This is a genomic window from Taibaiella chishuiensis, from assembly GCF_003014535.1.
GTDB classification, from domain to species: domain Bacteria; phylum Bacteroidota; class Bacteroidia; order Chitinophagales; family Chitinophagaceae; genus Taibaiella; species Taibaiella chishuiensis.
The window spans coordinates 288,358-346,028 of record NZ_PYGD01000002.1 but is presented as its reverse complement, the minus strand read 5'-3'; the positions used below and the strand labels follow the sequence as shown (position 1 = coordinate 346,028).

Genomic DNA, 57,671 nt, shown 5'->3' with positions numbered 1-57,671 from the left:
GTATGTACTGGGATGTGGAACCGTTCCTGCCTGCAGAGACCCGCAACCATGTAAAAAAATTCATGGCCTCCTCCTCCGTTACCGATGGCCGCATACCGGAAAGCGGCATGCAGACCGAACTGAAAGCCTACAAGGACACCCTGTCTGAAAAGGGATTGGAGACCGAAGAACTGAATGCCAGCTACCGGATCGATGTGATCGCCGAAAAGACCGGCATACCGGAAAGCCAGATCAGGAGCCTTAACCCCGACTTCGAAACCAGGGTGGCGGAAAACGCCTCGTATATGCTGGTATTGCCCAAAGAAAAAATGCAGGACTTCCGCTACATGAAAAACGATATCCTGAAAGCCTCGATAGAAAAGAATGTAGCGGAACGTATGGAGGCAGGTAATAGCGAAACAGAATAAACGATCGATCATGTATTACAAATTGCCCTTCGACTTCGGCCATATCATGGAAGGCGGCGATGCCCGGCTCAGTCATAATATAGGCGAGAATATAGCCCAGCATATCCAACTGTTGATCACGACCAAATTTGGGGAGAACCGGTTTGACAAGGATTACGGTAACGAGATCTGGGACCTGGAGTTTGAAAATTCGCTGACGGATGCGCAGTGGGAAGAACAGTTCCGGCAATCGGTTAATGTCAGTATCCGCAAATACGAACCCCGGCTCGTCAATGCCGACACCACCATACATGCGCAACTCGTGGAGAAAGTATGGCCCATCAAGGACTATACCGAAGTAAAAAAGAAAGTAACCATTATCGTAAGAGCGACACTGGCCGACTCGGGCGAAAAGTTTTCCTTTAAATCGGAGATCTTTTTAAGCCCCATGTCGATCGACTGATCCGTTTTGAAAGGGATAATAAGCAAGAGGCTTCCAGGGACCATAAAAGTACAACCAGGTCCGGAGGCCTCTTGCCGTTATATCAAAGGGCTCGAAATCTGCGCGCAGCTTATCGTACAACAGTTGCGCCTTAAAAGCGGTTACCCGGTTCTGGATGGTGATATGCGGCCAGAGTATTTTGCGGTCCTGCCGTTTAAGCCAGGGATCCAGCTGTTGTTGTAAACCGGCATGCCAGGCTGCAAGCTCCTCGCTACGTAGCCCGTAAGCCACACCAATGCCCATATAGGCAGGTCCCTCCACCCGAAGCGACATAGGCGGCCTGTGGGCAGCGGCCTCCAGGCATGCCAGCACAGCCGGCTCCGCGGCGGGCAGGTGATAAAACAGCGTAAGATGGGCGTCGAGATAATTGCGGTGGGCCGGGAAATAGGCCTGCCGTTGTATGCTGAAATAGGCCTGGTCGGCTGCTTCCAGTTCCAGGGTTACGATCAGGGGTTGTGTGCGCATAGGATAATTGCTCTGGGTGATGCCCGTTTTTTATACACCGGCGGCTTCCTTGCGTTGCCGGCGGTAGGAGGTCGGGCTCAGGCCATGATGTTTCTTAAAGGTGCGGTTCAGGTGGCTCTCATCGGCAAAACCAAGCTCTTCCGCTATTTCATGTATGCGCATATCGGTATATTGCAACCGGTGCTCCAGCATACGCAGCCGGTAGCTGCCTATGTACTGCTGCAGGCTGGCCCCGGCCTGCTTTTTAAAGTACTCGCCCATATAAGAGGGCGCCAGATGGAAATGAGCGGCCAGCGCAGTGATCTTCAGCTTATCGGGTTCGTAGATGTGTGCATGGATATAATGCAACAGGTTGGCGGTACCCTGGTCGGCATGTCCGCCGGCAAAAGGCAGTTGCAGGGCTATATTCCTGGCCGCAATACTGATCACAGTATGGATAAGCTGTACCATCACCTCTTCCCTATGCGGATGCCCGTTGGCCTGTTCGCGCAGGAGCGCCTCCACCAGCGAGCGTACGAGAGGTTTGTCGGTCGTATTTTTCAGGATACACCCGGGCATATGGTTATAATTCCGGAAAATGAACGTCAGTTTTTCCACCCACTTCCGGTTCTGGGTTTGCAGGAAACTATCGTTGAAACGGATAAAGAAAAACCGGCTGGGCGCTTTGACTTCAAAACCATGACTATCGCTCGGAAAAACCAGGAAGAGCTTATCCGGGCCATAAGGCAGCTGGTGTTCGTTGATCAGCTGCAGCCCCGTACCATCCAGCACAAAGACCATTTCGAAAAAAGTATTTTTATGCCGTTGCGCTTTATAATCGTTTGTTTCCAGCAGGGCCAGCTCGAAGGGCTGGTAAAGGTTCCGGATTTCCATACCTGCAAAAGTACAGATTAATCCACGGATTATACAGGATTTCAACAGGGAGAAACAGGAGTTTTGCAGTAACCTAAAACGCATTATACGTATGAATACGACTGCTTTTCTCCTGCTGCGTCTTGCTGCCGGCCTGAGTATGCTGGGACACGGGCTGGTAAGAATGCCTAAACTCCGGGCTTTCAGCGATTGGATGACGGGACAGTTCGCGGGCTCCCTGTTACCCGCGCCGCTGGTTCGCCCCTTTAGCCTGGTCCTGCCCTTTGCAGAATTGCTGACCGGGCTGCTGCTGGTTGCCGGGCTCTGGACCCGGCCGGCGCTTATCGCCGCGGCCGGTGTTATGCTCCTGCTCATCCTGGGCACCACCCTGGTCGAAAACTGGGAAGCCCTGCCCTCGCAACTGATCCATATTGCCTTCTTTGCCTTATTGCTCCAGTTTATCGACAGCAACAGGTTATCCGCAGACCAGCTTATCCGTTCCACACCATGAGCAGCAGGCGAGACTTTATCCGGCAGGGCAGCCTTATAGGCGCCGCCACTTTATTACAACCCGCGTCGTTGCTGGCTTCAGCCGGCGCTCAAACCCAAACCATGCACACCCCACACTCCAAATGGGCCGATGGCTCAAGACTGATCATTTCGGTATCGATGCAATTTGAAGCAGGCGGCGAACCCGCTAATGCCGAAAGCCCTTTCCCGCATAACATGCAGGCCGGCTATACCGACCTGCCCGCCCAAACCTGGTATGCCTATGGCTATAAAGAAGGCATACCCCGTATGCTCGACCTCTGGGATAAGTTCGGTATAAAAGTCACTTCGCATATGGTAGGATCTGCGGTATTGAAAAACCCGGACCTGGCCCGAGAGATCGTGACGCGCGGACACGAAGCCGCCGCCCATGGCATGAACTGGGCCACGCAATACACCATGCCTTACGAAGAGGAACGCCGGTTTATCAAAGAGGGCGCCGATGCGGTGCACAAGGTGACCGGCGCCACACCTGTAGGTTATAATGCCAACTGGCTGCGCCGGGGCGACAACACCCTGAAGATATTACAGGAACTCGGCTTCCGTTATCATATCGACGATATAAGCCGCGATGAGCCTTATATCCTGCAGGTTAATGAAAAGGACTTTGCCGTAGTACCTTATACCCTGCGCTGTAACGATATCGTGCTGATCGAAGGCCGTCATTTCTCCGCCGGCCAGTTTCTCGAACAACTCAAACTTGAATTCAACCAGCTGTATGAAGAGTCGGCAACGCGCCGCCGGATGATGTCGGTAAGTTTTCACGATCGCATAGGCGGTACGCCACAGGTGGTGCAGGCGGCGAAGGAATTCTTTGCCTTTGCCGCGGCACAGAAAGGCGTGGTGTTCCGCACCAAAAAGGATATTGCAGATATGACGCTGCAGGACAAGACTTCCATACGGGAATAAAGCGACATAAGAGCATCACCGGTAACCCATCTTTAACAGGATGGGTTATTCGTTTTATAAAAAGATTCGATAATTTTGTTCGTTAAACTTACAAGTTTAGAGAACATAAAAACAATGAAAGATAACGCAGCCACAGGTTTACGCGATGCCGTATCGGACCTCCATAAAAGATTGCGCAGAACTTATTCCGCCGAAGGCTTTTCGATCAGCGAGCTGACTACGCTGTCTTTTTTGTACCGGCACCCGTTTCTCTACCCTACCGAACTTGCACAACTGGCTAAGGTAAAAAGCCAGTCGATGTCGGCTATATTGAAAAAGCTGGAAGCTGCCGGGCTTACCCGCCGGCGCGCTAAAGATGCCGATGGCCGGAGAATGGCCATCAGCCTGACGGCGGCAGGAAGGAAAATGGTGGACCGGACCCGTTATGAAAGAGATGAATGGCTATCTGATGCATTATTAAGTTTAAGCACTGCAGAACTTGCCGCCGTAAAAAAAGCGATCCCTTTATTACAAAAAATAGCAGCTATACCCTAAAAATTAAAATAATGATTACAGCGATAGATAAGCAATCCGCCCTCGTATTGATCGACCTGCAACAAGGTATTACCGGTATGCCTACCGCCCACCCGGCCCGGGAGGTAATTGCCCGGGCGGCTGATCTGGCCCGCGCATTCCGCGCAGCGCAGCTACCGGTCGTGCTGGTACATGTAGACCCTTTGGGCGCACCGGCCTCGCTGGTACGGGCTACCGACCAGCGGTTACCCAGGCACCCGGAGCAGATTGAACAGGCAAGACAACAAATGCTGGACAGCGGATTTTTTACCCTGGTCCCGGAGCTGCAACAGGCAACAGGAGATATACTGGTACGGAAAACAACCTGGAATGCATTTTATGCCACCGGCCTGCACGAAACGCTCAGCAGGCATAATGTAACGGGAATCGTACTGGCGGGCATCGCCACCAGTATCGGAGTGGAGAGCACGGCACGGACTGCCAACGAGTATGGCTACAACCTTACTTTCGCCACCGACGCGATGACAGATATGGTTGCCGCGGCACATGAGCATAGCCTGCGGTACATTTTTCCCCGTATCGGCGAGCTGGGCAGTACGCAAGAGATTACTGAAATGTTGCCCTCACGCGGATAGTACCGCGTGACGGTCAATTCAGTTTGCCGGCTTCTTCGATCAGTTTAAAACCAAAACCCCGGATATTAACGATAGAGAGGTTAGTGTCATGCTTGAGATAACGGCGCAACTTGCCGATATACACATCCATAGTACGGGAGTGGAAAAAGCTGTCGTCGCCCCAAAGCTGCATCAGGATCTCTTTCCGCGGCATCAGGGTATTTTTATAACTGATCAGCGCATTCAGCAATTCGGACTCCTTGAACGAAAGTTTGATCGTCTCTTTATCACACTTCAGCACCTGCGATACCGGGCTGAACTGGTAAATGCCGAGTACAAAATTCTCCATGGCTACCACGGCGGGCGTTGCAGAAGGTTGCTGGTTGCGGCGCAGCAGTTCCTGCACCCTTAACTGGAACTCTTCCAGGCTGAAGGGCTTTTTCATATAATCGTTGCCCCCGGCTTCGAAGCCCCGGATTACATCGTCCGTCTCGGAGCGCGCCGTCAGGAAAAGGATCGGCACGTCTTTCGACAGAGCCCTGATATTGGCTGCCACAACGAAGCCGTTGCTCACGGGCATCATAATATCCAACACACAAAGCGCAGGCCGGTGCGCGCAATACAGGTCATAGGCTTCCTGCCCGTTTCTAGCCCATAACACCTCGAACGACTTCCGCTCCAAGGCTTCTTTAATAAGCTTACCTAGTACCAGTTCGTCCTCGGCCAGTAGAATTGTTTGCATATAAACTCTGTTTTTTCGGAATTGTAATTTCAAATTTGGTACCCCGTTTCAGGGTGCTGCTCACCTCGATCTCGCCGTGATGCAGTTTAATGATCTCCCGCACATAACTCAGGCCAAGCCCGTAACCTTTAATATCGTGTTCGTCGCCGGTGGGCACCCTGAAAAACTTGCCGAATACTTTATAGATATACTCGGCGGCTATTCCCTGCCCGTTGTCGGTAATGGTAATAAAGTTATTGCTTTCGTGCTCCCATACATCTACCCATATATTCAGACTGTCCTTCTGCTGGTCGCGGTACTTTACCGCATTGTCCAGCAGGTTCTGGATCACACTGGTCAGCTGTTCCTTGTCGGCGTTGAACTGGAGATCGAAGGGCCAGATATTGATGGTAATATCGGAAGCAATGCCTTCTGTCTGCAATTTTACCGCGCTCACAATCTCTTCCAGCCAGGGCAATACTTCGAACTTCTCCAGGTTCAGATCCACTTCCATCTTTTCAAAAGCCGACATCCGCAACACTTTATCCACCAGCATACCCAGGCGTTTGAGCTCGTTGCCCGCTATCTGGAAATATTCTTTTTTATCCGCTTCCTTCATCACCACCGACTCGTCCTGGAGCAATTCGAGCGCCATAGAGACCGAGCTTATCGGCGTTTTCAACTCATGCGTCATATTGTTCATGAAGTCGTTCTTTACTTCCGCTTCTTTTTTATCCTTAAAGAACAAGGCAATCATATAATAGAAAGAAAAACCACACACGACGATAAAGAACAGGGAAAGAAACAACACAAGCCCCATTTCCCGCAGCAGGTAAAAAGCCACATTCGGAAAAGCCAGCTGCAGGATACCGGATTGCTTCTCGTTAAGCCGGGCTATAATGCGTTGCTCCATACCCGACTTGGTACCCGTACGCAAAAACTTTGCCGTATCTACCGTACTGGCGATAATATGACAATCCGGATCAAGCAGGGCCAGCTCAAACGGCAGGCTTACATGCTTGGATACAAGCGTCTTGTTCAATCTCAGCTTATATTGCTGTATGGTATAGTTCTTAGGCGCCGTGTCCATGCCTATCAGCTGGGCCAGTTCACTTTTCAGTTCCTCGTCGTTGGTGCTGATGTCCCCGGGTTTAATTTTCCGGATGTCCAGCTCACCCTTCAGATCCGGGTTCAGCTTCACTACCGGCCGCTCGCCCTTGGCATATCCTTCCAGCAAACCATTGGTCAGCCCCATGGCTGCCGAGGTAAGTTGCCGGTTAACACCTGTCATCAGCTGTGTTTCCAGCAGCGCTTCGTTAGCCGTTGCCAGTAATCTTTTTCGTTGTTCGCCATAAGCATTATAGAGCCAGAAAATCTGCAAACCAATAACCCCGATAAGTGCACAGCATGTCAACAGCACCAAACGTGTAAGCCTTTGTCTCATGGGATACCTTTTCGTAAATTAACAAAGATATCCAGAAAATAAGATGCCCGCAACGAGCCGTTTCACACTAATTAACGAAACGCACATAATATATTAAAGAACAAACAACTAACATTTATTTAACCAAACCTACTGTAATAATGACAAATCACGTGCCACAAAATACTATCTCTTTTTACATTTTTTTTCAAAAACTGGAAAACAAAGCGCAGTAAGATTTTTTTATGTAGCACAAAAAAGGACGGCCCGTTGTGAGCCGCCCCTATAGTTTATTAATTTATTGATTTAGCGTACTACTCCGTATCGCGGTTAAGCCCCGGCAGCAAACCGGTAATAATGCCAATAAGCGGCAGGTAGGCGCATACTTTAAATACGTACTCGATACTGGTATGGTCGGCAAGATAACCCAGCAAGGCCGAGCCCAGGCCCGCAACCCCAAAGGCAAAACCGAAGAAGAGCCCGGAGATCATACCCACCTTACCCGGCACCAGCTCCTGGGCATAAACCAATATTGCCGAAAAGGCAGAAGCCAGGATAATACCGATGATCACGATCAGTATGCCCAGCCAGAACAGGTTTACATAGGGTAACAGCATCGTAAACGGCGCCACACCCAGTATAGAGATCCAGATCACGTACTTGCGGCCGAAGCGGTCGCCGATAGGACCGCCGATAACCGTACCTGCAGCAATAGAGGCCAGGAAAACAAACAGGTACATCTGCGATTGCTGCGGGCTCAGCTGGAACTTATCGATCAGGTAAAAGGTTAGGTAGCTGGTAATACTGGTCATGTAAAAATACTTGCTGAAGATGAGCACCAGCAATACGGTAAGCGCCAGGGTGATCTTTGCGGGCGAAAGCCGGACCACGGGCGTCTCTTTAGGCGCCCCGGATGCAGCACGCAGGTTAAGATGCCCGCGGTACCAGGCCGCAATCCGGGTAAGCACCAGTATTGCCAATAAGGCCGCCAGCACAAACCAGACAATATTGTACTGCCCGTAAGGCATTACCACGATGGCAATCAGCAGGGGACCGGTGGCGCTACCCGCATTACCGCCCAACTGGAAGATAGACTGTGCAAAACCACGTCGCCCGCCGGAGGCCAGGTAAGCCACACGCGAGGCCTCGGGATGAAAGATCGACGACCCGATACCCACCAGGGCAACCGCCATAAGGATAACCGGGAACGATGCGGCATAAGCGAGCAATACCAGGCCGCCCGCCGTAAACAGCATAGCCGCCAATAAAGAATAAGGCCGCGGCCGCCGGTCGGTATAGAAGCCCACAAAGGGCTGCAGGATGGAGGCCGTAAGCTGGAACGTAAAGGTGATCATCCCGATCTCGGCAAAAGAAAGCCGGTATTTATCCTTCAGCATCGGGTATATGGCAGGGATCGTGGACTGCAGCAGATCGTTGAGTAAATGAGAAAAACTGACAGCAAAAAGAATGGCGTAAACGGTTTTTCCTGCAATGCTGGCCGAAGAGGTCGAAGTTCCGGTAGAGATGGGTTTCATGTTATGGTTTCAGAAAAATTGGAGATTGAGCTTGCAAATTTGTCGTTTAATATCGGTTTTTCCATAACGGCAGCTACGCTGTTTATTTACAGCAGTTTACACCTGAAATAACAGACCGGCAGGCCCGGCCTGCACCTGATTTTAACACAACTTCAACGTGACTATTTTGTCTTATCCTGGCAAATGGATCACTTTTTGCAAGTATTGCCTGCAAGCAGCCAGTCTGCCCTTACAGCGTTAACTAAATCACGAAAAATATGAAAAAAACATTCCTGGTTACATCTATGGCCTCCCTGCTCGCTTTGGGCGCCAACGCACAGCAGGTTACCTTCGCTCCTGAAATAGGACTGAACATCTTTAACCAAACCCGTAAAGCGGGCAACCTGGAATTAAACTCCGACTCGAAAATCGGATTTAAAGCCGGTGGTGTCGTTAATATTCCCGTGGTAGCCGGCTTTTATATCCAGCCGGGTATCTTCTACTCCACCAAGGGATTTAAATCGACCACCGACGCCGGCATTCTCAAAACAGAAACTACGGTCAATATCGGTTATGTCGAAATCCCGGTAAACGCCCTGTACCGTTTCGACCTGGGTAATGCAGGCGGCCTGTTCGTCTCTGCCGGCCCTTATGCTGCCCTGGCCACTAACGGGAAAGTAAAAAATACGATTACCACCCTCGGTATCGAAACCAAGACCAGCGATAATGTCAAATTCGGCAGTGACGCAGATGAAACCAAACGCTTCGACTACGGTCTGAACGCGGGCCTGGGTTATGAAACACCCTGGGGCGTATACCTGCGTGCACAGTACGGCTTCGGCTTTGCCAACCTGAGCAATAACAACAACGCAACCGTTAAAAACAAAGGCTTCCAGTTGTCCCTGGGTTTTACACTCGATTAAAACTTAGGGCTATACCAACGACAATGCCAGGACCTCCGGGTCCTGGCATTGTCGTTTATTTTATGGTATCGCTCCATACGGAAGCTGCTTATAACCTGTTAATGTGCCAGTACCGCATCGCCTTGAGCAACCGCTACCGGCTGCACGATATTACGTTTACCGATGTAAAACACCCCCAGCGCCAACAGGCCCGCTATAGCCATACCCGCAGCAACCGGTGTGGCCGAAGGCTTTTCGAACATACTGATCAGCACCGAGATCAGCGCACCGAAACCCATTTGCAGGGCGCCCATCAAGGCCGAAGCGCTTCCTGCATTCTTTGAAAAAGGCGCCAGCGACAAAGAAGAAGCATTGGGATTGGTAATGCCCACACAAGCCAGCAACAGGAAGAAAAACACGATGGCCGTCGGCAGGTTGAGCCAACCCAGCAAGGCCGTGGCCGCAAACATAATACCCAGTACCGCGTAACAAAGCAGCGCCACCCGGATAATCTGCGTACCGTTAAACCATTTCAGCAATACGGTATTCAACTGGCTGGCGCCGATAAAACCTACCGACAAACCGGCAAAGATCCAGCCATATACTTTTTCACTTACACCAAATACGGTCATAAACACCAGGGGCGAACCCGATACATAGGCAAACAAACCCGCGAATGCGATAGCGCCGGTAAAAGCATAGGTATAAAACTGGGGCTCGCGCACTACGGCAAGAAAGTTGGCGATAATCGGCGCGGGCTTAAGCGATATACCCGGATCGGGCTGGTAGCTGTCGGGTAACCAAAGCGCCGAAGCGGCCAGCACCACCAAACCCAGCAGGGCCAGGATCAGGAATACATAACTCCAGCCAAAAGCAGCGGTAACATAACCGCCCACCGTAGGCGCGATCATGGGCGAGGCGCCCAATACAAGGATCAACAGGGAAAATACCCTGGCACTGTCTTTTACGGGGAACAGGTCGCGTACCATGGCTACCGAGGCTACGGTAGCTGCACAACTGCCGATCGCCTGTATAAAACGCAAGGCAATAAGACTTTCGATCGAATGGGCCATGGAACAACCGACCGAAGCCAGGATGTATACCGTAAGCCCGATGTACAACGGTTTTTTACGGCCAAAACGGTCGAGCAGCGGACCGTAGAGCAGCTGGCCCGCCGAAATACCGATAAAGAACCCGGTAAGCGAAAGCGAGACCCGGGATGCGCTCGTATGCAGATCGTCGGCAATGGCCTTGAACCCGGGCAGGTACATATCGATCGAAAAAGGGGCCAATGCGGTTAGGGTACCAAGAATAAGAATCAGTGCGAAGTATTGTTTGCGGCTCATTATAGTTCAGAAAAAGAGTGCAAAGATCAACCGCAGCATGTTAACCCAACATCATTTTTAACTATAGCGGCATGCCGGCATTTTCGATCCCGGAGCATGCCTGCCTGATCAAAAGTTAACCCACCGCTAACCGCCTTACAATCCCTTTAACGTTTAGTCACATTCCCTGTCACCCGCAGCAAAAGCAGCTGCAGATGAGGCAAAAAACGAACAATAGCACATTTTTAAAAATGCATTATATATACAAATTGTTAAAACAAAAACATATAACAAAATAAATAACAAAGGTATAATTGTCCGGTTTTTGTCCCGCTCATTTGTCTTTTCATTTGTCTGTATCCCTTATGCCCGATCCGCTGCGCAGATCGATACTTTCATGGGAACACGAACCCCGATCAACACAATAAAAAATTTTGCATTTATAAAAACCCGGATCAAATGAAAAGAACCTTTACCCTTGCCCTGTTTTTCCTGTATACCGTCCTGGCCAGCCAGGCCCAAAACACCTGTAACGGCGTATGGGGACAATTGCTGGTCAACCAGACTTTTGGCCAGGGCAATGCTACCGACACCTGGTATGGCCCGCTGACTACTTATGCACCGGGCGCCTCTACTTCCACCATTTTTGTAGGCACCGCCGGTCCTCCCGGAGGCGTGCTGGTCGATAACTATTCGGGCCTGGTAAAGATACCCACGGCCAGCGGGCAGGGCGGCTGGGTAGGCACACCGGATCATACCGGCAATCCCAACGGGCTGATGTTCGTGATCAATGCCCCCTCTACGGCCGCTACCGTATTTTTCGAATATGTGATGGACGACCTCTGTCCCAATACTACCCTGAAGCTATCGGTATGGATCCTGAATACCAATTCCGCATCGCTGACCACTAACCCTACCTACCAGTATCCCAATATGACGCTGAACGCGATCGATGCGGTGACCAATACCGTACTGGGCTCCTCGGCATCGGGCAATGTACCGGCCGACGAAGCCTGGCACCAGTATTCCGTGGTGTTTAACAACGGCGGCAGCACCTCGATCAAATTGCAACTGGTCAATAACTCGGTAGGCTCGGGTTATGGCAACGACCTGGCCATCGACGATATTACGGTACAACCCTGTGTTCCCGAATCGCATATCCAGCCCCGCCTGGATACGACCATATGCCAGAATACCCAGCTGCATTTTAACGCCAACGTGATCAACAGTCCCTATAACCCGGCGGCCTACCAATGGCAATACAGCGCCGATAATGGCGCCACCTGGCTGGACCAGGGACCGGCAACCGGCAGCACGGCCTATACTTTCAATACCGGCAGCCTGTTGCCCGGCACTTACTGGATCCGGTTCAAGACGGGCCCGCAGGGCGTGATCGGCAATTATAACTGCGTGGCCGTAAGCGATACCAGTATCATACAGGTGGCCGAGTTCCCAAGGGATACGCTGAACGTTACCCGCTGCCTCGGCGAAGTCTATAATTTCTACGGGCGCTATATCGGTCTGCCCGGCACTTACGATACACTGGTGCGCGAAAACCCGGGCGACCTCTGCGGCACGCTGGTTACCCTGCACCTCAACATCACACCCTTACCCGGCGTACTGCTGAGCGGTACGGGCAGTATCGATCTCTGTGCCGGCGATACGGCATTGCTCTCGGTAAACAATCCCACCAATGGCGCTACGTACCAATGGTGGCGGGAACGCAGCCCCATAGCAGGCGAAACCGGGCCGCAATACCGGGCGGCATCGGGCGGTCTCTATTCCGTTACGGCCAGTTTGCAAAACTGTGCCGATACCTCGCTGGACCTGCAGGTTACCGAACGCCCCCTGCCCCATGCCGCTATTCTTTACGATGCCGAACTGCGCTGTACCTACGATACCCTGCATTTTGCAGCCGAAAACCCGGAGGACGATGGTTATTACCTGTGGTCGCCCGAAAAAGCCTTTCGTACAATAAGCGGCACGGAAAATGCGACAGCTATGGGTACGTTTAAGCGGCCCGAGCCGGTTTATCTCAGGGTATACAGTGCCTACGGCTGTTATGCTACCGATTCCGTAATGGCGCGGGTGGCGCCCTGTTGCGAGGCGCTTACGCCCACGGCGTTCAGCCCCAACAACGACGGCCTGAACGATTACTTCAACCCTTTGCTTAAACCCGGCCAACAGATCGTAACCCTGCGGGTATTTGACCGCTATGGCACACTGGTATACGACAATGAAGATGTACGGAAAGGATGGAACGGCACTTATAAAAACGGCACACCGGCCAATGCCGGCGTGTATATGTATGCCTGCAAGTATACCTGCGACGATAATAAACTGTATGAAACCAAGGGCGACCTGACCCTGATACGGTAGTTACATCATTCTCCGGAGCATTTCCTCTTCGGTAATACCAAGCTTCTTGTACAAACGGAGCTTGGTTTTTCGTACCGAATCGGGCGAGATACCCAGTGCGCTTGCCTTTTCGTTGGTCGATAACCCGATCTTGGATAAGGCAAGCAGCCTGATCTCTGCATTGGTCAGGTTGGGAAAGTGTTTTTCGAGATGGGAAAAGAACTGGGTATGAATCTGGCTGAACAGGCGTTTGAAGTCTTTCCAGTTTTCTTCGGTCAGTATGGTGGCCTGTTGCAGCTTTTGCAATACCAGTTCATTTTGTTCAGGATTATCGTCGCCGGCAACCAGTGGTATGCTGCGCGTATCCAGCTCCAGGCGGGCTTCTTCGAGCAACCGGCTTTTCTGTTTCAGGCTGGCCGTATAGGTATCGAGCAGCAGGCACGCATTGGCCAGTTCCTTACGGGCATGCCGCCGTTCCTGGCGTATACGCCGTACAATCAGCCAGCAAACCAGCACGATCAGCAGCAGGATCACCACCACGCTTTTGCGCTCTGTCTGGTGCCAGCGTTTTTCGCTTTCCAGCAGTTTGATATTCGACTGGTACTTTTCCGTTTCCAGTTTGCTTTTGATCCGGTCGGCTACCACTACGTCCATTTCGCGGGCAGCCAGGTCCTGGAAGTAATGAAATGAATCGACATAACGGATCGCCAGTTTACCGTCGCGGTCCTTGTAGAGTTTAAACAGGTTCTGGTAATAGTCTGCCAGCACTTTATTTTCGCCGGCCTGGAACACAAGCGGGCGGGCATTTTGCAGGATAACGGCAGCAGAGTCCTGTTGCTCCAGCGCCAGGTATACCCGCACCATGGAAAGACTGGCCTTGGCTGCGCTGGCCGTTTGCTGGGTAGCCATACTGATCTGCACATCCCGCTGCAGGTAAGGCAATGCCTCGCGGTATTGCTTTTGCCGGTACAGCAACTCGCCTATATTGCCACTTACGATACCGATCCAATCGGATACATGCGCAGTATTGGCCAGGTCGAGTGCATGTTTAAAATAATAACCGGCGGTATCATATTTACCCATCTGCCGGTAACAGAGCGCAATGGTATTATACAGATCCACGGCTTCGCGCATCTCTACCGTACTTTGGTAAGGAATAGCTTCTAACAGGTAAGTAAGCGAGTTTTCGTAATCAGAAAAAGAATAGAAGGTGTTGCCCAGTAAGGCATAAAGCTCGAACGTATTGGGAAAGCCTTCGAAGCCTTCCGCCTTCGCTTTTTCCTTGGCCCTGATGATGTACTCGAAGCCCTTCGAATACTCGGCAGTCCGGCTGAGGGCATACCCTTTAAAGAACATGGCTTCGGTATACAACATATCCGAGCAATGCTCCTTGGCCAGCACAGTATCGAAAAAGGGAATACAATCCACGACCTTAAACTTGCGGCCGGCATTGCGGATAAAACAGTATTTACCTTTCAGGAAAACGGCGCACATTTCCAGGGCGCAGGAGTTGCGGTCCCGCGCGATCTCCGCTACGCGGTCGAGTGTGCGGAAGGCTGTTACCGAATCGGTATATTGAATTTCGGTATTGAACACCCGGAACGTATACCCTACCAGGCGATCCTGGTCCATATGCTGCAGCGTATCCGCCGTACCGGCCCGGGCGCCGTTTGCACAGCACAACAGGAACAACAGGGACAGCAAAAATGCAGCGCAAAATTTCATGGTTAACCGGGACAACAGGACTGAAAAACTAAGATAAAAAAAACGCGCCATATCTGCGCATGAAGATCATGCAACGGTACGGGGAATAAGACAGCAGTACGGCCATCGCCGTTGGGCTGCAGCACAAGGGTAACGATACAATAAAGGAAGCCCTTGCGGGCTTCCTTATTATTTTTAATGTACGGGGTACTCAAGCACCTTACATTTCGCAGGCTGTAGGCCAGGAAGGACAAAGGGCGCAGCCGGACAGATGCGATAAGCAGCCGGTGTCCCAGGAGGGTTCGCAATCCCTGCGGGATACCGGGCATATATTAATGCTCAGCGCAGCCCCGCCTTTTACCATATCGGTGCGGGAAAGTTGCGTAATTGTTTTTTTCTTCAGTGTCAGTTTTGAGATTTGGTTTTTCTTTTTCATGTTATTCGATTTTGCATATAAAGATAAGGGATTTGCCCAATCACCAAAATAATTACATACAAAAAACACAACATAACACCAGGTTTAAACCACGGATATTTTATGCTTTCTGCTATTCCGCCTCATATGCCAAACGGCGCTAAGCCGGGCTGCCAGGGCAACCCCGGACCTCCTGTTATCAGTACAACGTACCCCCCGCTATTGAAAAAGCCCTGAAGCGCACAACCCGCCTGTTAAAATAACCGTAAATTTGAGCACACCACAAGACCGGGGGCGGCATGAAAAGCATAACGGGCATCAGGTCCTTATTCCTGCAATATATACTGGGGCTCTGTTTTGCCCTGTTGGTAATCCTTGTCACAGAACTGGCCCTGGCTTTACAGCCTGGCGCAGGTTTCGGCTTCCTGGTGGTTACCTTTCTTAGTACTGCAGCCCTCCAGATCTTATTTTACTGCATTACGGGCACGCTGCCCCCCACCTGGAAAATGGTGAGTTACCTGATTACGCTTACGGCCTGGCTGCTCGAACAGCATTTTATCACCTCCGTATTTTATCAGCAGGTATTCCGTTCCGGATACAGCACTTATACTCTCATGCTCTTAAGCGCCATGCTTTGGGTTACCAATAAGATAGTGGTCGACGCCCTGCTGGCGCTGGTCCGTAAAGTATCCTGAAAGTGCACAACAATTACAAAGCCTGGCGCGTGCTGCGCCAGGCTTTGTATTCCCGTTTTTAGCGGAGTTTATTGTTTACTGATTTTAATCGTCTGTACATTACGCCCGTCGTCGGAACGGAGGAAGTAGTAACCCGGTTGCAGGTTTTTGATATCCATATGGATCATGCCGGCCTGTTGGGTCGTTACGGGATAGCTGCGCACGATCTTTCCATTCAGGTCGATTAAGGATATCAGTGTTTCTTTGGTAGCACCGCTCACGCTTACGGTAAGTTCCGTAGCAGCGGGGTTAGGATAAGCGCTCATGACAAAGCCATTTCCTTTAGCCTCTGCAGTCACTGTTTTGGAATACGTACGGCCGCCATCGTTGTTCATCAGGTACAGGCGATAGTAGTTCGTCCCTTCGTAAGGCTGCTGGTCGGTATAACTGTATTTACCGGCCACACCTTTTGCGTTTACGTGGTATAGCGGCTGGAAGTCGGTTCCGTTATTGCTGCGCTCCAATACAAAGGCATCGCCTTTTTCCTCGGTCAGCGAGTTCCAGCTCACCAGGTTTTCCTTACCCTTATTAGCCGCGGTGATATTGCCCAGTACGATCGCCAGCGGGTTGCCGGTTGCGGTCAGGCTCAGGTTATCGATACGGTTGTTGCCGGAGGTAGAGCTGGCGCCATTCAGGGTATAACGCAGGTAGGCGGTAGCAGCATTGTTCAGACCGGTGATCGTAGGCAGCGATTTTGAAGAGAAGCTGGTCGACCGGGTAGCGGTATTGCCGGATATGGGCGTCCAGGTAGTGCCATTGGTGCTGTATGCCCAGGTTCCGACATCGTAACCGGTCGAGGTGCCGCGGGCAGCGAAGCTTACATTCAGATCAGAATAACCGGTCATGCTGAATTTAATCACCAATGCCTTACCGTTATTATTGGTGCCTACCAGGCTCAGGCTCGCGCCTGCGGGTGGCGTTGGTGAAGGGAAATCGCCGGTATTCTGCGTAGCGCCGGCAAAATTCGCATTACCGCTCCAGGAGTCAGAACCCTGGCTGCCATCCATATAAATGGTACCAGAGCCATAATCGGCCGCAACGGTACTTTCGCTGCCATAAGAGTTGAAATGCCAGCCGGCAACCAGGGAAGCCTGTGCCTGGCTGTTGATAGCGGCGCCGAGCAATAAAGCCGATACGCCGAGCTGCTTTTTGAGCGCGCTTAATGTAAATGCAATCTTCATGAGTTTTATGATTAAAAGATGAAAGGAAATGCCTGTATCTTGCGTACCTGCGCAACTTCCGCTACCCGGTCCTCATTTTTTCATTCGCTCAGCGGATATGTTGCAAAAGTAGCCGACCCGGTGGGGCGCCCCTATACCCCGATCGTTATGTATGGATTCGGGAAGGATATTCCAAACTGAATAACAGTCATTTACATCTAACCATGTCGCTATATGACCCAAACCATAATACACAGTTAATACCGGCATGGTAAACATTGCAGCCCTGGGTACTCATGAATAAAAAATTGCCGTAGTATTGCGGAATCGTTTTACAACAGCGCGTAACCCTGTTTCGGGTACAAACCGGACCAGGGAAGCCGCCCCCAATCCTTATCCAATAGCCCGACCATGCCCGCAAAACCGCTCCTGTTATTGTGCCTTTTTCTTACACAATTTTTGTTCCCTGAAAATGCACCCGCCTGTACCATATTTTTAGCCAACAGCGGCAAAAAGGTATGGATCGGCAATAACGAAGATGAAAGCCCCGGTATGCAGTACCGCATCTGGTACATGCCGCGGGAAAGGCAGGCATCGGGTTATATGCTGTGGTCGGAAAAACATGAGGGATACGACTCCCTGATGTGGCAATACCCGCAGGGCGGCCTTAACGAACACGGCTTGTTCATGGACTATACGGCCATCGACGATATCGCCGTTAAGCCTGATCCGGCTAAAAAAGACCGCGAACAGGAGGTCGTAAACGATATCCTGAAAAGTTGCAGGACTGTAAAACAGGCCTTACAATTCATCAGCGCCTATAACCTGGTAAAGCTATCGGGCGCACAGCTTTTTATCGCAGATGCATCGGGCGATTACGCGACCGTGCATGGCAACTATGTAGTGACTAAAACAACGCAAAATTTTTCCCTTACCAATTACTGCATTGCCGGAGGGCGCCGCGAAGCCTGCTGGCGAAGAGAGACGGCTACGGAACAACTGGATAAACAAAAGGCATTCCGCCAGCAGGATATAACCGGCATCCTGCAGGCAACCGCGCAGCAATGGCCCGGCGATGTGATCACGAATTATTCGATGGCCATCGACCTGAGCCGCCGCGAAATGATCCTTTATTTCAAAGGCGATTTTGGCACACCGGTTACGATCAACCTGGATAAAGCGCTGCAACAGGGCAAACATAACCGGGATATAGCCGATTACTTCCCCGCCAATATAGCCCCGGTACTGAAACAACAGTATGCAACCACGGGTATCGAACCGACCATCGCCCTGTACAACAAGCTGCGGGATACCGCTGCAAAGCGTTACAACTTCGCCAATCACGATGCCCTGTCGTTCGCTGCCACGCTACTCTCCGAAGGCAAAACGGACGACGCGCTTGCGTTTCTCGACAACCTGCACCGGCAGGACAAGGATAATATACTCGTCAACGACTGGCTGGGCATCGCCCATCACTATAAAGGCAATAAAACACAGGCTGCCGCTTGTTTTAAAGCAAGCCTGGCTAAGCAACCCGATGATTATCTCGCAAACCTGTACCAGGAACAGGCTTCGGACAAGGTGGTGTTTAAGTTGCCCGAGTGGACCGGCGCACACCAGGTGCAATTGATCGGCGACTTTACCGGCTGGCTTAAAAAACCGGTAAACATGAAAAAGAAAGATGGCTACTGGTTTGCCGAAGTGGTTATACCCGCCGGGCAGCACCAGTACAAGTTCCTGGTCGATGGCGTGTTTTATCTTGCCGATCCGCACAACCTGCTCTATACCTGGAAAGGCGACAATGTGAATTCGCTGTTGTTGCTGTAACAGGCAGCATATGATCCTGAATGCTGTATCAATAGTACAGCCTTCTCCTTTTGGGTAAATACCTAATTTATTTAGGCAATAAAAAGAGCAGGCTACCGTCAAACCACGACATCGAAAAAGTCTCCCCCCCCCCGGCCTTAATCCAGGCAACTTCAAAAAGCGGATCATACCTCCTGCATGCTGGTTCGGAGCTGTAGCTGATCAGCACCTGGCCCTGATGTAACAAGGCCATAAACGCAAAAGAATTTATTGAAACAACCGGCCCGAAGGGGCGCCTGCGGGAACGACATGTCCTGCGTAAGGAATTCTGTGCGCCATAAAACCTGGTCATGCCGCACGGCCAGTACCCGATCTGCACACTTATGAACCAGCCTGTCACTCCCGTGATTTAACGAAAAAAAGATCGCAGGGAAGCCTTTACTTTCGCTGCATACAATCATCCACAAATCAAAATTCAAACCCGATGAGTAAACATTTCCGAGCGCTGCTGGGCTTCCTTTATATAGCAGCCACATCGCTTCCGACGCCATCTTCGGCACAGATCACTACCATCAACTACCAGGCATGGAGCACTTCACAATGCAATGCATTTGCAAGCCAGCCCAGTATAAACGGCCGTATCCACTTTTCCAATATTGGGCAACCGCGGTATGGCAGTTCCAACGATCCTATTGTCCTGGACTGCAAGTATAATGTAGGCTCTCCGCAGGGAACACAATACGAGATCCAATATAATTTCCAAGCCAACCACCAGTATAACATAACCGTTACTGCGGCGGCAGTAACCAATAGTTATTTCCCTATACTGAAGCTTGAACTGGCCAATACCACACCTACGGCCCCCCTTTGTAGCGGACCAACCTTTATACAACCCGCCCCCGGCGCTAATAGCTGGAGTATCGGCAGCTCCTTCTTTTCGGACGCTCCCTTTAGCTTTAACCTGGGAGCGCAAAGCTTCAGTAAGCTGACTGTTGCTGCGATACCGGATGCTGCAAGTATGCCTACAGGTCCGCTTCAATCCATCATTATCCGGAAGATTGTCATTAACGATGTTACGCCTGCTGCACCACCTTTTACACTGGTGGCGTCCTCCAACGCGAGACTGTGCGGCAACGAGGACCCGGTTACCTTTACTATCCAGAACCCTACCAATGCAGTCGTAAGCTCTTACAAGTTTTACCCGCAAAACGGGGACTGGCTTTATAACGGGGCTTCAGTAAATGTTATCGAAGTTATCCCACCCAATAATACCGTCACGCTAACGCCGAAGTCCTGCTCCGGCAATGCATACATGAGAGCCAAAGCGATATGGCAAAACCGAGACGTGTATGCCAATGATGCGGCGGTATCGGTTACTACACCCGACCTGAAAATTTACGGCCCGGATCAGTTACTGGCTACCGAAGCAGGCAACTACCAGCTTCAGGGTCTACTGTCAACACCGATCAATTACGGTTGGCCCTGCACTTCACATCCTACCTGGTCGGGCAGCCCATCGGCGCTTGCCCATGTCTACAGCATAGGCGGCAATTCTCCCTTTACCACATATTTCTACGCAGACGCAGGCACAGCCGGCACAACCGTCACAATACAAGCAGATGTTATGATGTGCGGTGTCAACAAGCATATTGAAAAAGGCATAAAGATCACTTCTGGCAAAGGCTTTTCGGTTCAGAACGCCAGTGCAGCGTTACAACAGGACAACGACATTATGATAAGCCCCAATCCGTCACGCGGAAAATTCAGGGTATCCCTTAGCGCCTATGCCGGCAATGCGACAGTAACCATTCGCTCGGCCGATGGCAGGATCGTTCATAAACAGGACTTATCAGGCCCGGAGACTTACCTGGATATTTCCACTGCGCCTGCAGGCTTATACTTTGCGGAGATCAACAACGGCCGGCGCATCATCACCGAAAAAATCATTAAAGATTAAAACAACTTATATTTTCAGGGACTGTAACCAGTACGCCTTAACCAAAATAAGTAACATAAAAAGTGATGACCATCCCTGCAGGGATGGTCATCACTTTTTATGAGGGCATACAGCAATCTACATAAGACGCAGGACAAAGACAGCGCTGCCCGGGTCCGGTACCTTAAGGTCGGCGTATATATTTATCTGCCGGACAGCGCCCCGTTACGCCGGTACCCTTAAAGCCTTTTGCAATCCGCTATGCATGCTGGTTAGCATTAAAGAACATACAATTTCTTTGCATCTCAGCCCAGCCAGGTTTGCAACGCAGTATTTAACTGGTCAGCATCCAAAGCGTCCGCTGCAGGCTGTACCCAGGCCACTATCCCATCAGGACGAACAAATGCATACGCCAGGGCGGGTACCTGTCCCACTACCGGCAGCTTCCATACCGGCTCCCCCCGGTCGGCAAGCGGCGCTACCTCGACGCTGTCGACACGTGTTGTGTAAGGCTCGGGTAAAATAAGACGGTTCTTTGCATCGAAATGCAACAATACGGGGCGCCCGTTTTGTAACTGTTCAAACAAAGTGCGGGCGCCTTTGCCTGTCCTTATCTGAAAATCCGGTACGCGTTGCCCTACAAGCGGGTGCTGGTCTGCCGCCCAGGAGTAACGTGCCCCCAGGCCACTGAACAACTTGGATAAGTGAAGTATCACATCAGGCATAGTAAGCAGGTCCGCGATAAGACCGCGCAGGGCTTCGATCTGTGTGCCGGGTTTGATCAATGCCGTCTGAGCCCTGGCAATCTTTAATACGGCGGCGCCCACCTCCTTACGTTCTTCGTTAAAGGTATCCAGCAAGGAACCGGGCGCTTGTCCCTGTACAACGAGGGCCAGCTTCCAGCCCAGGTTAAAGGCATCCTGGATACCGAGGTTCAGGCCCTGGCCTCCTATGGGGGAATGCGTATGCGCAGCATCACCCAACAGGAATACCCGTTGATGCCGGTATTGTTGTACCTGCCGGAAACCATCGCCGAAACGGGACAGCCAGCGTGCGGAGCGCAACCCGAAATCCGTGCCGATACCTTCGATCATCGCTTGCCGGAGTTCTTCCAGGGTGACCGGTGCATAACGGTCCTGTGGCGGTACAAGGGTCAGTAAACTTACCCGGAACCAGTCGTCTTCGATATCTGTAACCTGGTAAGTACCGATACGCAGGTTCCTGCCGAAGGCAGCGCCGTCAGCTGGCGGCCGATCCAGTTGCACATCGGCCACCAGCCAATGCGACACCGCGTCTTCACCGCTGAAGGGTTCGCCGCATAATTTGCGTATCACACTGCTGCCCCCGTCACAGCCGGCGAGGTATTGCGCGCGAAATGTTTTGACGGCGCCTTGTTCCTTCACCCATAGCGTAACCTGGCTTTCCTCCTGCTGGAAATACAACAATTCCGTTGACCAATGAATGACCACGCCCAATGCCAGGGCACGCTCAAGCAGGAAAGCCTCGGTTTGATGTTGGGGTAAAATAAGGCCATCCGGCCAGTCGGGGTCCATGGATTTAGGATGCATAGGCATACCGGAAAACAAGACGAAAGGCAGGGAAGTGCCTGCTTGTCTGAAACGGTCTGCAAGGCCCCGCATCGCCAGGATCTCCATCGTCCTGGAATGAATACCCGGCGCACGCGAAGCCCCGGTGGTTCCCTGCTCGCGGCGCTCGAAGACGGCGACATCCACGCCCATAAGGTTTAATTCACAGGCCAGCATCAAACCTGTAGGACCGGCTCCTGCAATAATTACGGCATACTCATTTTTATTATTCACGTCATTTTCCTTTTGTTCCGCACAAAATTGAAATATTGCATAGGATTAAAATAGCTATATTTGAGCTTATAATAGTCTTATCTGGTAAATCATGAAGAAAGGCGGCAACATTCCTGTCATCCCCGATTTCCTGCAACATCTTAAAAAGCTGGGGGGCACAACCGATAAAACGGGCAGGCTCAACCTTCCGGCCAAACTGGGCACGGGATATATACGCCGGATCGCGGTTTCGCCGCGCCTGCGTATCATGCTGCAACAGTTTGAGCTGAAAGAAAGGATGATCATTAAGCGCAAAGAAAAACCAGGCAATGAGGACACCCTGGTTTTCAGCTTCAGAAATGTAATAGCCCATAAGCCCGGCGTCGCGCTTCAACCGGATTCCAGGATGCTGTCCTCCATCCAGGTGTCGACCTTCGACCAGGGCGTAGACCTGGATATACCGGCACATGTGATGATCCATAACATCATTATCGGTATAGAGATCGGATTGCTGCAGGAGCTGCTGTCTGCTGGCCATACGCATCAACATATCGTGCAGCTGCTCAACCGGCAGCAGCCCTTCCTGTATGAAGAGCTTATTGCTCCCGGTTTACAAGCTATCGCAACAGCCGTATTCCAGGCCGACACTGCCGATCCACTGGCACACTATTTCTACAGGGTTAAGGCAGAAGAAATGATTTATTGTTTTCTGACCGCATTGCTGAAAAGGGATGTGCTTTCGGATTACCAGCTCAACTATGAAGATATGAACCGGGTATACGCCGTACGCAACGCCCTGTTTACAGACCTCAGTATACCGCCACAACTCAATGCACTGGCGAAGACCGCGCATATGAGTGTAAGCAAATTGGGCAGACTTTTCCGGCAGATGTTCGGAGACAGCATTTACAACTATTACCAAAAGATCAGGATGCAGCATGCAGCCGCCTTATTACGGGAAAAAGGCCATACGGTATCGGAAGTAGGCTACCAGCTGGGCTTTTCCAACCTTAGCCATTTCACCAGGTTGTTTGAAAAGCATACCGGTATGAAGCCGAAGCAATACAGCAGGGAGGCTTAGCCGCATAAAACATAAACGAAAGATCTCCCGGCCTGCTGTTCCCTGAATAATTATCTAAGCAGTTCCCGCTCCGATATCTCCCAAACAGGCGTAACACAACTGTTGTACCCGGCACAGCAACGCTCATAGCGATACGGCTTCCTTCCCCATACCCGGAACTATTGCGCCTGACCAGGGTTTGCCATGGGCGATCAACCCGGTTTATACCTCCATTTAATTCCTCACAGCCATGATCACCAGGCAGGCTACCGGTACCATTTACGTGGTATAAGTGCAGTTCTTTTACAGGATTGCACAACTAAGGGCTTATAGTACTCACTTGCTCATTACCATTTTAAACAATACGTGGGACGGATATCTTTGTAACAGACAAACCGGGAGCACCAGCCAGAGCAGCTTTTTGATGCATGTGCTTTTTTACGATCGATCTTTCGACAGGTCTACACTTCCTTACACAAACCTTAATTTTTATTTCTTAATCCACTTAAACTAAACAACCGATGAAAAAGATCAGTTTATTAATTGCATTCCTCTTCTGCATGGGCATCAGCAAAAGCTTTGCCGGCTCTTTCACGATCCTGAATATCACACCCTGCTCCTTCCAGTTCTATAGCGGTATCGGTACCATCACCGACCCTGCTACCGGTGCACTTTATGGTTTCAACTTCGGACCCTTTACCGCGAATCAAGGTACCACCAGTTTTGCTAGCCCCAACCTGTACCCGGGCATCCAAAGCAACGCACAGGACATCCTGCTTCCCTACGGCTGTGTGGAAGGCATTAAAGTGATCGCACCGGGCGGTATCGCCTTTCATATGACCGCTTCCACGCCTTATAACCAATTCAACAGCCCCAATGCACCGGCTTGTAACAACGGGAATACTTATAGTATGTTCTGGAATGCAAATGGTTGCGATGTCGTTATCCTGATTATGTAAACAAGCCCTCCAGACACCATAGTTTTAACGCTTACCTCAATACGATACGATGAAAAAAATATTATCGGTGCTCGCTTTGCTCTTAAGCACAGGAATCGCCAACACTTTTGCGGGCACATTCAACATTATGAATATCACGCCTTGCCCTTTCCAATCCCCCGGTGGTCGCGGCGTGATTACCGATCCGGCTACGGGTACGCCTTATGTCTTTAGCTTTGGCCCGATGACGATCAATGCGGGTTCCAATGCCTTTGCCAACCCAACTTTATTACCAGGCTTCAGCACTACAGCCCCGGCGGGCTTGCAGACCTCAGGATGCGTGACCAGCGTTTACCTGGTCGGCCCGGCCATGCCCAGCATTTTCATGACGAATACTGCACCTTCCAACACGTACACCAGCACAAACAACCCGGCCTGCAACGGCGGTAACAATTATACGATTAACTGGAATACGGGCGGCAACAACTGCGATGTAGTCCTCTTCATTTTTTAATCGTTGACGTCTTAAAAAAAAGCATCTATCTCCAACCAATTAAATGACCTATGAAAAAAATCACGTTGATACTGACTTTGCTCCTGTATGCAGGGTTAAGCAATAGCTTCGCCGGCTCCCTGGCTATTCATAACATGACACCCTGTACCTTTACCCTGACCGGCGGTTTGGGCACGATTACAGACGGATCGACAGGCATGGTTTACGGGTTTAATTTCGGACCGGTAACACTACCCCCCGGCCCTACCAACTTTTCGAATGTAAGCTTGTTACCCGGGTTCAATACTATTGCCCCGCCTGCAACGCAGAGTTCCGGTTGCGTTTATCATACCAGGATGATCGGACCTGGTCCCGTGGATTTCTTTGTTAATCAGCAAACGCCGTTCATGAGTACCAACAATCCGTCCTGCAACGGTGGCAACAACTATGTAATGTCCTGGAACCTGAGCGGCAACGGATGCGACGTAGCGATCCTTATCTTTTAGTCCGGTAAGACTATTGGTTACAACATCGATATACACCGTAAAGAAAACGGGTTAAGCGCAATAGCTTAACCCGTTTTCCTTTTGCCCAAACTCAATACCGGCGACATATACAGGTCAGCACTGAACAGTGTTTCCAAACTTCCAAACCGTACTCCTGGTCTTCCTGTTTCCATCAGCGTTTTCGCGTAAAGCGATCCGATTAACTGCGTGGTTCGGGGGCTGCGTCAATGATTCAAAGCTTTCATATCCCGGAAATTACAAGCTACAGTTTGGAATTTTTTCAATCACCACTTCGCTGTTATTCAGCATGTATTGTTCGGATTGCTTATCTCCGAAACTCATGATCTGAGCAGCCCTGGCATTTATCATAAAAGTGCTGCCAGGATTTTCAATATTGAAAATCGTCTTTTTGAGTTGGTCTGCAGTACTGCAAAGCCCTATTGCTTTCCTGTTTTCTTCAATGCTCACCAAATTCTCTTTGTGATAATTTTCTAAATAAATAGAACATAAATACTGTACATAGAAGTGAGTTGTCCCATAGAAAGGACGTCCATGCATATTGCTGCCACCGTCCTGGATTCCCGCAAATTCTTCCGGCTTGATTAAGCCCGCTTGCAGCGCCTTCCGAAGAACCGGGCTAAACAAGGTATCGCCATCCCTCGACTGGTAGTTATGTAAAATAATGATATCGTAAGGAAAGCGATAACCCAAAAGCCCATTTTCGTCCAAAGGTGCTCCGAGCATGTCTTCACCAATAAAACCAAAGCGATCAAAGAGTTTAGAAAGGGCCAGCGATAGGGTATCGTTGGTCAAATTCATAATTTCTTTTATCGTCATGCTACCGGTTTGCCTCGATCGAACATGTACATCCTGGTCTTTTGTGTAAAGACTGTCGAGTGTAGCAACCAATTGGCCGGTACTTTCACCGAATTGCTTCCTGGATGTTTCCGCCGTTAAGAGCATATCTTTCCATTGTGCATCATTTTTAAGACTGGAATACTCAAAATATTTTGAGAAGAACTCTTTGCCCACACCTTTTTTTGCCAACTGCCAGCAAAACCTGATGGCTGACTTATTGCGGTTAGCTTTAATCGCAGCGATACTTGCATTAAACAGATCTCTTGCGAAAGGCTTTTGATTTATGGCAAAAGCCGAATCGAAATAAATTAAAGCAGTGCTGTAAGCACTATCAACGATCTGCAATTCGGCTTCGTTAATTAAGGCGTTGTACCGCTTATAATCGAACTCCCCGGACCATGAGTAATGGGCAAGCAGGAAGAAATATGTTAGCAGGAAAAGTTTCATTATTTGCTTATTAGGGTGAGAGAATCTAAATCTGTAAACTAATAACCTATTTAGGGATTGGGATACCTACAAACGCTTACTTTCGTTTGTACGATCCTCTGTTTAGGACAATGTCCTTATTTTTTGCGCTGCCTTAACGTTCAAAAAAATAAAGATCTTAATAAATCTAAAATTTTACGTATAAATTTTCCAGACGTTAGAACGTAAACGACAAATACCAGACCGGGGGTGCGGAAAAGCCCTGCTGCGGCCAGGCCAGGTCGAAACGAATGGGGTAACCCGCCAGCATGGTGCGGGCACTGCAACCAAATGACTGCAAATGGGTAGGTGCTGCGGGCAAGTGATCCAGTTTTCTTGCGGTGGCTGCAAAGTCGGTGAAAAGCCCGAGCTGCAGGTTGTTCAATGCGGAGAACCCGGTACGCAAGGGTATCTGCCGGCTGAATAAAGGGATATACAGATCGGCATTGAACAGTACATAACTGCCGCCATAGAGGCTGTTCTGCCGGTATCCGCGAAAAGGCGTTACCAGGGTCTGGAATGCGTAAGGCGCCTCCTGTTTAAAACGCACCGTAGTATCCGTTCTCGGCACAATGTTATTGTCTACCCCGCCAAAGTTATAGAGCACCTGGCTTTGTCCGCCGCTATGACCCAGGTTACCCCGCAGTACAAAATTAATATCGCGGTACAAGGGCTGGTGATAGCTGAAACGCAGTGCTGTAGCATACAACAGCGTGGCCTGTTTACCCGTCGATACCATCACATCGGTCAGCAGGCGGGCATCCCAGCCTTTATACAGGAAGGGGCTCAGGGCATGCAGCTTGTTTGCAGATACGGTAAACGTATTGATGCTCCACCATTGTTGCAGCGCCTCGAAGTTAAGACTATAACGGTCGGAGGCCAGGAATACCGTACGGTCGCGGCGCGCAGCCGCGGTAAAACATATAGACCAGTCGTAATGCAGGGGGTACTGTACACCCAGTTCATAATAGTGGGTCTTTACTTTGGCCATCTGCGGATAAGGCCGCCCCTGTTCATCCTTCCAGTCGCGTTGTGCATCGGGTTGCAGGCTTTCTACTTTCCTAAAAAACAGGACATGCCAGTCGAGGCGTTTGGCCGTATTTTCATAACGGAAGAAAAAGTCGCTACCCTCCGTACCCGCAGGCATACGATAACCGGTATTGAAATGGTGATTCTCGAACAGGTCGCTAAAACCGCCGTTGACCATAGCGCCTACCTCCGGGAATTTAAAAGAGCCCAGGTAGCCCTGGTAAGGCTGCATCCGGTTGATGTAATAATCATTGTTGATGCGTGCCGAGAAATAAGCGCTGTACAGCTGCAGGATATAAGGCCTTACTTTGCCCGGTGTATAGGCCAGGGCCCGCAACAGGCTGTCCCGTTGGCGGTTGGCAGCGCCTTTGCTGTCCTTACCTTTCAGTACGCCACCCAGGAAAGAAGCTTCCTCGTCTTTTTTCCATTGCCGCTCCAGGGCCGCCAGGCTATCCTGTCGCTGCTTATCTGCAAGGTAGTCGCGCAACCAGGGACGGATACGACTACCAGGCACTGCGGCCGGATATTGACCCGGGCTTAAAGTATCGTATTGCAAACTACCGGTCGTGCTTTGTTGTAAACGGATCGTGTTACCAGCCAACCCTTGGGGATCATAAAACGAAACATAAGCTGTATCGCGCCACAGGAGCCGGTCGGCCTGTTTTGCACTACCTTTTATACCCGTTATGGTTTTACTGTAAATACCATAGGGCTTGGTTATGCTGTCTGCATGATACAGGCTATCGGAAGGATAACCCGAACGGTAAAGCAATTGGGTATTACCTGCATCCCATGCGGGTTCCGTATTATCTTCCGGGTCGTCGGTAAGCGGGCTGAACCGCAGGCTAGCGGCGTTATACACGACAATATCACTTTTAGCCTTACGGTAAGCGGCCATCAGCCACTGATCGCGGCTCCAGCCCAGTATCGCGCTTACGCCATCTACCCCATACAGCTTATGTCGGTCGATCAAAGCGCCACCGGCGCCATAACGTTTTACCTGTACCCAGCCCTGTTCCGGCTGTACCGCATACCATTGTTTATCCGCTTCGGACCAATGCAGCAAAGGATAAGGATCGGCCTCGTGATCCTCCATCCAGGGCGGCAACAGGTAGCGCTGCACAGATTTGCTTTGCTGTTGCTGTTGTAATTGTGTAATGTTCGTAATATAGAGCCGGCGATTGTGCTCCTTTTCGGTTACATAAGCCACCTGTTTGCCATCGGCGCTGTATAGGAGCGTTTGTAACCTGCTGCCTTTATGTGCCTGCAACAGCTGGTCGCGGAGCGTATCTGTTGCGGATACCATTGTATCCATACGTTCGCGGTAAAAACGGAGACATTGTTGGGTAAGGGTATCGAGCGGGCGCTTGGCCACCAGGCGTACGGCGCGGCTCAGCGATTTACCTTTACGCAACTGGAACACCAGTTGCCGGGCCGCATCGGGCCGGTACCTGCGCGACAGGAAATAACAAAAGGCCTGTCCTGCCTGTTCCGGGTGAGCCGCGCTTAGCAGCTCCCAGTCCTGCCGGCTGCCCTGCAGCGATAACCAGTTATCTTCATCAACCAGGCGCCAGCCCCGGGCGAAATAGGCGATAGCCCCTTCGCGAAACCAGGCCGGCATTAATTGCCGCCTCGACAGAGCCTGCTCTTCCAGGTCGTTTTGAAATTGTTCTTCCCAGCATAACCGCGCCCATGCGCCGGCCAGCTGGGTACGGAAGTGCTCATACGAGCCATCGAAGGCCAGCGTAACGCGACTGCCTTTCAGGTATATAGTCGGGAACGGCAAATGCCCTTCACCCTTCAAGCCGATATTGGAAGTATATAACTGGTCGATCGCCGGGTACAGGATAATATTGGGTGTAGCTTTTACTGGAACCCCCATTTCCTTTTTTACCTTTTCGGCAATGAGGGGCAATTGTACCGAGGTAAAGCTGGCCAGGCTATCATAACCCTGCGGGTAGTAAACCCGGAAGGCGCCTACCGGCAATACCTTCCATTTATAGCGTTTATACTGGAAACGGTTGTACGCTACACCCGGAGCCTGGGCATAAGCAGGCGTCATACCCGGAAGGCATCCGCACAACAAAAGGCAACAGGTAAACAGGTATAATCTCCGAATCATCGCCATAAAGCTGGCGCAAAAATGTGTCTTTTTATTTAAAATCCTGTAACATTGTTTTCGATTCCAGTTTTTTATGCGTCCCGCTATTACCTTATCTGCCTGTCTTGTCCTGCTCTTTGCAGCGGGGCCCGCTTATGCCCAGCAATCGGTATGGGAAGGCGGCAGGGAAAAGATGACTTCGGTAAAAGAGAAAGGCGCTAAACAGGTAAGCAAAGTAAAGCAATGGCAAAAGCATATCCGGGAATGGGGTTTGGACAGCAATTACCGGCATGCCCTTGCACTGGGCCTGAGGCTGAACACCAATGGCTGGAGCGGCGGCCTGAGCTATCTCCGCAACGAAAGTCCCGGTAAAAAAGTGATCTGGCAACTTTACTTCTCAGGACTGCAACACGAAAAGGAAGTAAAGCAACAGCGCAGGGCAACGACCTATAATTACCTGGCAAAGAATACGTCCTATAGCCTGGGTAAGATCTACAACGCCTATACCCTGCAACTCGCATATGGCCGGGAGCAGATGCTGTTCCCCGCCCTGATCGACGGCAACCTGTCGCTAAGCCTGCGTTATGCGGCAGGTCCGGCACTGGCCTTGCTCAAGCCGTATTACCTGAACCTGCTTTATGTAACCTATACACCCGAAGAACATGCCTATGTGCAGAGCGAACGGTTTACCGGGGCGAATGCCAGTCAATTCCTCAACCCTGCTTATGTGCTGGGCAGCGACAAATGGAGCAAAGGTCTCGGCGAAACCAGGTTGATTCCCGGCCTCTTTGCAGAACTGGCGATAGCCCTTGAACCCGGCAGACCGGAGTCTTTTGTAAAAACCATTACCATAGGCGGCAATGCGGCGTTCTACACCAGCAAAATAGAAATCATGGCAGAGCGCAAAGCCTATCCCTACCAGGCCTGCTTCTTCGTGGGCCTTGCCTTTGGTAAACGCTGGAAATAAAACAATCAACCGCAGTGCCTCATACAACAAGGGAGCCATCCCTACGGATCGCTCCCCTGCCCCGCTACGGGTTTAATTATGCATTCAGTCCGCCATCGACATTAAGCGTGGTACCGGTAATAAATCCGGCTTCGGTGCTGGCCAGGTAAGCCACCGCCGAAGCCACCTCTTCCGAACGGCCATAACGGCCCAGGGGCATGCCGGCTTTTAACATCGCGGCAAAGTCGCCGTTATCCGGGTTCATATCGGTATCTACAGGTCCGGGTTGTATGGTATTTACGGTAATGCCGCGTTTGCCCAGGTCCCAGGCCCAGCCGCGTGTATAGCCTGCCACAGCTGCTTTGGAGCCGCCATATTCCGCCACACCGGCAAAACCGGCCCTGCTGCCATTTACGGAGCCAATAGAAATAATACGGCCGCCCTCACCCATATGCCGGGCCGCGGTACGCACCGCCGTCACTACCGCACGGATATTGATATCGATCTGCCGGTCCAGGGCATCGAGATCGTTGGCCGGATCGCCCGCAGGTGCAGTTACAAACACACCGGCGTTGTTAACAAGAATATCGAGCCGGCCCAAATCGGCAACCGTTTGCTCGATAGCCTCCGCAACAGCTTTGGCATCGCCGCTGTCTGTCTGTACCGCCAGCACGTTGCCGCCTGCGGCTTCTACTTCCTGCACCACGGCCCGCGCTTTATCACCCGCGCTGACATAGGTAAACACGACATGTGCCCCTTCTGCGGCTAAACGTTTTACAATAGCAGCGCCTATACCACGGCTGCCGCCGGTTACAAAGGCGACTTTGTCTTTGAATCTGGTCATGACCAAGTTGAAATTTAAGAATGAATATAAAATGAAATTATTATCTGGAATGATCATTCAATTATTATAAAAAAAGTTGTTTGTTCTAACATCTATACCTGGCTGCAAAATTCCTTCTAAACCTTGCTCTGCCAGGAGCTTGCTAAAAAATACTCTTATTTTAGAACGATCATTCTGTTTTAAATCAAAAAAATAATCAGGCACGGATCAGGGCAAACAATTGCCGGATCAGTTTCCGTACCTGCGCCGGGTTATGGTACAGGGTATAATGTTGCCAGAAGCCCGACAGGCTGCATTGTACCAGGCGGGCCAGCACCTGCGGATCCTTGTCTTTACCCAGTTCGCCCTGGTCCTGCGCCCTGGTCAGCAGCGCGGCAAATATGCGGGTTATCGTATCGGCGTTGGTCTTGAGTACCTGGTGGATCTCAGGATCAGATTCGCCCAGTTCGAAGGCAGCCTTAACGGCCATACAGGACTTCTTTTCCTGCAAAGTAGTATCTGCCGCTTTATTAATGATCTGTTCGAGGGCCTGCATCGGCGAACGATATTGCCTGGCCATCGCCTTGTAACAGCTTTCGGCCTCCGACACATAACTATCGAGACATTGCAGGAACAAGGCATGCTTATCGCCATAAGTATCGTAAATGCTCCCCCGGTTGAGGCCCATACCCTGCACAAGGTCTTCCATGGAAGTGGCCTGGTAGCCCTTCTCCCAGAAAAGACTGCGTGCCCGGAGCAAACGCTCCGCCGGATCGAACTCTTTTGTACGTGCCACGATGCAAAGATACTATTACCGGAACGGTCATTCCAAATTATCAGTCTTATAGCTTTATCAATTTTACCGATAGCGCCACAGGCCCGTTTAACGCGCGAATAACAAATAATAACCGCTTTCCGCCGGGAATCCCCCCTTTTACGGTAGCATTTTCTGGCAATATGGTTATACCTTAGCGCCCAGTTTTACGTAATCTTGTACTAATGAAGAAACTAATTTTGACAATGGGCCTCTCTATGCCCATGTGGGCCTTTGCCCAGGACAACCTGGTGAAATCGCTGGATAAAAATGCCAGCGACAGTTCTAAATCGAAGTTCAAATTCACAGAAGTGATCGGCCTTGCCAATACTTCGGTAAAGAACCAGGCCAGTTCCGGTACCTGCTGGAGCTATTCTACCAACTCTTTCCTCGAAAGTGAAATGATACATGCAGGCCGTAAACCTGTAGAACTGGCGCAGATCTTCTCGGCCCGCAATGTGTATGCCGATAAGGCCGACAGCTATATCCGCATGCATGGATCCGTAAGCTGGGGCGATGGCGGCGCTTGTCATGATGTGATCAATATGTACGCTAAATACGGCGCGATGCCGCAATCGCTCTATACCGGGCTCCAATACGGCACCACGAAGAATAAGTTTGCAGAAATGCAGGAAGTACTGAAAGCCATGCTGGATGCCTGGGTTAAAAACCCGAACGGCAAGCTCTCCCCCAACTGGAAAAGGGCCTTTAATGCGGTAATGGACTCTTACCTGGGCGCTGTACCCGAAACCTTTACCTGGGAAGGCAAAACCTACACCCCGCGCAGCTTTGCGGATGAAGTGGTCGGCCTTAATCCCGCCGACTATATCGAACTGTCTTCGTTTACCGACAAAGCTTACTACAAAAAATCCATCCTGATGGTACCGGATAACTGGAGTATGGATAAGGTGTATAACGTGAAGATGGAGGATATCACCAATATTATCGACAACGCCCTGAATAAAGGCTATACCATTGCCTGGGCTACCGATGTAAGCGAAAAATATTTCAGCTGGAAAAACGGTATGGCTTATGTTCCGGAGAAAGACTATGACGAGATGGACGAGGAGGAAAAGAAAAACATATTCGATGGTCCGAAGCCGGAACGGGTAATTACCCCCGAACTGCGCCAGGCTGCCTTCGATAACTATACCACTACCGACGACCACGGCATGCATATTGTAGGCCTGGCCAAAGACCAGACCGGCAGGGAATACTATATCGTAAAAAACTCCTGGGGTACGACCAACGATTACAAAGGCTACCTGTATGTAACCAAGAATTATGTACGTTATAAAACGACTGCATTCCTGCTGAATAAAAAAGCGATCCCGCAGGAACTGCGGACCAAAATGAAGATCTGATAGATTCCGATGGCCACAACAAACGGAAAAGCCGCAGCCTGTGCTGTGGCTTTTTCTTTATTCCGGCCCCATAGGTGCAAGTTCGCCTAGGGCTTCTTTTGTTCGATCTGTTCGTGTACGCCCAGGTAAGCCGGCAGGGCCGCAGAGCCGTACCAGTCGTACAGTTCAGCGGCCAGTAACCCGGCCGTTACTGCAGGGTCCGTATCCAGTAAGCCTTCCGCTTCTGTTTTATCTTTAACCGCAAGTATAAAAATGCCCCGGTATTGTTTGTCGTTTTTCCCCATCGGGCCGGCAACCACCAGTTTACCTTCATGCGCCAGCCGGCCTATATTGGCCAGGTGCCCGGCAAACAGGCTGTCGGTTATCTTTTTGTCCTTCATGACGGCCGGTCCCGTCTTCAGGATCACCAGTACATACCCTTTCATGCCATAGGCATCGGCGCCGAGGCTATCGGCCAGCTTCTTATTATAGACGGCAGGCGCGTGTTGCGCGGCTGCAGGCAGGGCGGGTATAACCAGGCAGAGGGTGATAAAAAAAATCCTAAACATAGGTTAGAGGTATAATACACACCAAAGATAACCGTCAGGGCGGTAGTAACAACCGCTACGGACCTAAAACCTGACAGCCGAAAGGTATACCCAGGCGATAAATAAGAGTTGCATCGGCACGCGGAACCAGAGATAGCCCAATCCTTTACCGGTATAGGTCCCTTTTTCATAATCGAGATGCAGCGCGGCTGCATAAATATTTGCGGGCAACAGCAGGATAAAGAAAACAATAAGCGCCACGCCCACAGGCATGCGTACCGCGGGCACCAACAGCCCCAGGGCGGCAGTAATCTCGAATACCCCCGTTAAATAAATGATGGCCGTTCTGTATGGGATGCCCGGTGGCAGCATCATCGACATACCTTTAGTAAACAGGAAATGCCCCAGGGCGGTAAACAACAACATGGCAGCCATGGCAATACGCGCCGCAAAGGCAATATCGACCGCCGCCGCCGCTACTTTCATGATCAGCAGGGCCAGTACAAAGACGATTAAAAGCAACAGGAGTGGTTTCATGGGTTTCAACTTTTTTACAAAGTTGCGACCATTCCTCCGGCCGGACAATGAACCCGGGTTAAGAAATACGCCGGCGGATACGGCTCAGGGCCTGTGGTGTAACACCGATATAGGAGGCAATATATTTAAGCGGCACCTGCAACAAGAGGTGGGGTTGCTCTGAAAACAGCGCCAGGTAACGCTCTTCGGCTGTCTCCTGTAATAAGGAAAGCTCGCGGCGCGATTTCTTCATAAAAATGTCTTCGGCGGCCAGCCGGCCCACCAGGTTACCTACGGCCGTTTCGCGGTAAACATCCTGCAGATCTTTGTAGCTGAGCCGCCACAGCGTGGTAGCCGTAAGGGTCTCTACATGATAAACGGAGGGTTGGCGCAGCAGGAAGGAATCATAAGCGCTGACGAACTGGTTGGTAAAGGTAAAGGCAAAAGTGAGCTCCTGCTCTATGCCGGGCATATAATACCGTACCGCACCGTCCTCGATAAAAGACAAATAATTTTCGGTCTGGCCTGCACGCAACAGCAGGGTCTTACGCGGCAGTTCCACCCGTTCCAGTTTCAACCGGAAGTAAGCCCAGTCCTGCTCCGACATGGCCGTCATTTGCCCGAAATACGCCCTGATCTTTTCCATAGTATTCCGTATTAGCTCAGGGGCATAGCCATTTCGTATTGCCTGATAAACATTTCCAGTCCTGCCCTTTCCAGGAAGGCAAGGGTGGCGCCCGCATCTGCCGGGATATTAACCAGCGTCACAGGTTTTGTACCGTCCTGGCTGATATGGCGGAACAGCGCTGTGGCCAATCCCCTGCCCCGGTATGCTTTATCTACGGCAAATTGCGCGATACGGTTCTGCTGGTTGTATGCTGCATAAGCCACCAACCGGTCTCCTTCGCAGATACCGGCTATACGATAAGCACTGCCTGCATTACGCAAGGCCGTCTGCCCGTTCTGCCAGGCGGGTTGCCAGTCCCAGAAGGTTTGCATATAGGCCCAATCGGGTTGCTGTATTTCCTGTACCTCCCAATTACCGGCTCCCGGTAATTGCGGCGTTCCTTTAAAACACAGGAATTCGCGTTGTTGGGTATAACCCGTTGCCTTATAACTTTTAATCGCCGGCTCGTTCTTATCGATCACTTCCAGCAAAGCCTTAGCGGCGCCCCGGGCCTTCAATACAGGTAATATAAAGCGGTACATGGCCTGCGTTACCTGCCGGCCGCGATAAGCGGGCAATACGCCGGTACCGGCATTATATACGGTAAATTCCCCTTGCACCGTATCGGCGCCATGCAGGATAAACCCTACGAGCTCGTCCCCGTCGAAAGCGCCGGCAGAGAGGCTTAACACTACAGAATCGTTGATCAGTTTCTGCTGCAACTGTTCGGTATTGAGTTGAATCGGTACAAAATATTCTGCAAAAGCGGCATTAAAAACTGTTGTCAATTGTGCCGCTGCAACCTGTTCCAATGTAGCGAAGCGAAGTGTATGGGCCATAAACCGGGATATAACGTGATGTACTATTAACCAGGGCAAGTTAAACAAATTATGAGCGGCTCGACGCAAAGAACGGCGCATTATACCCGCTTTTTTGTCTGAATCCCCCCTTTGGCGGGAGGCGGTATTGCAAGACCTTTGCCTAGAACAAGACATTGCTATGGAAAACACAACAAAAGTAAACGCCTTTATGGCCGGGCTGGAACATCCCCTGAAAGCCGAACTGGAAGCGGTATGCAAGATCATCCGCGAAGCAGCGCCCGGCATTACAGAAGATATTAAATGGGGCGGGCCCAGTTATGCCTACAAAGGCGATATGGCAACGATCAATCCGAAGATCATGAAGTATGTAGCCGTGATCTTTCATAAAGGCGACCTGCTGCCCAAAGTATCCGATTTTTTTGAAGAGGCCACTAAAGGCAAGGTCTATGCCAAATTCTATGATATGGCTGCTGTTAAAGCGAATAAAAAAGCCCTGCAACAAATGGTACGCAACTGGGTCCAACTTATGGGCCAGTAAGCCGTTATTACTATAATCTAAAAAAGTACAATATGGAAAAGCTGGAATTTAAAATCAGGATCGAGGCATCGCGCGAAAAGATCTGGGACGTCCTTTGGGGCGATAGCACTTACCCGCAGTGGACAGCGCCGTTTTCGGAGGGTTCCCGTGCGGAAGGCGACTGGAGTAAGGGAAGCAAGGTATCTTTCCTCAACGCTGACGACGAAGGCATGATCGCCACCGTGGTAGAAAACATCCCTAATGAACAGATGTCGATCAGGCATATCGGCATGGTGAACAAAGGCGTGGTAGACTACGACAGTGCAGCCACACAAGCCTGGTCCGGGGCTATGGAAGAGTACTGGCTGACCACGATAGCCGATCAGTCGGAACTGACCGTAAAAACCGACATTACGGAAGAATACAAAGACTATTTTACCCGGGCCTGGCCCAAAGCCCTGGAAGTGGTAAAGACCCTCGCGGAACAATAAACGAAGAGCATGCCGGTAAGGGGTTTCGCTTACCGGCCGTAAAGCTGGCACAGCAGGGTTACACCCGATAAAGGAGCCGCCTCTCTATTAGAGGCGGCTTTATGAAACTTGTACCCTGACCTTTATAAGCGGCGATCGCTTTCGGCGATCTCCAGGTCATTGATGCTGGCATAACGTTTGCGCATCAGGCCATGCTCATCAAATTCCCAGTTTTCATTACCATAAGCACGGAACCATTGCCCGGCTTCGTTCCGGTATTCGTACTCGAAACGAACCGCAATGCGGTTATCCATAAAGGCCCATAGTTCCTTGCGGAGTTTATAACCCAGCTCGCGCTGCCACTTACCGCTCAGAAAGGCGACCACTTCGGCCCGGCCATTAATAAACTGCGAACGGTTACGCCATTCGGTATCGACCGTATAGGCCAGTGCAACCCGCTCCGGGTCGCGGCTGTTCCAGGCATCTTCGGCAAGTTGCACTTTTTCCCGGGCGGTATCCAGGTTGAACGGCGGTAAAGGAAGTTTCTGTTCCATTGCTTACAATTGTTGGTTGAAAGGAAGCAGGATCGCTGCATCCCGCACAAAGTTCGCAAGGCCGGGCGGAAGGTTATGGTGGAGATAGCGCTTTCAATGGTGTTATTTACCGATCGATAAATTTTACCATTTGCCGGTCACTCCTGTATCCGGATGCCTGTACGAACCGCTGTGCGGCTAATACAGGCCAATACCGCAAAGACCAGGGCCAGTACAGCAAAAACAGTACGCACATGATTTAAGGTATTCCAGCGGCTTTCGAATGCCGCCCGGTGCATCCGCAGCTGATCGGCGGTACTGTTATCCAGCACTAATTTATCCAGTGCCTCGTTCATCGGCACATTGCCCGTTATGGTAACGCCAAACACACCCAGGACATAAGCAGCAGTAGCCAGCAGCAATAGCCAGCAACGTGTTGTAAGACCGCCGGTACGGTAAGCAGTCCAGGTACCCAGGGGCAGCAACAGCAAGGCGCCCATAAAACAGCAGAGAAAAAGCGGGTTAAGAATAGCCCGGTTAATGGATTGCATGGCATTAAGGTATTCCAGGTCGGGCAGGCGTCCCAGGCCGGGCACTACGGAGCAGGAATAAGCATAAAAAAGGCCGGCCATTAATGCCGCCACGATCGTGGCCAGGAGCAGGATCAGTTCTGAGGTTTTCATTTGTATGGGATTGTGTGTTTTTATTTACGCAGTGCTTTAATATAGAGCACGATCAGGTTGATCTGCCCTTCGTTCAGTTTCTTTTGCCAGGCGGGCATAATATTGCGCCCTTCGCTGATGACCCGGATGTAACCGGCATCGTCGAGTTTGCTGATCTGCAGGTTACGCGCGCCAAACAGGCCTTTGGTACCGTCTTTGCCATGACAGCGCGCACATTTTTTTTCATACAGTTCTTTACCGCCATCGTATACCTGCTCTTTGGGTATAAAGGCGCTCAGGCCTGTAAACAGGAAGAGCGGCACGATAACGGCCGCCAGCCGGCGTCGCTTTTGTAACATAGTCGAAGATTTATAAAAGATGAAACCCGGAGGTAAGCATTGCGCAGTATCCCCCGGGAGACGGCCCCTACCGGTACCGGGCGCCGCTAACGGGATTATGGCATGACAGGCATGATTACCTTTTTGTGTGGATACAAAGGTAGCACGTCACGAAGGGGGTAAAATAGAAGGAATCCGACAAAGTATCAGGCTACCTCGCCTGATTGGCGCAGGTACTGGCGGGGCGAAAAGCCGGTAAACTCCCTGAAGGTGCGGGTAAAATGGCTCTGGTCGGCATAGTCGTGCGCGAAGGCAATATCGGTAAGCCGCCCGTAGTCGCTGTTGTTCAGCTGGCCCATGGCAGCGCGAAACCTGCTGATGCGGATAAAGAGTTTGGGGCTCATACCGACAAATGCCTTAAAAGCCCTTTCCAGGCTGCGTTCCGTTACATAGATATCGCGCGTCAGTTCTTCGATGGTGATATTGCCCCGTTTAGCCATGATACGGCTTACAGCGTATTCCACCTTATCGCGTGAAGGCACATCCCCCTTCACGGCGCCGGAAAGAAAGCCGGAGAGCATATCGACCTGCTGCGCCCCGGTATTGCTGTTCAGCAACTGCTCCAGCAGCCGTTGCCGGCCGGCCTGGTGTATATCAGCGCCATCCATACAATCGTCGGTAAGCAGGCTGGCATCGAGCCCGAACACGGTTTTTAATACCAGGGGACTAAAGAAGACGCCGGTAGTCTTAAAGTTACCTTCCAGGGTAATGAGGCTGTGTTTTGTAGTAGCGCCGTAGAGGAATAAGGGAGGCAGCTTCTTCCCGGCCTTATACATCGTACCGCTGTCGCTATGCTGAAAAATGAGGCCGGGCCTGCCATCGGCTATCGTACGGAATACTTTGGGCATTGTGCCGGAACCATCGTCTTCCAGGGTCCAGAAGGAATGGACTTTATCTTTCAGGGCAGGCGGTATGTCGAATTGCTTGTATTGCATACGGAGTGGCGATGTACAAATATCGTTTTTTCCCGCGATACGTTTACGTTAAAATACAAAACCATATGAAACCGGTTAAATCCCGGACAGGCCGCAGCTGGCTGTCCTGTCCGGGATCCGGCGCCTGCGAAATATTTCATGCATACTACCGGTAGGAAAGCGGGCAATACTGCTTATGAAGGCTGCTTGTCGCCAATACCGGTTATTGCAAAACCAAAAATGTCTTTATTCACTTTAACGAAATCCAGCCATTCGGGCTCCTCTTTGCGGTTCTTCAGCTCACTGTTCAGATGATCCATTCCGATAGGGCTGATCTCGATGCGGCTTACCCGTTTGCCTGCTTTTACATACTCCTCGTAGGTAGCGTCTATTTGCTTCAGCATAATGTAGTAATATAATGGTTATACAACGCAATATTATTACAGGAATACAGAAGAAAACGGCGGGAACACATAATTTATCCCAAACTTAATATTGAAGCGGGAAGCTATTCCAGCCTGTTTCATCAGGGTTCGGATACCGTCATACTAATGGGATCATTGTTTTACAAAACGGCCGTTATAGATGATCCCGTTGCCACTCCGGATACTCAAAGCATAAACACCTGGCTGCAGGCGGTTTACATCCAACTGCAATACCCCGGCTGTAACCGGCCGCTCTCCGCGGAGCAACACCTGGCTCATGGTATTGACCACCTCGACCAGCACAGTTCCCGCTGCAGACACACCAGCAACCCTGAGCGTGTGCTGTACGGGGTTGGGATAGATTGTAGCAGTACCCTCTTCGAAATACACCTGCCGTACCGGGCCGTACACGGGCTGCCCATTGTCGCCTGTGTACCTTATCCGGTACAGGTTCCAACCTTTTAACGGTTGCTGGTCGGCGAAACTATAATCTATTGCTGCAAGCGTATTACCCCGTACAGGCACTTCGGCCAAAGGCTTCCAATCGCCCTCCCGGCCGGCTCTTTCAACCAGGAACGGATCGCTATGCGTTTGGGGTCCGGTGGTCCAGTTCAGTTGCACGGCTGCAGCTTGTTTCGTAGCTGTAAAACGGATCAGGCCCAGCGGTAGCGGCGTACCCAGGTTGAGCCCTACGATTACCGGGTCGTGGTCGGAAGAGCGGTAAGGCGTGGCGGTATAGTAGTTGCCCAAAGGGTTGATCATATCGCTGCCGCCATCATCAACCGTATCGTTATAATCGAGGTATACCGGTTCCGCGGCATTGATATTCCATTCGGAAGCGCCGGCCACATGCGTATGGAGCGTACTGCTGACAATAGCATGATCCAGCGAACCGATCTGCCCGTCGAACTGGTAGGAATAATTAGACCCGGTGCTCAACACGCTGTAACCCGCAGCACGAAGCATATCCAGCGGATCCTCCTCGTAGTAAGCATTGTAATCGCCAACAGCAATAATACGATCCGTTCCCGATACCGGGATCACGGTATTGTTGAAGAAATGCAGCAGGGCCTGGGATTGCAGCTTCCGGCGATCGTTATAGCAGGACTGGCCATCGAGCAGGTCGGTATCGGCGCCGGTACTGCCGGTACACCCTTTCGATTTGTAATGATTCACCGCAAAGCTGAACAGCTCCGCAGATCCCGCCACCTGGAAAGTTTGTACCAATGGCGGCCGGTTAAAGCTATCGCTCGGGCTCAGCATGGCTGCGCCTACCGGCGTCAGCGTTGCCGGTTTATAGATCAGCCCGCAACGGATGGCGTCGGTACCATAGGTCTGGATCGTTGCCCCGTCGTTGATAAAGCTATACGTTGCCGGGCCCATTACGGCGTTAAGCCCATTGACCAGGTCCTGTATGGCAGAACCGGGACCCGTTCCGTCGTTTTCGATTTCCAGCAGCCCTACGGCATCGGCATTCATCTGCGCCAGGGCACTAATGATCTTGGTCCGCTGCCTGTTAAATTCCGCTACGGAATGTGCACCACGTTCGGTAGGAAACCCGCCGCCGGCGCCGTTCCCGTTAAAGTAATTGAGTACATTAAAACTGGCGACTTTAATATTGGCCGCACCGACCGGCGGTAATGCAGGCCGGGGCGCATAGCTGAATACAGGCGGGGCCGTGGTTACGGGCTGTATACGGTACACATTGAACGCGTAACCCATAATACCCGTAAGGTTATTCGTAGTACTGCCCAGTCTTAACGTATGATCCACGGAGTCGGCATAAGGCAGCGTTGTGGTGGTATTACGGCCATCGTCCAGCAGGATACTGCGTACCGCGTTACTGTTCTTTAAAGCATTGATCGCAGCTACATTAGCCGCGCCGCTGCTTGTAGTGCCTTCAGGCGTTATATCGTTGGGATCGACCAGCTGTGTGGGCTGGTATACCGCGCCACCGGCCGACAGCCCCACCTCGCCGAAGCGACCGAGCGTATAGTTATTGGTTACCGTAAGCACACCGGGAAACCGGACCAGCATACCCTCGTAAGCCTCCAGGTCGGCCGCTGCATTAACCGGCAACAAGATATCCGTGGCCGTGGGTAAGGATATATCATGCGCCAATACAATAACAGAGGGTGTATTGAAAACAGCCTGGTTAAACGAAGGACTGGCGCCGCTTTCGAGCACGGCGCCCGTTACGCGTACCCGGTCGCCCACAACCACAGCCGCAGGCGATACCACAAAAATACCTTCGGAGGTTGCCGGGTTGGCATCGGCATCCACATCTTCTTCCTGGATATAAAAGCCTGCAGGGCTCAGAACGGGATAAACGCCGGTTACCACGGCTTCTGCCGTATAAGTGCCCGCTGTTGCCGTTGCACCTGCACCCTGTATGGTATGGATGCGGGTGACCGCTACCTCGTTATCTGTAATGATTATAGAAGCCACGGCCGGCGATACCGTATACCCCCCGGCGGCCGATAACAACGACAGGATCACGGTTTCATTGCCTTCGGTGAGCGTATCGTCCAATACAGTGATGGGAAGGGTTGCCATAGTTGCAGCACCGGGTAGGAAAATGCTGCCTGCACCGGCATCGGTATAGTCCGTGCCGGCCAGTGCCGTACCCGAGAGGCTGTAAGTAACGGTAATACCGCCTGCAGGCGCAGGACTGCCAAGATTGATCATAAAGCTGCCATTGGTTGCGGGTTCTGCGCCGTTGTTACCAGCCGCGGCGTAAACTATATGGGCCGCGGCAACCGGGGGTTCGGCCGCACTGGCGGTGTTCTGCGGGTTGATCGCGGACTGCACTACAAAATCAGAACCGTTTACATCCGTATCATAAGCATTGCCCGCCGCAGCTTCGGTACCGCCGGCAGCAAGGCTCACAGCCGTCGATGCAGCCGAGGCTTTACGCTCTGCCGAAGTCGTTGCGCCGGGTGCAGGAGTATTGGTCCCGCCTTCATTACAATTGGCGTTGGTGGCAAAACCGACAAAGTCGACGATCTGTGCCCCGGCGGGGCAAGCGCCGCTTAATACCGTGGTATTGCTGACCAGGGCCACCTTACCACCGGCAGCCGCCATAGCAATGGAGCCCGTTGCATCGGGCACAGGTAAAGGTGTAGTGCCACCCGCGCCCTGCGCCTGCCGTACCAGGTAAAAACCATAGGCCGGTATGGTACCCGCCAGGTCGGTCTTCTGCCAACTGGTACCCGTAGCCGCTGCATATTGTACCGACCAGCCCGTAAGCACAACAGGGGCCGCCGTGGGGTTGTATAATTCTATAAAATCGTGCGTATACGTTGCGCCTGTATTACCGCCGCCGCCATAAATCTCGCTGATCACCACATGCCCGGCCACCTGCGCAAAGGCCGTAGATACTGGTAAAAAACAAAGTGTAAACAGTATTCTTTTCATACATTAAAAAAATTTTGACGAACATATTTTCACACTATTACCAAACCGTTAAATTAACAATAACGTAATACTATAAAATACCGGGTACATATTCAATAAATAATTCACTATCAAAATTATATTACTTAAAAAACAAGGACTTACAGGAAATTAATTTTAAAAAATTAACATTTTATTTTATTGCATTTTATCAACATACAAAGCATTTCTGAGCCCGTAAGGTTGCAGGTACAGGCCTTTCCCGGAACAAGCGAACCGGGTAATAGGAATACATTTCTTTACCGCGAAAAGCCGCCTGTTCGCCTACATTTCACCGAAGAGCTGGCCGGATACATGGATGGGACGAGGCTCATTTTTATATTTGAGTATTCGTCTTTTTACTCATCCTTTTTAATCCGAACCCCATGGATATCAACCAAACGCTGGCCATTATTGCCTTCCTGGTAATTGTCTTTGTCCTGCCCGTGATCGGGCTGTACCGTATGTTTGCCAAGGCGGGTTATCCCGCCTGGAAAGCGCTCATCCCGGTATTGAATACCTGGTATATCCTGCAGCTTACCCGTAAACCGAAATGGTGGTTCTTTGCACAGTTCATACCCATCCTGGGCTATCTCTTTTCCATTGGTATCTATCTTGAATTTGTACGCAGTTTTGGCAAGACCCGGGTATACCAGCATGCCCTTACCGCTATCGTACCCTTCCTGTATTTTGCTTATATCGGCTTTAACCATAAAGACCGCTACCTGGGCCCCGAAACGACCGGTGCAAGCCGCAGGGAGCAGAAAGCCTGGCGCGAATGGCTCGATGCCGCAGCCTTCGCGGTAGTGGCTGCCACCATTATCCGCACCTTTTTTATCGAGGCCTATACGATCCCTTCCGGCTCTATGGAAGGCACCATGCTGGTCAATGATTACCTGTTTGTCAGCAAAGTGGCTTATGGCGCGAGAATGCCGATGACGCCCGTGGCCGTACCGCTGGTGCATAATACCATGCCCCTCCTTGGCGGCAACTCCTATACCGATGCCGTATCCTGGAAATACCGCCGGCTGCCGGGTTTCGGCAAAGTACAGCGCAACGATATCGTCGTATTCAACTTCCCGGCCAATGATACCGTTATGGCCGACAACCCCGGTCACGATTACTATGCCTTTACCCGTATGTATGGCCGCGAAACCATATGGAACCGTACCAGGGTGTTCGCCAGGCCGGTAGATAAAAGAGAAAACTTTATTAAACGGTGCATTGGTTTGCCCGGTGATGAAATAGCCATCCGGGATGGCAGGGTTTATGTAAACGGGCAACAGGGGCAGGATTTCCCGCACCAGCGCACCGACTATCGCGTGCAGGCCGACAGCCGCTTCTACCTGTCACCGGAATATGCGGAAGCAAATCATATCCTTTTTAAAGGCGGCAATGCCGCCACAGGTTATCTTATGGAAATGGAACAGGAAACAACAGTAGCCCTGCAAAGGCTGCCCGGCGTAACGGGCGTACAGCCGCATTCGGAACCGGCAGGTTATACCGCGGGCACAGGCCAGTTTACCTTTCCGCAAAACCCCGCACTGTTCCCCTGGAACCAGGACAACTATGGCGCCCTGCGCGTACCTGCCAAAGGCATGACGATTACCCTCAATGCTGCAACAGTAGCCCTGTACCGCCGGGCGATCGAAGTTTACGAACAGAACCGCTTTGTTGAAAGGGAGGGCAGGTATTGGATCAATGACCGGGAAACGGCACAGTATACCTTTAAAATGGATTATTACTGGATGATGGGCGATAACCGGCATAACTCCGAAGACTCCCGGTTCTGGGGCTTCGTACCCGAAGATCATATCGTGGGCAAAGCTGCCTTCGTATGGCTGAGCTATGGCGCGAACAGCACACCCGAAGAGCAGTCCAGCGCCTACTCAAAAGGCAATATACGCTGGAACCGGTTATTCCGGAATGTTGGTACCTTGCAGGAGTAAAAGATCAACGCAAAAACCAACCGTTATGAGCACGATCCCTTTCCGGCATATCGACTGGAGCAGTATCCCGAAAACCGAACATACCGGTACGACCGGTACCGCCTGGTGGCAAACCCTGCAGTTTGGCGACCTCCGCATCCGGCTGGTGACCTATAGCGCGGGTTACCTCGCCGACCACTGGTGTGAGCGGGGCCATATCGTACATTGTCTTGAAGGAGCTTTCGAAACAGAACTGAGCGATGGCCGGCGCTTCCGGCTGGAGCCCGGCATGAGTTACGTCGTATCCGACGGTGCAAGCGCCCACCGCTCCGTATCGGAGCATGGCGTGCAACTGCTGATCGTCGACGGCGGTTTTCTCCAATCTTCGTAAGCCAGCATTATTTTATAACCGCTGTTAAAATCCGCAACCCGGCCCGTTGCGGATTTTATTTTGGCCCGGGCACAATAATTTCCGGCAAAACGCGTTAGCATGGGGTATAAAACGAAGATTATCCGATATTTGCTTCATGAGTGCAGACGCCCAACATTCCAAAGAGCCTAACCGTTGCTGCGATGCAGACGTTATCCGCACTACGGTACAGCTCGCCCTTTCGTTTATCGGGCAGGGACTGATGACCGAAGAACAGGCCCTTAAATACTTCAACCTGAAGAAAGAAGCTTTCGATCATTTCAAAGCTGAGCTTACCCGATCCTAAACCCTGCCGGCAAAATCTTGTAAGTATTTTCCTGAATTCTGTAACAGGAGGCCTGGCCCACGCTTCTACCTTTGTATCCTATCCCCGACGGATACCTTGTTTTATGAAAAACGGAAGCACTATACGTCTTACAGCTTTTTTCCTGCTGCACCTGTTACTGATACAGGTACTTACGGTCTTCCTGTGCGCCGCAGGCCCATTGCAGGCCCATACACAACACCGGCATACCCAACACACCAGCCACCAGGAAACGGCGCACCGTTGCTGTACTGAAACTACAGTACAACTGATCAAGGCCGACCGGTTGTATACCGCAGCCATCCGCGAACAGGCCAGCCCTGCGCCGTTCCGGCTGCATGCTCCTGCTGCTTTCGTATTGACCCTATTGAACAACCGGCCGGTAATGCGCCCGGTAAATACGGCCCCTTACTTTTTTTATCCTCCCCGCGCTCCAGGCACCAGGATTGCGATCCAGCGTTTTCAGATTTGATTTAGTGTTGCGATGTACCAGGGGCTATGGCCCACTCTTCAAAAAAAATCATTAACATAACAATCATGCAATCATGAAAAAGATCCTTTTCCTGCTGGGCCTGCTGGCTGCCGGCGCTACCACTACTTTTGCCCAGGATAAAACCGGCAACCTCCTGAACCGTTATTACAGCCTGAAAGATGCGCTGGTGAGTGGCAATACCACACTGGCCGCAGAGCAGGCCAAAGCCTTTGCTGCCGAAGCCGGCAAAGACGGCAACAAAGCAGCCCTGGTTAAGACCGCCGGGCAAATTGCCGCCAGCAACGATATCGAAAAGCAACGCAGTTATTTCAGTTCGTTTTCCGACGAGATGGTACAACTGGTAAAAACCGACAAATCGCTCCCGGCGCCGGTGTATAAAATGTACTGCCCGATGAAGAAAGCCAGCTGGCTGAGTGCCGAACAACAAGTCCGCAATCCTTACTTCGGCAACAAGATGCTTACCTGCGGCTCTGTAGCAGAAACGATCAAGTAAGCACCCGGTATACCCGGTATATCCATAGCCGGCTCGTTACTGCCGGCTATGGTATTTTCCTGTTCCTTCCGTGAACAATATGCATCCTTTTGCCTTATATTATCGGCAACAGAACGGGATGCAGGCTCACCTTTTAAATTAAAGCAATGAAAAAATTAATGCTCCTGGCCCTGCTCACCGGCCTGGCGGGCTTTACATTTGCACAGCACGGGCACCATACCGGCAAAGCAATGCAGCAGGCATCGCCGGTGTTGTACACCTGCCCGATGCACCCTGAAATACAACAAGCCGGCCCCGGCAAATGCCCCAAATGCGGTATGGACCTGGTTATAAAAGACCAGGCTACCTCGCCCACCGCACAACCTTCACCGGCCACTACAGAGCACAATACGACTGCCGGCCGACCCGCCGCCCCCAGGACCGTGCGGTACGACCTGTACGTAAAAGACACGCTGGTGGCCTATTCCGGCAAAACAAAAAAAGCCATTGCCATAAACGGCAGCATTCCTGCCCCCACCCTCACCTTTACCGAGGGGGATACGGCCGAGATTTATGTACATAACCTGATGGATGAAGAGACCTCCGTACACTGGCACGGCGTATTCCTGCCCAACCGCTACGATGGCGTACCTTTTCTTACCCAGATGCCTATAAAACCGCACAGCACCTACCTGTACACCTTTCCCGTAAAGCAGAACGGTACTTACTGGTACCATAGCCATACCGGCCTGCAGGAACAAAGCGGTATGTATGGCGCCCTGATCTTTAACAAGGTAGCCGAGCCCATTATACCCGCTATACCGGTAGTGCTCAGCGACTGGAGCGACATGCGGCCCAAAGAGATAGAACGCTTCCTGCACAATGCCAACGACTGGTTTGCCATTAAAAAAGGCGCCACACAGAGTTATACCGAAGCCATTAGCAAAGGCCACTTCGGCACCAAACTGGGCAATGAATGGAAAAGAATGAACGCCATGGATGTAAGCGATGTGTATTATGAAAAACTGCTGAACAACGGGCAGGAAAACAGCGAGCACCCGCAATTCAAAGCAGGCGATAAAGTAAAACTGCGCCTGATCAATGGCGGCGCCTCCACCTATTTCTGGCTGACCTGGGCGGGCGGAAAAATTACGGTGGTGGGCAACGACGGCAATGATGTAAGTCCGGTAGAAGTGGATCGCCTGATCATTGCGCCATCAGAAACCTATGACGTGATCGTAACCATACCCGAAAACATGCAGTACGAATTCCGGGCTACCGCCGAAGACCGTACCAAATACACCTCGCTCTGGCTGGGCAAAGGCATGAAAATGTCCGCTCCGGAATTGCGCCGGCTGAAATATTTTGAAGGCATGAAGATGATGAACGGCATGATGAAGATGGATGGTAATATGGCGCCCATGGGCATGCAGATGAGCAATCAGCAGATGGACATGAATACGGTGATGTACCCGGAAATAAGCGGTGACGACAAGGACCATAAAAAAGACAGCAAGCAGCAACAGGAAATGCCGATGACGGGCATGGAACATGCCGGGCACCAGATGCCCGCAGCAACAGGCGACCTGGTAACACTGAACTACGGCATGCTGCGCGCTACAGAGCCGACTACCCTGCCTGAAGGCCCGGAACGGCTGCTGCGCTTCGAACTTACCGGTAATATGGACCGTTATGTATGGACCCTGGATAATAAAACCGTTTCGGAATCGGACCGGATCCTGATCCGTAAAGGAGAACGGGTAAAGATCGTACTGTATAATAACTCCATGATGCGCCACCCGATGCACCTGCATGGCCACGACTTCAGGGTACTGAACGGCCAGGGCGAATATGCACCGCTTAAAAACGTGCTGGACATTTTACCCATGGAAACCGACACACTTGAATTTGCCGCGACGGAAAGCGGCGACTGGTTCTTCCACTGCCATATCCTGTACCATATGATGAGTGGCATGGGCCGCGTATTCAGCTACGAGCAATCGCCGCCCAATCCCGAACTGCCCGACCCCGCTTATGCCCGCCGTATGCTGAACCATGACGACCGGATGGTGCACCTGATGGGCATGGCCGGCCTGGAGAGTAATGGCAGCGACGGACAGTTTATGATCGCCAATACACGTTACCGCTTGTCTACCGAATGGCGGCTGGGCTTAAAAGCCAGTCATGGTAACGAAAGCGAAACCTACTTTGGCCGTTATATGGGACGCATGCAATGGTTCTTTCCCTTTATCGGCTTCGACTATCACTACAACAGTATGCGCGATGGTACGGAACGCAATATGTTTGGCCAGCTCAGCAACCAGAGCAACAGGAAGGCCCTGGTAGCCGGCTTCCAGTATACCCTGCCCATGCTGATCGTAGCAGAGGCCAGGATCGACAGCAAGGGCAAACTCCGCTTCCAGCTTAAACGCGAAGACATACCGATAACTCGCAGGCTGCGCTTCAACTTTATGGCCAATACGGATAAAGAGTACATGGCCGGCTTCCGGTATATCGTAACCCGCTACTTCGCGTTGTCCACGCACTACGATAGCGATATGGGCTTTGGTGCAGGCATTACCCTGTCTTACTAAACGATCCTCATTAACTTACAAAGGTGTTCCCGGTAATCGGGAACACCTTTTTTTATAAGTAACCATGTGGTAACGGTAACAACACGTGCCCTGTTTATTTAGCCAGCAGACCGGGATACAGGATACCGTCGGCCGAAGGGAAGTCGATATTGAGCAGCCGTGCAATAAGCGGGGCAATATCTTCCAGGCCCATTACCGGCAGCGTTACGCCCTTGCGGATACCTTTACCAAAAGCGACGAAACCAGTCTGTATCTCTTTAAAATCGGGATAGTAACCATGCGTGCCGCCATGTGCCGCTTTCAGGATATCGCCCTCGAGCGCAGGACTGAAGGTAACACCCTGCACGGGAGCCAGTGCCAGCGCGGCATTCGGGTCGGCGCCAACGACATCCAGCTCGGCACGGTCTACCACGCGGAACAGGTTTTTCTGCGCTGCAGGCATAGCAGCCAGTAAGGCTTTTACTTTTTCCAGGGTCTGCTTATCCTTGTTGTCGCGCAGGTGCAGGAAGGTGGAGCCGCCGCTGGCATGGAAATAAGCTTTCCAGTCTTTACGGTTTTTAGGATCGATAAGACCCGCTTTAGTCAACAATACATTAGGCGCAAGCTGGGTATGGATATCGACAAAACCGTGATCGCCTACGACCAGGAAGGTCGTATTCTCCCGGATGCCTGCTTTCTCCGTGGCTTCGATAATGGTTTTGATTGCACGATCGGCCGAGGCTACGGCTGCACGTACTTTATCGCCATCCCTGCCCTGCTCGTGTTCGAAATGATCGACATTGGCAATATGCACCGCCAGGAAACCGGGCTTGTATTTGCGTACCAGGTAAGCACCGATACGGGCCAGGTTTTCATCACCGCTGAGGTAATCGAGTGTAAAGTCGCTGGCATCGAGTTTGCCGGTTGCATATTGCTGTACCTCTTCAAACAGCCCGGCAGGGTTGGCTTGCCTGGCGGTAGCGGCTATACGGTCCATCTCTCCGCCCTCCCGGGCAGGCAGATCCCAGGTTTCGGGTATATTGTAGGTAATAGGCGCCCCCACGGTAACCGGCCAGCTTACACAGGCCGTGCTCAGGCCCGCCTTCTTGGCCGCCGTCCATATAGTCGGCACTTTAATGGAGTCATGCTCCCAATACCAGCGGCCGGTAATGCCCGTGGCTTCTACCGGCGTGTTATAGTAGATACCATGTTTCAGCGGCTTTACACCGGTCAGTATCGTGGTATGCGACGGATAAGTAACCGTAGGAAATACACCGCGTACGCCCTCGGCATGAGCGCCTTCGCCCATCGCCTGGCGCAGGTTGACCATACCCCAGGAGGGGTCTTTATAAAATTCGGGACGGAAACCGTCCACGCTGATCACGATAACATGGCGGTCCTGTGCATAAAGACCTGCCGTAAGGCCCAGCGAAAGCTGGCATGCAAAAAGAAGTTTTTTCATAAAGAAGCATTAATAAGTTAAAGAGCAACAATACAATTGGCGCGGCTTACCACTCAGCGCAACAGGGCGGTCATTTCGACCGGCTTATCTGTAGTGATATAATCCACACCCTGACCGACCAGTGTTTTTACGATAACAGGATCGTTTACGGTCCATACATTGACGGTCATACCCAGGGCCTGCGCCGCTTTGATCCAACCGGGATGATCGCCGATGACGCTATAGTGATAATCCAGTCCGCTCAAACCCAGGTTTTTCAAGGCCTGCGGGGCAAGATCGCCCTTGAGGTAAGCCACGGTAACACCAGGAGACAAGCGCAACAGCTCTTTACAGATGTTTAGGCTGAAAGAGATGTATTCGGTAATGCCTTCGGCTTTGTGTTTCTTGACCATATCCAGGATAGCGGCTACCGCGCGGTCTTCGGCGTGCTTGTCCTTATGCGGCTTTATTTCCAGGATCAGCCTCGTGCCTTTGGCCTTTTTGCCCTGCTCGAGGTATTGCTCCAGGGTCGGCAGCTTTTCGCCATTGGTCAGCCTTACTTCCCGAAGCTCCGCGTACGTATGGGCCTCTATCAGTTTGCCATCGATCTCATCATCATGATATACCACGAGTACGCCATCGCTGGTAAGATGCACATCGAATTCGGAGCCATATACTTTAAGCTCCTGGGCCTTGCCCAGCGCGGCTACCGAATTGCGGGCCGAGCCGGCACAGTCCCAATATCCCTGGTGGGCAATGATCCGGGTGCGGGCAAATACGGCATTACTACCGATCATCAGCGCAAGCATGCCTATTTTTATTTTTGTCTTACTCATAAATCTTTTATTAAGGATGGCCGTATCAACCGGTTTAAAACAAGGATCACCTACCGCCACCGGGGCAGTATGTGATCCTTAAATGCATGCCTGTTCTTTTTTATTTAAAAGGCGTAACGCAGTCCCAGCTGTACCTGGAAAGGGCTACCATTAAGACCGGATACACCGGTAGTACCGTTTACGTTGTATACAAAACGCTGATTCTCGGTATCGAAACTTTTAATGGTATACAGGTTTTGCTTACCCAGGTTATGCCCTACACCCCAGCTCTTCTTAAACATATTAGCCAGGTTGAAGATATCGACGGAAGCCTCGATACCATGAGATTTGAAGATCATGAACTTCTTGGCCAGGCGCAGATCGAATACGCCATAAAAGCCGTTAACACCACCATTACGCTCGGCGATCTTACCCATGTTATCACGCAGGTATTTCTTCACGCTGGCTTCAGCATCGGGGTTATCGAGAATGCCCTGTATGCCTTTACGCAGGTATTCCGGCGTGTTGGGGTTATTGATATCATAGATGTAGGGCAGGTCGTTGGAGGATACAAAATCGCCGTTCATATTACCGCTTACCGCCAGGGAGTAACGGGTACCCGCCAGGCCGGAGAACCGCAGGCCTATGGTAACACCCCAGATACTGGGCGCTGTACCATAGAACACCACTTTATGGCGGAACTGGCCGTTGGAATAAGTCATATGACTCAGATCGCGCGGATCGTCCTTCACCATAAGATCGAGGGTAGCGGTATTGGCTACGTTACCATTATAGGAGGTATTGTCTTTAGCATCGTTCCAGGTATAAGAGAAGGATACCTGCCCGTCGCGGAAGTAGCGGTAGGTACCGTCTACTACAAAGGAGTACTGGTTGATCTTGCCTTCACTTACGAGTTCGAGCACACGGCCCACTTTGTCGGTCTTACGGCTGTTGAGCCAGTTGGTAGCGCCATTGGTAGGGTTGATGCTGGCAGCAGGCACATAAACACCGCGGTTCGCTTCTTCGGCAATGGTGAAGAAGGGCTTATCCACCATATTGCGGTCGATGTACATATAGTTGTTGCGTGCCCAGGTAGCATAACCGCTGATACCGATACGCAGCCTGTCGGTAAAGAAGTGGTTATACGAGAAGTTCATCTTGTATACCACGGGAACTTTGGTATTGGCACTATTGGTATTGATGGTATACAGTTTGCTGATGCCGGGTATATCGAACAACTCGGCGCCGGGCGCTGTAGCCGGGTTCTGGCGGTAGGCCGGGAAGTTAGGCGCAGGCACCAGGGCTCCCTGCACATCGATAGACGCGATGCGGGTACCATCGAACAACATATTATTGATCATGGAATAGTTGTTGAGGTCGGATCCGAAAATACCACCGCCCAGGCGCACGATGTCGGTATGTTTCTCGGCTACGTCCCAGTTAAACTGGATACGGGGTTGCAGCTGCAGGGTAGACACGGCATTATCGGTACGCAGGCCCAGTTCATTGTATACGGTCTGGCTGAAATTTGCACGATCGAAGTAACGGGTATAATCCAGCCGGAGGCCGGCCATCATATCCAGGCCCCTCGCCAGTTTGGTCTCCATCTGTGCATAAGCGCCGGAGGCCAGGGTATTCATCCTTACACTGGGATCGCTGACCAGGGACACGTCCCGGGCATAACGGTAAGGCTTCAGGTTGTCGAAATTATCCAAGCCTGTAAAGTAAAAGCGGCCATTCATTTCACTGCCGTAACGCGAATGCATATTGGTATACATCAGGTCCACACCAAAGGTATAATTGATCTTACCGGTATTGTAATACAGGTTGTTGACCAGCTGTACCACGTTGTCCTTAAACCATTCGGGAGTATAACGCTGGCCACCCAGCTGGATGGAGTTATAATACTTCTGGCTGCCGGATACCGACTCTACGTTCTCGACGATGGCACGCGGGATACTGGCCGAAGGCAACAGGTTATTGGCAATCATCTCCTCGCTTACCAGGAAGTGTTGCACTTTCAGCTCATTGGTAATCCTGGGACCCAGTACGGAACGCAGGGTGGCCATGAGACTATTGTTATAACTTTTACGGCTGGAATAGCTTTCATACAGGTTGATACCCGAGTTATCGCCATCCGACTGGTTGTCCATATCATAGATAAAGTTATTACGGATAGTAAGCAGGTTACGGGAATTCAGCTGCCAGTCGATACGGGCGAAAGCCGCTTCTGTTCTTTTGCTCTTATCGAAAGCGCCGAACTGGGGCGAACTACCTAAACCATATTTGGCACGGCCTATACCCATATAGCGATCAAGGGTCGCCTGGTTCACTTTATAGTTGGCTTCGTCTGTAGGCGCCTGTATGTCTGCAATGTACAGCGGGCGGGAGTCGGCCTGGTGATCCCATGCCACGAAGAAGTGCGCACGGTCCCGGATAATGGGGCCGCCGAGCGAAAAGCCGTACTGGTAGGTCGAATACTTCTGATTACGCTCATTGCCCCGCAGGTCGTAACGGCTGGACAGCCAGTTGGTACGGGCAAAAGTGAAGGCACTGCCGGATAAGGTATTGGTGCCTGATTTGGTAACCGTGCTGATGGTACCGCCACCACTGCGGCCATAGGTAACATCGTATTGATTCGTGACTACTTTAAATTCACGCACGGCCTCCATCGATATCGAATAGGCGCCGGCCGTGGTACCCGCGGCCACCGTGCCTTTGGCGGTCATACCATCGATCGTGAAGTTGGTAGAGGAAGCCAGCTGCCCGGAGAGATTAATGCCGGAGCTCAGGGGCGAAAGGTCGATGAGTGACGTAAAGTTACGCCCGTTAACCGGCAGCTTTGCAATATCCTTGGCAGTAACGGAGGTAGCCGAACCGATGGTCTTCACATTATTCTTCAGCGAGTTGGCCACTACTTCCACGGCTTTGATCTCGGTGGAGGCACTTTCGAGGTCGAAGTTGATGCGCAGCAGGTCGCCCTGGTTAAGGGTATACCCCGTCTTTTTTTGTTCGCCGAAGCCCATATAGGTAACAGTTACGGTATAAGGACTGCCAAGCGGTAACTGTTTGATCGTGTACTCCCCTTTTTCGTTGGAAAGCGTACTTGTTTTAAAACCTGTTGATTCGTTTTTAACAGTGATCGTAGCGCCTATGGCAGGCCCGGTCTTTGTATCGGAAACCTTACCTGCGATAATAGCCTGGGTGCCCTGGGCAAACAGCACTGCGGGGATGCAGAGCAGCAGCATACAAAGGGACAGAACTCTTGTAATGATTTTAATCATGCTGTTGATTTTTGGTTACGGAATAAAGGAGTGGTTGGTTATGGCTGGGTCCGGGCAATAGGAGGCGCTTCCGGCATCTGCCGGGATACAGGTGCCGTCTTGTCTTCTGCAGCAGACATACTACGGCCTGTTCCGCGGTGCAGCACCGGGAGTCATCTTATTTATAACTGTAAATGGTTAGGGTCAGGTTATCAATCCAGGGAACGGGCAATGGCAGCGGCAATCTTCGAACTGGTCTTGCGGCTCAGCTGCGCTACTTTATCGGGCGCTTCAAGATTCATAGAGGTAAAGTACTGGTTACCTGAAGTCACCTGTTTCTTATTCTTATCAAATAAAGTATAGCTGATCATGTGAAATACCGTGCGCATAGGCTCTTCCTGCCATTTCAGGTAGTGCTGGTTGAGCACCAGCAGGTAATCGGCATGCGCTTCGTCCAGGGTAGCCCGCAGCTCTTCTGTAGTAACATCGTTGAGGCTGGCTACGCATTGTTCCGCTTCGCCCGCCACATGGATCTTACCGACAATACGCTCGCAATGTACTGCAGGTTCCAGGTTGGCAAAGGTAAAGCGGCAGGAGCCGTTACTGCCCGCAGCGATGATGTTTGCAGCAATGATGGCATTATACCGGTGATCGATACTATCGGCCTGTATACCCGTCTGCTCAGCGATCAGGTCGTCGTAATAATAGTTCGATTTTACATTTTTATCGAGGCCTACGATCAATACCTGCGCCTGCTGCTGATTGCCCTGCACTGCCTTTTCTTTCCTTGCCCAGAGCGCGCCGGGAGCGGTTGCCAGGACTGCAAAGTATACAAACAAGCGGGTAGATTTCATGGCCATTGATTTTGAATGCAAAAGTAGCAGGGAAATATTACGGTTCAATTAACCAACCATTAATTCGTCCAAAGTTAATACGGGCGTAAGATTCGCTTAACGCAATTTTCTGCACGCGGCTTATTAGGGTCATTTTATAGTTTGTATGCTAAAAGTTACTGTTGGTGTAATAATCGTTTGCCGTTATAAATATTGATCTACTTTTATCTTAGCAAAAACATACAGCAAAACAGCAATACCGCAACAGCTATATGTTTCAGCGATCGATACCATTCAAGTGGCTTATACATTCCTGATTAAAACACTGCTATGAAATCGACTACTTATAAAAAAGGAAAACTTCATTTACATAAACAGGCCATCGCTACTTTATCGGTAAGCAGCCTGGATTATATAAAAGGAGGAAATGCAGAACCCCGGGCATGGAGCACTTCTATAGGCCGCTGCACAGGGGTATTCTGCTGCGACCTGGATGGCACAACAGCACCGGAGGAAAATCCGCCGGTGCTCCAGGCGGCAACCTTTGCCTGATCAGCAATACAGCCCCTCCATTAGATTTAGTAAACATGAGTATACCAGTACCGGCACGGAATACTGCAGGCTTCCGCATGCCTTCAAAAAAAGGGGAATCCGAAAACCTTTATAACAGAGTAGGAACAAATACTAATTTCAAAAATTGCATAACATGAAAAAAGTAAATCAAACTGCAAACAGCAAACTGCAATTCAGGAAAGAAGCGATCGTTAACCTGAACCGTTCTGAAATGAGCCATGTACAAGGCGGGGAAGCGGCCTGGACTACCTCTTTCGGAAAATGCAGCGGCTTCTTATGTTGCTCTCCTTCTAAGAGTAAAGAACTGATCAAAGACATCATCGACAACATCACCAACGATTGCGGCGGTAACAATACGCCTCAGTAATACCCGGCACATACGCCAACCGGCTTCTCCCTGTAACAGTATCGAAGTGATACAGCATACCTGCTGTACTCCTGTACCCTTATGGTAGCGGGCCCGGCGAAGCGTTGCCCATTACAACCTGAAAAAATTATACGTGTGTGTCCTGCGACGCTACTGCATTACAGGGCACACACACCAGGTAACCGGTTTCTTATTTACAGCACCTCTATTTTCTTGTTTACAGCACCTCTAAAATTTACAGCATGAAAAAAATAAATCAAAACAACAGCAAACTGCAATTCAGGAAACAAGCCATCGCTAACCTGAGCAA

At 51.2% G+C, this 57,671-nt stretch carries 56 protein-coding genes (2 of these 56 only partly in view); 28 read left to right on the top strand and 28 right to left on the bottom strand.

All coding sequences use genetic code 11. The features are described from left to right. Together B0I18_RS08960 and B0I18_RS08955 are read left to right on the top strand one after the other, a co-directional pair. Window positions 1-407, top strand: partial view of a lytic transglycosylase domain-containing protein gene (locus tag B0I18_RS08960; protein ID WP_106522347.1) — the end only. It extends 526 nt beyond the left edge of the window; the window shows 407 of its 933 coding nt (coding positions 527-933); the start codon falls outside the window, past its left edge; its stop codon occupies window positions 405-407. Window positions 408-417: 10 nt separating this feature from the next. Next, the gene (locus B0I18_RS08955; protein ID WP_106522346.1) at window positions 418-849 is read left to right on the top strand and encodes a GPW/gp25 family protein; all 432 of its coding nucleotides are present in this window, start codon (window positions 418-420) and stop codon (window positions 847-849) included. Here the strand turns inward: B0I18_RS08955 and B0I18_RS08950 are convergent. Beyond that, complete coding sequence (locus B0I18_RS08950) at window positions 826-1,353, bottom strand: 2'-5' RNA ligase family protein (RefSeq protein ID WP_106522345.1); 528 nt, start codon at window positions 1,351-1,353, stop codon at window positions 826-828. The two genes, B0I18_RS08955 and B0I18_RS08950, sit on opposite strands and share 24 nt — an antisense overlap. 30 nt (window positions 1,354-1,383) lie before the next feature. After that, window positions 1,384-2,226 (bottom strand): AraC family transcriptional regulator, encoded by an 843-nt coding sequence (locus tag B0I18_RS08945; RefSeq protein WP_106522599.1) that lies wholly within the window; start codon window positions 2,224-2,226, stop codon window positions 1,384-1,386. 91 nt (window positions 2,227-2,317) lie between these two features. Here B0I18_RS08945 and B0I18_RS08940 point away from each other — a divergent pair, with 91 nt between their 5' ends. The 4 genes from B0I18_RS08940 (at window position 2,318) to B0I18_RS08925 (ending at window position 4,811) form a co-directional block, all read left to right on the top strand. Then, window positions 2,318-2,716, top strand: a complete 399-nt coding sequence (locus tag B0I18_RS08940) for a DoxX family protein (protein WP_106522344.1) — start codon at window positions 2,318-2,320, stop codon at window positions 2,714-2,716. Beyond that, entirely contained in the window at window positions 2,713-3,663 is a 951-nt protein-coding gene (locus tag B0I18_RS08935) for a polysaccharide deacetylase family protein (RefSeq protein ID WP_106522343.1), read from the top strand. Before B0I18_RS08940 ends, B0I18_RS08935 begins: the two co-directional genes overlap by 4 nt. A gap of 114 nt (window positions 3,664-3,777) precedes the next feature. After that, window positions 3,778-4,197: a MarR family winged helix-turn-helix transcriptional regulator gene (locus tag B0I18_RS08930; protein WP_106522342.1), complete on the top strand. Its 420-nt coding sequence runs from the start codon at window positions 3,778-3,780 to the stop codon at window positions 4,195-4,197. Between the two features lie 11 nt (window positions 4,198-4,208). Next, window positions 4,209-4,811, top strand: a complete 603-nt coding sequence (locus B0I18_RS08925) for an isochorismatase family protein (RefSeq protein ID WP_219905947.1) — start codon at window positions 4,209-4,211, stop codon at window positions 4,809-4,811. A 13-nt stretch (window positions 4,812-4,824) separates the two neighbouring features. Here B0I18_RS08925 and B0I18_RS08920 read toward each other — a convergent pair whose 3' ends face one another. The 3 genes from B0I18_RS08920 to B0I18_RS08910 form a co-directional block, all read right to left on the bottom strand. Continuing rightward, window positions 4,825-5,532 carry a response regulator transcription factor gene (locus B0I18_RS08920; RefSeq protein ID WP_106522340.1) on the bottom strand — a complete coding sequence of 236 codons (708 nt, stop codon included), beginning with the start codon at window positions 5,530-5,532 and terminating at the stop codon, window positions 4,825-4,827. After that, window positions 5,489-6,892, bottom strand: coding sequence for a sensor histidine kinase (locus B0I18_RS08915; protein ID WP_181358395.1), 1,404 nt, complete (start codon window positions 6,890-6,892; stop codon window positions 5,489-5,491). Before B0I18_RS08915 ends, B0I18_RS08920 begins: the two co-directional genes overlap by 44 nt. A 356-nt stretch (window positions 6,893-7,248) precedes the next feature. Continuing rightward, the gene (locus B0I18_RS08910; RefSeq protein WP_106522338.1) at window positions 7,249-8,469 is read right to left on the bottom strand and encodes an MFS transporter; all 1,221 of its coding nucleotides are present in this window, start codon (window positions 8,467-8,469) and stop codon (window positions 7,249-7,251) included. Window positions 8,470-8,726: 257 nt separating this feature from the next. Here B0I18_RS08910 and B0I18_RS08905 point away from each other — a divergent pair, with 257 nt between their 5' ends. Beyond that, window positions 8,727-9,371: a porin family protein gene (locus B0I18_RS08905; RefSeq protein ID WP_106522337.1), complete on the top strand. Its 645-nt coding sequence runs from the start codon at window positions 8,727-8,729 to the stop codon at window positions 9,369-9,371. Between the two features lie 98 nt (window positions 9,372-9,469). Here the strand turns inward: B0I18_RS08905 and B0I18_RS08900 are convergent, their stop codons facing one another. Continuing rightward, entirely contained in the window at window positions 9,470-10,696 is a 1,227-nt protein-coding gene (locus B0I18_RS08900; protein ID WP_106522336.1) for a multidrug effflux MFS transporter, read from the bottom strand. Window positions 10,697-11,134: 438 nt separating this feature from the next. On the opposite strand from B0I18_RS08900, the gene B0I18_RS08895 reads away from it, so the two are divergent. Then, window positions 11,135-13,054 (top strand): T9SS type B sorting domain-containing protein, encoded by a 1,920-nt coding sequence (locus B0I18_RS08895; RefSeq protein WP_106522335.1) that lies wholly within the window; start codon window positions 11,135-11,137, stop codon window positions 13,052-13,054. On the opposite strand, the gene B0I18_RS08890 is transcribed toward B0I18_RS08895, so the two are convergent. Both B0I18_RS08890 and B0I18_RS08885 read right to left on the bottom strand, forming a co-directional pair. Next, complete coding sequence (locus B0I18_RS08890; protein WP_181358394.1) at window positions 13,055-14,758, bottom strand: tetratricopeptide repeat protein; 1,704 nt, start codon at window positions 14,756-14,758, stop codon at window positions 13,055-13,057. A 199-nt stretch (window positions 14,759-14,957) separates the two neighbouring features. Continuing rightward, the gene (locus B0I18_RS08885) at window positions 14,958-15,173 is read right to left on the bottom strand and encodes a hypothetical protein (protein ID WP_106522333.1); all 216 of its coding nucleotides are present in this window, start codon (window positions 15,171-15,173) and stop codon (window positions 14,958-14,960) included. A 278-nt stretch (window positions 15,174-15,451) separates the two neighbouring features. On the opposite strand from B0I18_RS08885, the gene B0I18_RS08880 reads away from it, so the two are divergent. After that, a complete protein-coding gene (locus B0I18_RS08880; RefSeq protein ID WP_106522332.1) occupies window positions 15,452-15,847 on the top strand; it encodes a hypothetical protein in 396 nt (131 codons plus the stop codon). Window positions 15,848-15,915: 68 nt separating this feature from the next. On the opposite strand, the gene B0I18_RS08875 is transcribed toward B0I18_RS08880, so the two are convergent. Next, window positions 15,916-17,067 carry a T9SS type A sorting domain-containing protein gene (locus B0I18_RS08875; RefSeq protein ID WP_106522331.1) on the bottom strand — a complete coding sequence of 384 codons (1,152 nt, stop codon included), beginning with the start codon at window positions 17,065-17,067 and terminating at the stop codon, window positions 15,916-15,918. Window positions 17,068-17,505: 438 nt separating this feature from the next. On the opposite strand from B0I18_RS08875, the gene B0I18_RS08870 reads away from it, so the two are divergent. Continuing rightward, window positions 17,506-18,873 (top strand): hypothetical protein, encoded by a 1,368-nt coding sequence (locus B0I18_RS08870; protein ID WP_181358393.1) that lies wholly within the window; start codon window positions 17,506-17,508, stop codon window positions 18,871-18,873. A gap of 463 nt (window positions 18,874-19,336) precedes the next feature. Beyond that, window positions 19,337-20,809: a T9SS type A sorting domain-containing protein gene (locus tag B0I18_RS08865; protein WP_106522329.1), complete on the top strand. Its 1,473-nt coding sequence runs from the start codon at window positions 19,337-19,339 to the stop codon at window positions 20,807-20,809. A 284-nt stretch (window positions 20,810-21,093) separates the two neighbouring features. Here B0I18_RS08865 and B0I18_RS08860 read toward each other — a convergent pair whose 3' ends face one another. Further along, window positions 21,094-22,608 carry an FAD-dependent monooxygenase gene (locus B0I18_RS08860; RefSeq protein ID WP_106522328.1) on the bottom strand — a complete coding sequence of 505 codons (1,515 nt, stop codon included), beginning with the start codon at window positions 22,606-22,608 and terminating at the stop codon, window positions 21,094-21,096. Window positions 22,609-22,699: 91 nt separating this feature from the next. Between B0I18_RS08860 and B0I18_RS08855 the strand changes: the two genes are divergently transcribed. The 4 genes from B0I18_RS08855 (at window position 22,700) to B0I18_RS08840 (ending at window position 25,584) form a co-directional block, all read left to right on the top strand. After that, the gene (locus tag B0I18_RS08855) at window positions 22,700-23,668 is read left to right on the top strand and encodes a helix-turn-helix transcriptional regulator (protein ID WP_106522327.1); all 969 of its coding nucleotides are present in this window, start codon (window positions 22,700-22,702) and stop codon (window positions 23,666-23,668) included. 500 nt (window positions 23,669-24,168) lie between these two features. Further along, a complete protein-coding gene (locus B0I18_RS08850; RefSeq protein ID WP_106522326.1) occupies window positions 24,169-24,606 on the top strand; it encodes a hypothetical protein in 438 nt (145 codons plus the stop codon). A gap of 49 nt (window positions 24,607-24,655) precedes the next feature. Continuing rightward, window positions 24,656-25,099, top strand: a complete 444-nt coding sequence (locus tag B0I18_RS08845) for a hypothetical protein (RefSeq protein ID WP_106522325.1) — start codon at window positions 24,656-24,658, stop codon at window positions 25,097-25,099. Between the two features lie 50 nt (window positions 25,100-25,149). Next, window positions 25,150-25,584: a hypothetical protein gene (locus B0I18_RS08840; protein WP_106522324.1), complete on the top strand. Its 435-nt coding sequence runs from the start codon at window positions 25,150-25,152 to the stop codon at window positions 25,582-25,584. Between the two features lie 255 nt (window positions 25,585-25,839). Here B0I18_RS08840 and B0I18_RS08835 read toward each other — a convergent pair whose 3' ends face one another. Beyond that, window positions 25,840-26,889 (bottom strand): hypothetical protein, encoded by a 1,050-nt coding sequence (locus tag B0I18_RS08835; protein WP_106522323.1) that lies wholly within the window; start codon window positions 26,887-26,889, stop codon window positions 25,840-25,842. A gap of 196 nt (window positions 26,890-27,085) precedes the next feature. Next, entirely contained in the window at window positions 27,086-29,998 is a 2,913-nt protein-coding gene (locus B0I18_RS08830) for a BamA/TamA family outer membrane protein (RefSeq protein ID WP_106522322.1), read from the bottom strand. Between the two features lie 133 nt (window positions 29,999-30,131). Between B0I18_RS08830 and B0I18_RS08825 the strand changes: the two genes are divergently transcribed. Next, window positions 30,132-31,004, top strand: coding sequence for a hypothetical protein (locus tag B0I18_RS08825; protein WP_106522321.1), 873 nt, complete (start codon window positions 30,132-30,134; stop codon window positions 31,002-31,004). Window positions 31,005-31,080: 76 nt separating this feature from the next. Here the strand turns inward: B0I18_RS08825 and B0I18_RS08820 are convergent, their stop codons facing one another. Continuing rightward, complete coding sequence (locus B0I18_RS08820) at window positions 31,081-31,827, bottom strand: SDR family NAD(P)-dependent oxidoreductase (protein WP_106522320.1); 747 nt, start codon at window positions 31,825-31,827, stop codon at window positions 31,081-31,083. Between the two features lie 196 nt (window positions 31,828-32,023). After that, a complete protein-coding gene (locus B0I18_RS08815) occupies window positions 32,024-32,602 on the bottom strand; it encodes a TetR/AcrR family transcriptional regulator (protein WP_106522319.1) in 579 nt (192 codons plus the stop codon). A gap of 203 nt (window positions 32,603-32,805) precedes the next feature. Between B0I18_RS08815 and B0I18_RS08810 the strand changes: the two genes are divergently transcribed. Further along, window positions 32,806-33,984 carry a C1 family peptidase gene (locus tag B0I18_RS08810; RefSeq protein WP_106522318.1) on the top strand — a complete coding sequence of 393 codons (1,179 nt, stop codon included), beginning with the start codon at window positions 32,806-32,808 and terminating at the stop codon, window positions 33,982-33,984. A gap of 86 nt (window positions 33,985-34,070) precedes the next feature. Here the strand turns inward: B0I18_RS08810 and B0I18_RS08805 are convergent, their stop codons facing one another. The 4 genes from B0I18_RS08805 to B0I18_RS08790 all read right to left on the bottom strand — a co-directional run bounded on the left by B0I18_RS08805 (window position 34,071) and on the right by B0I18_RS08790 (window position 36,533). Next, window positions 34,071-34,532, bottom strand: a complete 462-nt coding sequence (locus B0I18_RS08805; protein WP_106522317.1) for a YciI family protein — start codon at window positions 34,530-34,532, stop codon at window positions 34,071-34,073. A gap of 63 nt (window positions 34,533-34,595) precedes the next feature. Further along, complete coding sequence (locus B0I18_RS08800; RefSeq protein WP_106522316.1) at window positions 34,596-35,048, bottom strand: DoxX family protein; 453 nt, start codon at window positions 35,046-35,048, stop codon at window positions 34,596-34,598. 58 nt (window positions 35,049-35,106) lie between these two features. Next, on the bottom strand, window positions 35,107-35,673 hold the full coding sequence (locus B0I18_RS08795) for a Crp/Fnr family transcriptional regulator (protein ID WP_106522315.1): 567 nt from the start codon (window positions 35,671-35,673) through the stop codon (window positions 35,107-35,109). An 11-nt stretch (window positions 35,674-35,684) separates the two neighbouring features. Continuing rightward, window positions 35,685-36,533, bottom strand: coding sequence for a GNAT family N-acetyltransferase (locus tag B0I18_RS08790; RefSeq protein ID WP_181358392.1), 849 nt, complete (start codon window positions 36,531-36,533; stop codon window positions 35,685-35,687). 160 nt (window positions 36,534-36,693) lie between these two features. Between B0I18_RS08790 and B0I18_RS08785 the strand changes: the two genes are divergently transcribed. Together B0I18_RS08785 and B0I18_RS08780 are read left to right on the top strand one after the other, a co-directional pair. Next, complete coding sequence (locus B0I18_RS08785; protein WP_106522598.1) at window positions 36,694-37,053, top strand: DUF1801 domain-containing protein; 360 nt, start codon at window positions 36,694-36,696, stop codon at window positions 37,051-37,053. A 32-nt stretch (window positions 37,054-37,085) separates the two neighbouring features. Further along, on the top strand, window positions 37,086-37,523 hold the full coding sequence (locus tag B0I18_RS08780; RefSeq protein WP_106522313.1) for an SRPBCC family protein: 438 nt from the start codon (window positions 37,086-37,088) through the stop codon (window positions 37,521-37,523). A 122-nt stretch (window positions 37,524-37,645) separates the two neighbouring features. Here B0I18_RS08780 and B0I18_RS08775 read toward each other — a convergent pair whose 3' ends face one another. The 6 genes from B0I18_RS08775 to B0I18_RS08750 all read right to left on the bottom strand — a co-directional run bounded on the left by B0I18_RS08775 (window position 37,646) and on the right by B0I18_RS08750 (window position 43,851). Further along, on the bottom strand, window positions 37,646-38,056 hold the full coding sequence (locus B0I18_RS08775) for a nuclear transport factor 2 family protein (protein ID WP_106522312.1): 411 nt from the start codon (window positions 38,054-38,056) through the stop codon (window positions 37,646-37,648). A gap of 137 nt (window positions 38,057-38,193) precedes the next feature. Then, complete coding sequence (locus tag B0I18_RS08770) at window positions 38,194-38,718, bottom strand: anthrone oxygenase family protein (RefSeq protein ID WP_106522311.1); 525 nt, start codon at window positions 38,716-38,718, stop codon at window positions 38,194-38,196. A gap of 20 nt (window positions 38,719-38,738) precedes the next feature. Beyond that, complete coding sequence (locus tag B0I18_RS08765) at window positions 38,739-39,056, bottom strand: c-type cytochrome (protein ID WP_106522310.1); 318 nt, start codon at window positions 39,054-39,056, stop codon at window positions 38,739-38,741. 185 nt (window positions 39,057-39,241) lie between these two features. After that, window positions 39,242-40,030: a helix-turn-helix transcriptional regulator gene (locus tag B0I18_RS08760; RefSeq protein ID WP_106522309.1), complete on the bottom strand. Its 789-nt coding sequence runs from the start codon at window positions 40,028-40,030 to the stop codon at window positions 39,242-39,244. 173 nt (window positions 40,031-40,203) lie between these two features. Then, a complete protein-coding gene (locus B0I18_RS08755; protein ID WP_106522308.1) occupies window positions 40,204-40,413 on the bottom strand; it encodes a hypothetical protein in 210 nt (69 codons plus the stop codon). A 153-nt stretch (window positions 40,414-40,566) separates the two neighbouring features. Next, window positions 40,567-43,851, bottom strand: a complete 3,285-nt coding sequence (locus tag B0I18_RS08750) for an ExeM/NucH family extracellular endonuclease (protein ID WP_106522307.1) — start codon at window positions 43,849-43,851, stop codon at window positions 40,567-40,569. Between the two features lie 404 nt (window positions 43,852-44,255). Between B0I18_RS08750 and lepB the strand changes: the two genes are divergently transcribed. From lepB to B0I18_RS08720, 6 genes are all read left to right on the top strand, one after another. After that, the gene (gene lepB / locus B0I18_RS08745; RefSeq protein WP_106522306.1) at window positions 44,256-45,818 is read left to right on the top strand and encodes a signal peptidase I; all 1,563 of its coding nucleotides are present in this window, start codon (window positions 44,256-44,258) and stop codon (window positions 45,816-45,818) included. 25 nt (window positions 45,819-45,843) lie between these two features. Beyond that, a complete protein-coding gene (locus B0I18_RS08740) occupies window positions 45,844-46,188 on the top strand; it encodes a DHCW motif cupin fold protein (RefSeq protein WP_106522305.1) in 345 nt (114 codons plus the stop codon). Between the two features lie 136 nt (window positions 46,189-46,324). Further along, window positions 46,325-46,513: a hypothetical protein gene (locus B0I18_RS08735; RefSeq protein WP_106522304.1), complete on the top strand. Its 189-nt coding sequence runs from the start codon at window positions 46,325-46,327 to the stop codon at window positions 46,511-46,513. A gap of 103 nt (window positions 46,514-46,616) precedes the next feature. Then, window positions 46,617-47,003, top strand: a complete 387-nt coding sequence (locus B0I18_RS08730) for a hypothetical protein (RefSeq protein WP_106522303.1) — start codon at window positions 46,617-46,619, stop codon at window positions 47,001-47,003. Window positions 47,004-47,076: 73 nt separating this feature from the next. Beyond that, on the top strand, window positions 47,077-47,517 hold the full coding sequence (locus B0I18_RS08725) for a DUF3347 domain-containing protein (RefSeq protein WP_106522302.1): 441 nt from the start codon (window positions 47,077-47,079) through the stop codon (window positions 47,515-47,517). Between the two features lie 146 nt (window positions 47,518-47,663). Next, window positions 47,664-50,090 (top strand): multicopper oxidase domain-containing protein, encoded by a 2,427-nt coding sequence (locus tag B0I18_RS08720; protein ID WP_106522301.1) that lies wholly within the window; start codon window positions 47,664-47,666, stop codon window positions 50,088-50,090. Window positions 50,091-50,184: 94 nt separating this feature from the next. On the opposite strand, the gene B0I18_RS08715 is transcribed toward B0I18_RS08720, so the two are convergent. From B0I18_RS08715 to B0I18_RS08700, 4 genes are all read right to left on the bottom strand, one after another. Beyond that, the gene (locus B0I18_RS08715) at window positions 50,185-51,531 is read right to left on the bottom strand and encodes an alkaline phosphatase family protein (RefSeq protein ID WP_106522300.1); all 1,347 of its coding nucleotides are present in this window, start codon (window positions 51,529-51,531) and stop codon (window positions 50,185-50,187) included. Between the two features lie 53 nt (window positions 51,532-51,584). Continuing rightward, window positions 51,585-52,346 carry a glycerophosphodiester phosphodiesterase gene (locus B0I18_RS08710; protein WP_106522597.1) on the bottom strand — a complete coding sequence of 254 codons (762 nt, stop codon included), beginning with the start codon at window positions 52,344-52,346 and terminating at the stop codon, window positions 51,585-51,587. Window positions 52,347-52,450: 104 nt separating this feature from the next. Then, window positions 52,451-55,609 carry a TonB-dependent receptor gene (locus tag B0I18_RS08705; RefSeq protein ID WP_106522299.1) on the bottom strand — a complete coding sequence of 1,053 codons (3,159 nt, stop codon included), beginning with the start codon at window positions 55,607-55,609 and terminating at the stop codon, window positions 52,451-52,453. Between the two features lie 191 nt (window positions 55,610-55,800). Continuing rightward, a complete protein-coding gene (locus B0I18_RS08700) occupies window positions 55,801-56,442 on the bottom strand; it encodes a hypothetical protein (protein WP_106522298.1) in 642 nt (213 codons plus the stop codon). A gap of 309 nt (window positions 56,443-56,751) precedes the next feature. Here B0I18_RS08700 and B0I18_RS08695 point away from each other — a divergent pair, with 309 nt between their 5' ends. From B0I18_RS08695 to B0I18_RS08685, 3 genes are all read left to right on the top strand, one after another. Then, window positions 56,752-56,973, top strand: a complete 222-nt coding sequence (locus B0I18_RS08695) for a hypothetical protein (RefSeq protein ID WP_106522297.1) — start codon at window positions 56,752-56,754, stop codon at window positions 56,971-56,973. Between the two features lie 154 nt (window positions 56,974-57,127). After that, entirely contained in the window at window positions 57,128-57,361 is a 234-nt protein-coding gene (locus tag B0I18_RS08690) for a class I lanthipeptide (RefSeq protein WP_106522296.1), read from the top strand. A gap of 242 nt (window positions 57,362-57,603) precedes the next feature. After that, on the top strand, window positions 57,604-57,671 hold the 5' end (the start) of the coding sequence (locus tag B0I18_RS08685; RefSeq protein WP_106522295.1) for a class I lanthipeptide. 181 nt of this gene lie beyond the right edge of the window; only the first 68 of its 249 coding nucleotides appear in the window; the start codon lies at window positions 57,604-57,606; the stop codon falls past the right edge of the window.

Bases quoted from the DNA above. Each gene is read 5' to 3' on its own strand.
- B0I18_RS08760 (WP_106522309.1), bottom strand. From the start codon at position 40,030: ATGCAATACAAGCAATTCGACATACCGCCTGCCCTGAAAGATAAAGTC.
- B0I18_RS08865 (WP_106522329.1), top strand. From the start codon at position 19,337: ATGAGTAAACATTTCCGAGCGCTGCTGGGCTTCCTTTATATAGCAGCC.
- B0I18_RS08895 (WP_106522335.1), top strand. From the start codon at position 11,135: ATGAAAAGAACCTTTACCCTTGCCCTGTTTTTCCTGTATACCGTCCTG.
- B0I18_RS08800 (WP_106522316.1), bottom strand. From the start codon at position 35,048: ATGAAACCACTCCTGTTGCTTTTAATCGTCTTTGTACTGGCCCTGCTG.
- B0I18_RS08695 (WP_106522297.1), top strand. From the start codon at position 56,752: ATGAAATCGACTACTTATAAAAAAGGAAAACTTCATTTACATAAACAG.
- B0I18_RS08850 (WP_106522326.1), top strand. From the start codon at position 24,169: ATGAAAAAGATCAGTTTATTAATTGCATTCCTCTTCTGCATGGGCATC.
- B0I18_RS08910 (WP_106522338.1), bottom strand. From the start codon at position 8,469: ATGAAACCCATCTCTACCGGAACTTCGACCTCTTCGGCCAGCATTGCA.
- B0I18_RS08885 (WP_106522333.1), bottom strand. From the start codon at position 15,173: ATGAAAAAGAAAAACCAAATCTCAAAACTGACACTGAAGAAAAAAACA.
- B0I18_RS08900 (WP_106522336.1), bottom strand. From the start codon at position 10,696: ATGAGCCGCAAACAATACTTCGCACTGATTCTTATTCTTGGTACCCTA.
- B0I18_RS08950 (WP_106522345.1), bottom strand. From the start codon at position 1,353: ATGCGCACACAACCCCTGATCGTAACCCTGGAACTGGAAGCAGCCGAC.
- B0I18_RS08835 (WP_106522323.1), bottom strand. From the start codon at position 26,889: ATGAAACTTTTCCTGCTAACATATTTCTTCCTGCTTGCCCATTACTCA.
- B0I18_RS08805 (WP_106522317.1), bottom strand. From the start codon at position 34,532: ATGTTTAGGATTTTTTTTATCACCCTCTGCCTGGTTATACCCGCCCTG.
- B0I18_RS08740 (WP_106522305.1), top strand. From the start codon at position 45,844: ATGAGCACGATCCCTTTCCGGCATATCGACTGGAGCAGTATCCCGAAA.
- B0I18_RS08920 (WP_106522340.1), bottom strand. From the start codon at position 5,532: ATGCAAACAATTCTACTGGCCGAGGACGAACTGGTACTAGGTAAGCTT.
- B0I18_RS08735 (WP_106522304.1), top strand. From the start codon at position 46,325: ATGAGTGCAGACGCCCAACATTCCAAAGAGCCTAACCGTTGCTGCGAT.
- B0I18_RS08795 (WP_106522315.1), bottom strand. From the start codon at position 35,673: ATGGAAAAGATCAGGGCGTATTTCGGGCAAATGACGGCCATGTCGGAG.
- B0I18_RS08790 (WP_181358392.1), bottom strand. From the start codon at position 36,533: ATGGCCCATACACTTCGCTTCGCTACATTGGAACAGGTTGCAGCGGCA.
- B0I18_RS08690 (WP_106522296.1), top strand. From the start codon at position 57,128: ATGAAAAAAGTAAATCAAACTGCAAACAGCAAACTGCAATTCAGGAAA.
- B0I18_RS08785 (WP_106522598.1), top strand. From the start codon at position 36,694: ATGGAAAACACAACAAAAGTAAACGCCTTTATGGCCGGGCTGGAACAT.
- B0I18_RS08930 (WP_106522342.1), top strand. From the start codon at position 3,778: ATGAAAGATAACGCAGCCACAGGTTTACGCGATGCCGTATCGGACCTC.
- B0I18_RS08750 (WP_106522307.1), bottom strand. From the start codon at position 43,851: ATGAAAAGAATACTGTTTACACTTTGTTTTTTACCAGTATCTACGGCC.
- B0I18_RS08770 (WP_106522311.1), bottom strand. From the start codon at position 38,718: ATGAAAACCTCAGAACTGATCCTGCTCCTGGCCACGATCGTGGCGGCA.
- B0I18_RS08880 (WP_106522332.1), top strand. From the start codon at position 15,452: ATGAAAAGCATAACGGGCATCAGGTCCTTATTCCTGCAATATATACTG.
- B0I18_RS08725 (WP_106522302.1), top strand. From the start codon at position 47,077: ATGAAAAAGATCCTTTTCCTGCTGGGCCTGCTGGCTGCCGGCGCTACC.
- B0I18_RS08755 (WP_106522308.1), bottom strand. From the start codon at position 40,413: ATGCTGAAGCAAATAGACGCTACCTACGAGGAGTATGTAAAAGCAGGC.
- lepB (WP_106522306.1), top strand. From the start codon at position 44,256: ATGGATATCAACCAAACGCTGGCCATTATTGCCTTCCTGGTAATTGTC.
- B0I18_RS08775 (WP_106522312.1), bottom strand. From the start codon at position 38,056: ATGGAACAGAAACTTCCTTTACCGCCGTTCAACCTGGATACCGCCCGG.
- B0I18_RS08715 (WP_106522300.1), bottom strand. From the start codon at position 51,531: ATGAAAAAACTTCTTTTTGCATGCCAGCTTTCGCTGGGCCTTACGGCA.
- B0I18_RS08875 (WP_106522331.1), bottom strand. From the start codon at position 17,067: ATGAAGATTGCATTTACATTAAGCGCGCTCAAAAAGCAGCTCGGCGTA.
- B0I18_RS08935 (WP_106522343.1), top strand. From the start codon at position 2,713: ATGAGCAGCAGGCGAGACTTTATCCGGCAGGGCAGCCTTATAGGCGCC.
- B0I18_RS08710 (WP_106522597.1), bottom strand. From the start codon at position 52,346: ATGAGTAAGACAAAAATAAAAATAGGCATGCTTGCGCTGATGATCGGT.
- B0I18_RS08890 (WP_181358394.1), bottom strand. From the start codon at position 14,758: ATGAAATTTTGCGCTGCATTTTTGCTGTCCCTGTTGTTCCTGTTGTGC.
- B0I18_RS08720 (WP_106522301.1), top strand. From the start codon at position 47,664: ATGAAAAAATTAATGCTCCTGGCCCTGCTCACCGGCCTGGCGGGCTTT.
- B0I18_RS08830 (WP_106522322.1), bottom strand. From the start codon at position 29,998: ATGACGCCTGCTTATGCCCAGGCTCCGGGTGTAGCGTACAACCGTTTC.
- B0I18_RS08780 (WP_106522313.1), top strand. From the start codon at position 37,086: ATGGAAAAGCTGGAATTTAAAATCAGGATCGAGGCATCGCGCGAAAAG.
- B0I18_RS08810 (WP_106522318.1), top strand. From the start codon at position 32,806: ATGAAGAAACTAATTTTGACAATGGGCCTCTCTATGCCCATGTGGGCC.
- B0I18_RS08730 (WP_106522303.1), top strand. From the start codon at position 46,617: ATGAAAAACGGAAGCACTATACGTCTTACAGCTTTTTTCCTGCTGCAC.
- B0I18_RS08955 (WP_106522346.1), top strand. From the start codon at position 418: ATGTATTACAAATTGCCCTTCGACTTCGGCCATATCATGGAAGGCGGC.
- B0I18_RS08945 (WP_106522599.1), bottom strand. From the start codon at position 2,226: ATGGAAATCCGGAACCTTTACCAGCCCTTCGAGCTGGCCCTGCTGGAA.
- B0I18_RS08705 (WP_106522299.1), bottom strand. From the start codon at position 55,609: ATGATTAAAATCATTACAAGAGTTCTGTCCCTTTGTATGCTGCTGCTC.
- B0I18_RS08905 (WP_106522337.1), top strand. From the start codon at position 8,727: ATGAAAAAAACATTCCTGGTTACATCTATGGCCTCCCTGCTCGCTTTG.
- B0I18_RS08825 (WP_106522321.1), top strand. From the start codon at position 30,132: ATGCGTCCCGCTATTACCTTATCTGCCTGTCTTGTCCTGCTCTTTGCA.
- B0I18_RS08840 (WP_106522324.1), top strand. From the start codon at position 25,150: ATGAAAAAAATCACGTTGATACTGACTTTGCTCCTGTATGCAGGGTTA.
- B0I18_RS08700 (WP_106522298.1), bottom strand. From the start codon at position 56,442: ATGAAATCTACCCGCTTGTTTGTATACTTTGCAGTCCTGGCAACCGCT.
- B0I18_RS08845 (WP_106522325.1), top strand. From the start codon at position 24,656: ATGAAAAAAATATTATCGGTGCTCGCTTTGCTCTTAAGCACAGGAATC.
- B0I18_RS08765 (WP_106522310.1), bottom strand. From the start codon at position 39,056: ATGTTACAAAAGCGACGCCGGCTGGCGGCCGTTATCGTGCCGCTCTTC.
- B0I18_RS08940 (WP_106522344.1), top strand. From the start codon at position 2,318: ATGAATACGACTGCTTTTCTCCTGCTGCGTCTTGCTGCCGGCCTGAGT.
- B0I18_RS08925 (WP_219905947.1), top strand. From the start codon at position 4,209: ATGATTACAGCGATAGATAAGCAATCCGCCCTCGTATTGATCGACCTG.
- B0I18_RS08820 (WP_106522320.1), bottom strand. From the start codon at position 31,827: ATGACCAGATTCAAAGACAAAGTCGCCTTTGTAACCGGCGGCAGCCGT.
- B0I18_RS08855 (WP_106522327.1), top strand. From the start codon at position 22,700: ATGAAGAAAGGCGGCAACATTCCTGTCATCCCCGATTTCCTGCAACAT.